Annotated in this window: 39 protein-coding genes and 1 pseudogene (2 of these 40 cut by a window edge); 7 read left to right on the forward strand and 33 right to left on the reverse strand. The window is 49.1% G+C overall.

Translation table 11 applies throughout. The features are described from left to right. Positions 1-3700, forward strand: partial view of a glycoside hydrolase family 2 TIM barrel-domain containing protein gene (locus I2I13_RS13560; protein ID WP_195649711.1) — the 3' portion only. Its footprint begins 2 nt before the window's first position; the window shows 3700 of its 3702 coding nt (coding positions 3-3702); only part of the start codon is in view: it crosses the left edge, with 1 base visible at position 1; its stop codon occupies positions 3698-3700. Positions 3701-3884: 184 nt separating this feature from the next. Here the strand turns inward: I2I13_RS13560 and I2I13_RS13565 are convergent, their stop codons facing one another. The 7 genes from I2I13_RS13565 to I2I13_RS24715 all read right to left on the reverse strand — a co-directional run bounded on the left by I2I13_RS13565 (position 3885) and on the right by I2I13_RS24715 (position 16860). Beyond that, positions 3885-6464, reverse strand: a complete 2580-nt coding sequence (locus I2I13_RS13565; protein ID WP_074637807.1) for a glycoside hydrolase N-terminal domain-containing protein — start codon at positions 6462-6464, stop codon at positions 3885-3887. Between the two features lie 88 nt (positions 6465-6552). Further along, on the reverse strand, positions 6553-9114 hold the full coding sequence (locus I2I13_RS13570; RefSeq protein ID WP_195649712.1) for a glycoside hydrolase family 3 C-terminal domain-containing protein: 2562 nt from the start codon (positions 9112-9114) through the stop codon (positions 6553-6555). A gap of 63 nt (positions 9115-9177) precedes the next feature. Then, positions 9178-9546, reverse strand: coding sequence for a hypothetical protein (locus I2I13_RS13575; RefSeq protein ID WP_229128638.1), 369 nt, complete (start codon positions 9544-9546; stop codon positions 9178-9180). Positions 9547-9567: 21 nt separating this feature from the next. Beyond that, on the reverse strand, positions 9568-11265 hold the full coding sequence (locus tag I2I13_RS13580; protein WP_195649713.1) for a family 43 glycosylhydrolase: 1698 nt from the start codon (positions 11263-11265) through the stop codon (positions 9568-9570). A gap of 34 nt (positions 11266-11299) precedes the next feature. Beyond that, on the reverse strand, positions 11300-13015 hold the full coding sequence (locus tag I2I13_RS13585; RefSeq protein ID WP_195649714.1) for a sialate O-acetylesterase: 1716 nt from the start codon (positions 13013-13015) through the stop codon (positions 11300-11302). Between the two features lie 30 nt (positions 13016-13045). After that, on the reverse strand, positions 13046-15910 hold the full coding sequence (locus I2I13_RS13590; protein ID WP_195649715.1) for a glycoside hydrolase family 3 N-terminal domain-containing protein: 2865 nt from the start codon (positions 15908-15910) through the stop codon (positions 13046-13048). Positions 15911-15939: 29 nt separating this feature from the next. Further along, a complete protein-coding gene (locus tag I2I13_RS24715) occupies positions 15940-16860 on the reverse strand; it encodes a family 43 glycosylhydrolase (protein ID WP_370540835.1) in 921 nt (306 codons plus the stop codon). Between the two features lie 1444 nt (positions 16861-18304). Between I2I13_RS24715 and I2I13_RS13600 the strand changes: the two genes are divergently transcribed. Further along, positions 18305-19327: a YafY family protein gene (locus I2I13_RS13600; protein ID WP_195649717.1), complete on the forward strand. Its 1023-nt coding sequence runs from the start codon at positions 18305-18307 to the stop codon at positions 19325-19327. On the opposite strand, the gene I2I13_RS13605 is transcribed toward I2I13_RS13600, so the two are convergent. Next, positions 19319-20164, reverse strand: coding sequence for a patatin family protein (locus I2I13_RS13605; RefSeq protein WP_004307122.1), 846 nt, complete (start codon positions 20162-20164; stop codon positions 19319-19321). The two genes, I2I13_RS13600 and I2I13_RS13605, sit on opposite strands and share 9 nt — an antisense overlap. Before the next feature lie 226 nt (positions 20165-20390). On the opposite strand from I2I13_RS13605, the gene I2I13_RS13610 reads away from it, so the two are divergent. Next, a complete protein-coding gene (locus I2I13_RS13610) occupies positions 20391-20918 on the forward strand; it encodes a hypothetical protein (RefSeq protein ID WP_004307123.1) in 528 nt (175 codons plus the stop codon). Between the two features lie 105 nt (positions 20919-21023). Here I2I13_RS13610 and I2I13_RS13615 read toward each other — a convergent pair whose 3' ends face one another. Both I2I13_RS13615 and I2I13_RS13620 read right to left on the reverse strand, forming a co-directional pair. Next, complete coding sequence (locus I2I13_RS13615) at positions 21024-21353, reverse strand: DUF4907 domain-containing protein (protein WP_195649718.1); 330 nt, start codon at positions 21351-21353, stop codon at positions 21024-21026. After that, the gene (locus I2I13_RS13620) at positions 21334-22392 is read right to left on the reverse strand and encodes a kelch repeat-containing protein (protein WP_004301004.1); all 1059 of its coding nucleotides are present in this window, start codon (positions 22390-22392) and stop codon (positions 21334-21336) included. Before I2I13_RS13620 ends, I2I13_RS13615 begins: the two co-directional genes overlap by 20 nt. A 191-nt stretch (positions 22393-22583) precedes the next feature. Between I2I13_RS13620 and I2I13_RS13625 the strand changes: the two genes are divergently transcribed. The 3 genes from I2I13_RS13625 to I2I13_RS13635 all read left to right on the forward strand — a co-directional run bounded on the left by I2I13_RS13625 (position 22584) and on the right by I2I13_RS13635 (position 26430). After that, positions 22584-23909, forward strand: a complete 1326-nt coding sequence (locus I2I13_RS13625; RefSeq protein WP_195649719.1) for a DUF4270 family protein — start codon at positions 22584-22586, stop codon at positions 23907-23909. Next, positions 23906-25111, forward strand: coding sequence for a hypothetical protein (locus tag I2I13_RS13630; protein ID WP_195649720.1), 1206 nt, complete (start codon positions 23906-23908; stop codon positions 25109-25111). Before I2I13_RS13625 ends, I2I13_RS13630 begins: the two co-directional genes overlap by 4 nt. A 134-nt stretch (positions 25112-25245) precedes the next feature. Next, positions 25246-26430: an aminopeptidase C gene (locus tag I2I13_RS13635; protein ID WP_004301007.1), complete on the forward strand. Its 1185-nt coding sequence runs from the start codon at positions 25246-25248 to the stop codon at positions 26428-26430. Positions 26431-26434: 4 nt separating this feature from the next. Here the strand turns inward: I2I13_RS13635 and I2I13_RS13640 are convergent, their stop codons facing one another. From I2I13_RS13640 to I2I13_RS13665, 6 genes are all read right to left on the reverse strand, one after another. Further along, on the reverse strand, positions 26435-27163 hold the full coding sequence (locus I2I13_RS13640; protein ID WP_004301008.1) for a LytTR family DNA-binding domain-containing protein: 729 nt from the start codon (positions 27161-27163) through the stop codon (positions 26435-26437). Next, positions 27160-28374 carry a sensor histidine kinase gene (locus I2I13_RS13645; protein ID WP_004301009.1) on the reverse strand — a complete coding sequence of 405 codons (1215 nt, stop codon included), beginning with the start codon at positions 28372-28374 and terminating at the stop codon, positions 27160-27162. The genes I2I13_RS13640 and I2I13_RS13645 overlap by 4 nt, the downstream gene beginning before the upstream one ends. A gap of 98 nt (positions 28375-28472) precedes the next feature. Further along, on the reverse strand, positions 28473-30467 hold the full coding sequence (locus tag I2I13_RS13650; RefSeq protein WP_074637825.1) for a carbohydrate-binding domain-containing protein: 1995 nt from the start codon (positions 30465-30467) through the stop codon (positions 28473-28475). 18 nt (positions 30468-30485) lie between these two features. Then, positions 30486-31265 (reverse strand): DUF2490 domain-containing protein, encoded by a 780-nt coding sequence (locus I2I13_RS13655; protein ID WP_081352707.1) that lies wholly within the window; start codon positions 31263-31265, stop codon positions 30486-30488. A 4-nt stretch (positions 31266-31269) separates the two neighbouring features. Then, positions 31270-31944 carry a DUF4956 domain-containing protein gene (locus I2I13_RS13660; RefSeq protein WP_074637827.1) on the reverse strand — a complete coding sequence of 225 codons (675 nt, stop codon included), beginning with the start codon at positions 31942-31944 and terminating at the stop codon, positions 31270-31272. Between the two features lie 17 nt (positions 31945-31961). Continuing rightward, the gene (locus I2I13_RS13665) at positions 31962-32741 is read right to left on the reverse strand and encodes a polyphosphate polymerase domain-containing protein (protein WP_074637840.1); all 780 of its coding nucleotides are present in this window, start codon (positions 32739-32741) and stop codon (positions 31962-31964) included. A 1053-nt stretch (positions 32742-33794) separates the two neighbouring features. Between I2I13_RS13665 and I2I13_RS13670 the strand changes: the two are divergent. Then, a pseudogene (locus I2I13_RS13670) lies at positions 33795-34265 on the forward strand (DUF4925 domain-containing protein); the annotation flags it as partial. A 211-nt stretch (positions 34266-34476) separates the two neighbouring features. Here the strand turns inward: I2I13_RS13670 and I2I13_RS13675 are convergent. From I2I13_RS13675 to I2I13_RS13755, 17 genes are all read right to left on the reverse strand, one after another. Then, positions 34477-35331, reverse strand: a complete 855-nt coding sequence (locus I2I13_RS13675) for a DNA adenine methylase (protein WP_195621010.1) — start codon at positions 35329-35331, stop codon at positions 34477-34479. A gap of 95 nt (positions 35332-35426) precedes the next feature. Beyond that, a complete protein-coding gene (locus I2I13_RS13680; RefSeq protein WP_195621008.1) occupies positions 35427-36071 on the reverse strand; it encodes a thymidylate synthase in 645 nt (214 codons plus the stop codon). 72 nt (positions 36072-36143) lie between these two features. Next, a complete protein-coding gene (locus tag I2I13_RS13685; RefSeq protein WP_004326021.1) occupies positions 36144-36386 on the reverse strand; it encodes a hypothetical protein in 243 nt (80 codons plus the stop codon). Positions 36387-36565: 179 nt separating this feature from the next. After that, entirely contained in the window at positions 36566-37051 is a 486-nt protein-coding gene (locus tag I2I13_RS13690) for a hypothetical protein (RefSeq protein WP_195621006.1), read from the reverse strand. Next, positions 37048-38352: a reverse transcriptase domain-containing protein gene (locus I2I13_RS13695; RefSeq protein ID WP_195621005.1), complete on the reverse strand. Its 1305-nt coding sequence runs from the start codon at positions 38350-38352 to the stop codon at positions 37048-37050. Before I2I13_RS13695 ends, I2I13_RS13690 begins: the two co-directional genes overlap by 4 nt. A gap of 522 nt (positions 38353-38874) precedes the next feature. Further along, positions 38875-45621 (reverse strand): LamG-like jellyroll fold domain-containing protein, encoded by a 6747-nt coding sequence (locus I2I13_RS13700; protein ID WP_195649721.1) that lies wholly within the window; start codon positions 45619-45621, stop codon positions 38875-38877. A 3-nt stretch (positions 45622-45624) separates the two neighbouring features. Then, a complete protein-coding gene (locus I2I13_RS13705; RefSeq protein WP_195621002.1) occupies positions 45625-45912 on the reverse strand; it encodes a hypothetical protein in 288 nt (95 codons plus the stop codon). A 5-nt stretch (positions 45913-45917) separates the two neighbouring features. After that, the gene (locus I2I13_RS13710) at positions 45918-49931 is read right to left on the reverse strand and encodes a hypothetical protein (protein ID WP_229116256.1); all 4014 of its coding nucleotides are present in this window, start codon (positions 49929-49931) and stop codon (positions 45918-45920) included. Positions 49932-49955: 24 nt separating this feature from the next. Then, complete coding sequence (locus I2I13_RS13715) at positions 49956-50420, reverse strand: hypothetical protein (RefSeq protein WP_195587710.1); 465 nt, start codon at positions 50418-50420, stop codon at positions 49956-49958. Between the two features lie 2 nt (positions 50421-50422). Further along, complete coding sequence (locus I2I13_RS13720; RefSeq protein ID WP_195621001.1) at positions 50423-54550, reverse strand: hypothetical protein; 4128 nt, start codon at positions 54548-54550, stop codon at positions 50423-50425. A gap of 3 nt (positions 54551-54553) precedes the next feature. Further along, positions 54554-54778 carry a hypothetical protein gene (locus I2I13_RS13725; protein WP_149921844.1) on the reverse strand — a complete coding sequence of 75 codons (225 nt, stop codon included), beginning with the start codon at positions 54776-54778 and terminating at the stop codon, positions 54554-54556. 38 nt (positions 54779-54816) lie between these two features. Beyond that, complete coding sequence (locus I2I13_RS13730; RefSeq protein ID WP_195621000.1) at positions 54817-55308, reverse strand: hypothetical protein; 492 nt, start codon at positions 55306-55308, stop codon at positions 54817-54819. Between the two features lie 3 nt (positions 55309-55311). Then, positions 55312-55809 (reverse strand): hypothetical protein, encoded by a 498-nt coding sequence (locus I2I13_RS13735; RefSeq protein WP_195620999.1) that lies wholly within the window; start codon positions 55807-55809, stop codon positions 55312-55314. Continuing rightward, entirely contained in the window at positions 55799-56188 is a 390-nt protein-coding gene (locus I2I13_RS13740; protein ID WP_195620998.1) for a hypothetical protein, read from the reverse strand. Before I2I13_RS13740 ends, I2I13_RS13735 begins: the two co-directional genes overlap by 11 nt. Next, positions 56160-56567 (reverse strand): hypothetical protein, encoded by a 408-nt coding sequence (locus tag I2I13_RS13745; RefSeq protein WP_229128640.1) that lies wholly within the window; start codon positions 56565-56567, stop codon positions 56160-56162. The genes I2I13_RS13740 and I2I13_RS13745 overlap by 29 nt, the downstream gene beginning before the upstream one ends. A 182-nt stretch (positions 56568-56749) precedes the next feature. Beyond that, complete coding sequence (locus tag I2I13_RS13750) at positions 56750-57214, reverse strand: N-acetylmuramoyl-L-alanine amidase (RefSeq protein WP_008762181.1); 465 nt, start codon at positions 57212-57214, stop codon at positions 56750-56752. Further along, positions 57214-57671, reverse strand: partial view of a BACON domain-containing protein gene (locus I2I13_RS13755; protein WP_195620997.1) — the 3' end only. Its footprint extends 766 nt past the window's final position; 458 of the gene's 1224 nt are visible here — the last part of the coding sequence; the start codon falls outside the window, past its right edge — the gene reads right to left on this strand; its stop codon occupies positions 57214-57216. Before I2I13_RS13755 ends, I2I13_RS13750 begins: the two co-directional genes overlap by 1 nt.

Here is a 57671-nt window from a genome sequence, read left to right on the forward strand (position 1 = left end):
GAATAGAATCAGCAAAGTATTTCTGGCTTGTGCGTGCAGCGTCCTCTGCATGAACGGACAAGCACAAAGCAATGCTACATGGACAAACGACTTCTCCAATGCCGGAGAAACATTGAAAGTGGTGGGTCGGGGAACATGCAGTATTGCCGACAATGTATTCCGTTCGAAAGGCGCTTATGCCGTATTCGGTCATCCCGAATGGAAAAACTACTCCTTTTCTTTCAAAGCCCGTGCCCCTAAAAATGCCGAACAGGTGCAGATATGGGCGAGCTTCCGCAATTACAACCGTTTCGACCGTTATGTGGTAGGTATCAAAGGCGGACTGCAAGATGATCTTTACCTGATGCGCACCGGATATATGGGTACGGACGAATTTATGGGAGTCCGCCCGTTAGGTTTCCATCCTGTACCGGGAGAGTGGTATCGTGTAAAAGTAGAAGTTTGCGGCAACCGTATCCGCATATTCCTCAACGACGAGAAACAACCACATATTGATCTTGTAGACAAGAATGCCGACCTGGTACCATCAGGTGAAGTTGCTCTGGGTGGAGGATGGATAGAAACTGAATTTGATGACCTCACCGTTACTCCGATGGCAGACGATGCACTGAAAAACGTGAAAGTGGCAGAATATCAAAAGAAGGCCACTCCTGCGGAGAAAGAAAACAAACGCCGCCAGGAACGGGCTTCCTATACTTCCGCCAAACTGGCAGCGCTCACCGGCAGCCGCACAGACATCACGCTGGATGGCAACTGGCTCTTTATGCCCGACTATCAACTGGACAACAAGGATAAGGCTGTTTCGGTACAAACGAACGACCAGGACTGGCACATCATGTCCGTTCCTAACTTCTGGACACCAATCCGTATCTGGCTGCATGGCGAAACGATGCCCTCTCCTACCGGTGCACAACCCAAAGGTGTGTCGGACACCTACTACCAACAGGAAACCGACCGCTGTGAAAACTATACATTCGATTATCGCCGGGTGAAATATGCCTGGTACCGTCAATGGCTGGAACTGCCTGCCAATGTGGAAGGCAAAAATATGACACTGACCTTCGACGCGGTCTCCAAAATTGCCGAAATCTATATCAACGGAACATTAGCCACTTCACATCTCGGCATGTTCGGTGAAATTCAGGTAGACGGCAGCCATTTGCTGAAACCCGGTAAGAACCTGATTACCGTAAAAGTGACACGCAAAATGGATGGAAGCGCATCGGAATCGGCAAATGCCATCGATTTCTTCTATTCTTCCGTACGTGAAAGTGAGCAGGAAGATGCCAAAGTGGAAGTGAACAAAGATGCTCTGCTGAAAGAAATTCCTCATGGTTTTTATGGTGACGAACCTGCCGGAATCTGGCAACCGGTAAAGCTGACGATTACCGACCCCGCAAAAGTGGAAGATGTCTTTATCAAACCGACCCTGAATGGCGCTACCTTCGATGTAACCCTAAAGAACCATGGTAGTAAAAAGAAACAGTTCGACCTTTATACGGATATCATCGACAAAGAAACCGGTGCTGTACTCTATTCGGGATTATCCATACGGAAACTGAATCTCAATGCAGATGAAGAGCGCATGGAAACCTATACGATCAGCGATTTGAAACCTCGCTTATGGACACCGCAGCATCCCAACCTGTACGATTTCAAATTCCGCCTGGTAGCAGATAAAGGAACAGAACTGGACTGTCTGACAGAAACTTCCGGATTCCGTACTTTTGAGGTGAAAGACGGACTTTTCTACCTGAACGGTAATAAATACTGGTTGCGCGGCGGAAACCACATTCCTTTCGCACTGGCACCTAATGATGAAAATCTGGCCAATACTTTCATGCAACTGATGAAAGCCGGAAACATCGACGTAACCCGTACACACACCACTCCGTGGAACAAACGCTGGATGACAGCTGCCGACCGTAACGGTATCGGTGTTTCATTCGAAGGCACATGGTCGTGGTTGATGATTCATTCCACTCCAATTCCAGACCAGCGTCTGATTGAAATATGGCGTAACGAGTTTTTAGGATTGCTGAAAAAATATCGCAATCACCCTTCACTGCTCTTCTGGACAGTGAACAATGAAATGAAGTTCTACGACAATGACAGCAATCTGGAACGTGCCAAAGAGAAATACCGTATTATTTCGGATGTAGTGAAAGAGATGCGTCGCATCGACCCTACCCGTCCTATCTGCTTCGACTCCAACTATCAGGCCAAAGGCAAGGATAAGAAATTCGGTGCTGACTTTATGAGCAGCATCGATGATGGCGACATTGACGATATGCACGGTTATTACAATTGGTATGACTACTCGGTTTTCCGTTTCTTCAATGGAGAATTCCAAAAACAGTTCAAGGTAACCGACCGTCCGCTTATCAGTCAGGAGATGTCTACAGGTTATCCCAATAATGAAACGGGGCATCCTACCCGCTCCTATCAGCTCATCCACCAAAATCCTTATACACTGATCGGTTATGAATCTTATGACTGGGCAGACCCGGCTTCCTTCCTGAAAGTACAAGCATTCATCACGGGTGAACTGGCCGAAACGCTTCGTCGCTCCAACGACCAGGCTTCGGGTATTATGCACTTTGCATTGATGACATGGTTCCGTCAGACATACGATTATCAGAACATTGAACCGTACCCCACCTACTATGCTTTGAAACGGGCTTTACAACCTGTATTGGTTAGTGCAGAATTGTGGGGACGCAACTTGTACGCAGGTGAGAAACTGCCTACACGCATCTATGTGGTCAATGACCGTGAAGACGGTACGGATCTGCAACCGTCCCTGCTTCGCTGGGAAATACAAGATGAAAGCGGAAAGTGCCTGGCAAGCGGCAGTGAAAAGATTCCGGCTGTGAAACATTATGCGCGATACTATGCCGAACCTGATATTCAGTTGCCGGCCAATCTGCCTGCCGACAAGACAAAAGCCAAACTGGTATTAAGACTCACAGAGAACGGTCTGCCAATTTCTGCCAATGAATATGAGTTGTTGCTCACTAATAAAGAGTGGAATGTAGGTCAGGTAGACCCAAACAAAAAGATTGTATTATTGGATAAAGATAACACGAAAATGGTATTTGACTTCCTGAACATCAATTATCAACCGATTTCTTCCATAAAAGAATTGCTCAACAGCAAACTGAAAGCTGACCTTTGCGTTATCTCCGGTCTGACAGCCTGCACTGACGAAGAAAAGGAGCTGATCCGTGCTTATCAGTCAAAAGGTGGAAAGCTACTCTTCCTCAACAGTAAGGAAGCCGTCAAAGCTATATATCCTGAATATATCACGGGCTGGATTATCCCGACAGAAGGCGATATCGTAATTATGGAACGCAATGATGCTCCGGTGTTCAATGACATCGATGTATTGGAATTACGCTATTTCAACAACAATAAACGGGAAATTCCGCAAGCATGTACCGCTACTCTGAAAGTCCATCGCCACAAGAACGTGACGGAACTGGCAGGACAGATGAAAATTCATGCTTACATTGATGGTGGAAAACCGGAAGACCGCATCGAACGAATAGAATCTATGCGTGGACTGACGATGTTACAAATAGCTGACGGAAAGGGAGAAGCAATGATCTCTACCATGTGTACGGAAAAGGCAACGACAGATCCGGTAGCTGGTAAGTTAGTAGTGAATATGATTAATTGCCTGACTACCAACAAATAGGAATAAGGTAGAAAACAGAAATAAAAGAGAGGACAAATGTCCGAAAGGTTTTGAATGAATAAACTCCCTCTTACTTTGCCGTGAGGGGGAGTTTTCGTTTTAAAGTCTTTCGGACTTTCGTCCTCTCTTTTTTATTTCAGAAAGGAAATAATCGTTGTAAAACGAATATCGCATTGTGCAATATTCATCTGATCGTATATCTCTTACCTTTAACAGTATCAAAAGCAATCCGGTCGTCAGCGAGTACTCTTACCTTAGCACCGGAAACTTTCAGACTCTTTGCATCCGGATATTTAAGCATACACTCTGCACCTGCATTAGAAAGTATTTCAATCGAAGTGATTTGCCCTTCTTTCCAGGTTACATCCACTTCAAAGTTTCCTCTGGCTTTCATCCCTTTGAACGCACCGTCTTTCCATGCATCGGGCAAAGCGGGAAGCAACTCGATATATCCCCCCTGACTCTGCATCAACATTTCCGCAATTCCGGCTGTACAACCAAAGTTTCCATCAATCTGAAAAGGCGGATGCGCGTCAAAAAGGTTGGTATATACACCACCGAAACGGCCTTGGGGAACAGTCAGTTTCATTGCACTCCGCAATAATGCATGAGAGCGGTTACCATCATGCAAACGGGCCCAGAAATTTAGTTTCCACGCTTTACTCCAGCCTGTGCCCTCGTCTCCACGGGTATTCAGTGTCACTTTCATGGCATTTGCATATTTATCATCTTCTTCGCTCCTTCCGATCACAATCTGCGAGCCCGGATGCAGCCAGAAGAGATGGTTCGTATGTCTGTGCCCACCGTCTCCGGTAACATCTTTCGTCACTTCGTCCTTCCACTCCATCAATTGTCCGCCCAATCCTATTTTCGGACCGGAAAGTTTGTTCATTGCAGTCTTTATTTCTGCAATCTCCGGTTCTTTGTCCTTACCTAACACCTTGCTGGCTTTTATCATCATATCGAACATCTCTGCTATCATGGCTTGTGAGGTGGAGCAACCTAATGAAAACTCACCATGCTCGGGAGAATGTGAGGGGTTTGCCACCAAAGTACCGTCCCGCTCGTCCGTCCAAAGGTTATCCACCCAGAAAAGAGCCGCTTGGAGCATGACATCATAATACGCTTCTAAAAAGTCCTTGTCAAGATTAAACTGGTAATATTCCCAAATATCCTGGCACATCCAAATAGCTCCTGCCGGAAAATGATGGGGAGTGTCTTTCTTGGCCGGAGCCGTATTACCCCAAATATTATTTTCATGATGCGTCACCCATCCACGTACATTTCCGCCATCGGGTTTGCAATAATATTGTTGCGCCGTATATTTTCCGCGTGGTACGAGGCTCTTTACATATTCTACCATAGGCAGGTGGCAACGGGATAGATTAGTAGGCTGCGTAGGCCAATAATTCATCTGCACATTGATATTGGTGTGATAGTCGGAATTCCAGGGATTGGAAAGTCTTTCTCCCCATACACCTTGCAAATTGGCAGGCAGAGAACCTTCTCTCGAAGAAGAAATCAATAGATAACGACCAAATTGGAAATACAACATTTCCAGATATTGATTCTCGGATTCCGAGTTGGCATGAGCATCCATACCCTTCAACAGGCTGTCTGTAGTTGCAACGGGCATTTCCGGCAGATTGCCCAAATTCAGTTTCATTCTGTCATACAACGAATGGTAATCTTTCTCATGGGTAGCCAATAAAGCAGTATATTTTTTATTGGCCGCCTTTTTCAGCGTAGCCTTCACTTTATCCAGCGGTTCTTCTCCAGAGAAATAATGATAAGAATCGTCCATGCATTGCACATAGTTCGTTGCAGCCGACATCAATACGATGATTTCTTTGGCCTCTTCTATCTTCAATTTCTTCCCGTCTACTACCGTAATCTTTCCGCCTGTATGTTTCACTAATAGTTGCTGCGCGTATTTCAATCCATTCTTCCAATGATCTCCTACGCGCTTGTCACCACTCGTCGGAGTAGGATATCCTGTCAGGGTAATCGTATTGTCCGAAGCCCGGATGACCTTGTCGGTATGCAATGACTCCAAAGATATCATACGCGAAATCTTTCCCTTCTTCGAATCCGATGTCAGACGCATCACCATGATATTGTCCGGATAACTCATAAAATACTCCCGTTTGAAGGTTATTCCTCCCTCTTTATAAGTTACCCGATGAATGGCATTGTCGATATCCAGCGTCCGAGTATAGTCAGAATAGGCAGGTTCGGAGGTAGCCGAATTTACAACCTCTACAATGATATTGCTCAATGTTTGAAAAGAGCCGAAATGCTCTTTAGTTCCAGCCAGTTTATCTATGAGGTTTCTTAGTTCCGTACCGTTACCGTCCCCCTCATAATTATGGGTAATCAATTTTCCGTCTGCGTCAATATAAGCGGAATGATTTGCAGTAAAATCATTCATCTTCTGCTGTAACAGCACACGGGTTTTATGAAGATAACTTTTATTCGTTTCCGGGGTTCCCAAATGCCCTCCGTTATAAGATGGATCTTCGCCAGGGCCTCCCGACCACAAAGTATGTTCATTTGTCTGAATAACATCTACTTCCACACCTCCGAAGATCATAGCGCCCATATAACCGTTGCCAATAGGCAATGCTTCGCTTTCCCACACTTTTGCGGGTTTGTTGTAAGTAGCTTTCAGGGACGGCTGTTGGAAACGGGCGGCCATTGTTGTTTCCGCCATCAGACAGCATAAGAATAGTGCGTTTATGCACCGCAAATACTTGTTTTTCATACTACAATAAATTAAAAGTCGGGCTGTGTAAAAGGTACAGTTAATACATCGATTACCCTTTACACAGCCTCAACAACTATGATACAATCTATAAATTAATGACAGTTTGCAGACGAATATCTTTAGAGGAAGCACCGACCATAATGTCGAACGCACCTTGGGGAACGATGAATCGTCCCAATCCTGCATCCCAATAACGAAGTTGCTCTTTATCAAGTTCGATTTCTACCACACGGCTCTCTCCTGATTTTAAAGGAATACGCCGGAAACCTTTCAACTCTTTAATCGGAACGACACCTCCGGTTTCCGGAATCCGCACATAAACCTGTGCCACTTCATCCCCTTTCCTCTTGCCGGTATTCTTCAAGCGGAAAGAAACGCTGACGGTATTTGCACCGTCTTTTACTTTCAAATCGCTGTATCTGAAAGAAGAATAACTAAGTCCGTAACCAAAAGGATAAAGAACGTCTCCTTTAAAATATTTGTAAGTACGCCCTTTGGTTATATCGTAATCATCGAAAGCAGGCAATTCATCCAGAGATTTATAATAAGTGAGCGGCAAACGCCCGGCTGGATTGTAGTCACCAAACAATACGTCGGCAACGGCTGTTCCTCCCTGTTCACCCGGATACCAGGCATTTACGATGGCAGGAATATGTTCGTCCATCCAGTTGACAGCCAGTGAGCTTCCTGCTACCAATACAACGATTATATTCGGATTTACTTTATAGATTTCCTGTAAGAACTCTCTTTGGTCTGCCGGAAGCTGAATATCGTACCGGTCCTGTCCTTCACGTTCTATTGACTTATTGATTCCCATCACAGCAACGACCGTTTCACATTCGCGGACTGCTTTTCCGGCCTCCCCATACAAATCGAGACGGGTAGCTTTTCCTACCTGCGGAACTTTCCATTGTAATTTTGCGATAGCATAATCCCGGTTGTCATAGTACTCCGCTTTTAACTGATAATCTTTCCCCGCTTCAAGATAGATGGAAGCAGAGTCGGTAGATACCGCATGAGCCGACCAGGCATCAATCAACAACTGGTTGTCAATACTCAAACGACAACCATCGTCGGAAGTAAAACTAAAAGTATAACGACCGGAGATAGTCGGTCTCAACTTTCCCGTCCAACGAACGGAAAGCGGAGATTTAGGAAGAAAAGGATCGGGCGCCTGATTGGCAGGCTCAAAATTAATCCAACCTTCTTTACGTACTTTAGGCGTACCCTCCAATGCAGTGTTTTCAAAATATTCCGCTTTCAATCCTTCCGGAAAGTTTTCTCCTTGAATCAGTTCCAAGCCATCGGCAGCAGATTTCCAGGGTGCATACACTACTTTCACTCGATCGCCTGCCCTGTCTTTTATACCTTGCAAAATGGAAACCGGATCTACTACCGGCGCACCGCTATAATCGCCAAACTCACATTTACCGGCATTGATACCTACCACGGCTATTGATTTCACCTTATTAACATTCAATGGAAGCATATTATTCTTATTCTTCAATAAAACAATGCACTCCCGGGCTGCATCCAAAGCAATCTGTTGATGCTCTTTCGAGCCGATCACCGACGGAGAGATTCTGGTATACGGATTTCGTTCGGTTCCATCAAAAAGTCCCAGTTTCATACGTGCTGTCAATACATGGCAGGCAGCCGAATCGATATCGGCATCCGATACCATGTATTGTTTGTAAGCATTCAACAGATATTCGTCATAGACATCATCTCCACATTCCAAATCCAATCCAGCCTGAATGGATAGAGTGGCAGCCGCCTCTTTCGTCTTTACATACTTATGGGCGTTTACCAATAAAGAAGGTCCCCCACAATCGGAAACGACATATCCCTGAAATCCCCAGTCCTGACGTAACACCTTTTTCAGCAGCCAGGCATTCAGTGTACAAGGCACATCGTTCAACGCATTGTAAGCAGTCATGATAGAAGCAGCCTTTCCTTCCTTCACACACATTTCGAAAGCCGGGAAATAATATTCGCGCAGTTGCTTTTCCGAGATTTGCGGATTACAGACAAAACGGTTATGTTCTTCGTTATTGGCGGCAAAATGCTTGGGAGTGGAAACAATCTTCAAATAACGCGGATCATCTCCTTGCAAACCTTTCACAAAAGCCGTTCCCATCACTCCGCTTAGAAAAGGATCTTCCCCATACGTTTCCGGGGTACGTCCCCAACGGGGATCACGTGCCATATTCACCGTAGGCGACCAAAAAGTCAGTACATCACTAAACTGCTCTTTCTGCTCTCTCCCCTGATCGAGTTCATTCCAACGGGCACGCGCCTCATCCGAAATCACAGTAGCCACCCGTTTTTGTAACTCCGGGTTCCAGGTAGCTGCCAGTCCGATAGCTTGCGGAAATACAGTGAAACGTCCCGGACGGACTACTCCATGCAATGCCTCATTGCCATGATAGTATTTATCAATACCCAAACGGGGAATACCGGGAGAAGTAGCACGCAGCAAACTAATCTTTTCCTCCACTGTCAGGCGGGAAAGTAAATCTGCCACCCGTTCGTGCACAGGAGCGTTTTTATTCTTATACAACTCTTGCGCATGTATCAATGAGCAAGACATCACAGATAAAGTACCTGCCAACAAAATCTTTTTATACCTGTTCATTATCACCATTTTCTATCATATTTTCTTTTATAATTGTTCGTAGCACTTGCTCCGGAATCACTTTCCCACTTTCTAATCTACAGGACCGTCCATCAACAAATCATGTTTCTTGTTCTTTGCATCATAAGAATTGAAGTCGGCTCCGTATGTTGCAATTCCCATTACACGCAACATGGAATTCCAGAAGACTATCCCGGAACCTTTTTTCCACGAAGAAGGAACAGCGACGCATTGTAAATCCCAAAGTCCGTTCAGACAAACTTCATCCCGATAAGGCTTTTCCTGGGGAGTGACCAACCCTTCTGCCGGAGAAAAATCACGGGAGAACACCACTTTCTGTGTCTGCGCAAGCATTGTTTCCGAAAAGACTCCGATCCAAATACAGACGCAGCATTTGAATACTTGCAAAGTCATTATCTCACTGTTCCTTTTATCTTGCATGTTTATCGACCTTTCATTTCACTAATTACCATTCTCATTAAATGCCGTTATCGAGAAATAATATTCCGAGTCTCTGTTAAAGTAACGGGCTTCATATTGATTGTCAAATACCGTCACTGCATGCGTTAACTTATCTTTCTGTGTTCCCCACCGTAACACGTATCCGGTAGCCTCTTTTTGTGCATCCCAAGTGAAACGAAACATTCGTTTATCCTCCGAATCCCGGATTGCCCGGAAGCCTGTCACCTTAGAAGGAGCAGCACCTTCTCCTTTACCAAATACACGGAAACCGGATAAAGAGAAGCACCCATCCATCTCTTTAGCGTTACAAATTCTCAAATAACGGACCTTCACGGGTTTATCCAACGTAAACAGGCGATGAGGCTCATCTTTTCCATTCTCTCTTTCATCAAACAAATTCATCCATTTTTTCCCATCTGCAGAACCTTCGATAAAAAATTGATAAACAACGGGAGGGTGTGGTGCGAAAACCTTGAAGTGATGGTCGGCAAAATTCACGTGTATACTATTTACCAACATTGGAGTCTCCAAATCAACCTGTAACCATTCGCCCTTTTTTCCGGTTTGAGCAGCCCACCATGTTTCAATCTGTTCATCATTTGCATTGCCCGGTTCATAGCCGGCAAGAGACGAAGAAGCCTGTACCGGTTTCCGGTATGAAAGCAGATTCCATCCCATACTCAAATCTGTTTTATCAAAATCAACTTTCCGGTTAGGAATATAGAAAGGATAATCCGACCAGACTGTGTGAGCATATATACCGTTGCGACTGGATACAGCAACCGGGAAAAGTCCCAACCGCCGTTCAAACATATGACGAACGGAAATGCTCATGGAAGCTACGTGCCAGTAGTTTCCATACTTATCCTGAAAAGTATGTCCGTGTCCTGCCCCACCGATAAAGCCTCCCGGTTTAAATGAGAACGGATTGTCTTCCACATATTCAAAAGGACCCAAAGGAGTATCTCCTACATAGATTCCATCGCCATAAATACGATATTGAGTACCCGGAGCCGCATATTGCAAATAATAACGTCCTTCATATTTCAGTATACAAGGTCCTTCGTTCCATCCCTGACGCGGTTCTTCATTATTCTTTCCGGGAACTTCCCAGCCATACTTGTCTCCATGATGCGCGATCAGTGCTTTGGCTTCACCCAACGCGCGAAAACCGTCTTTCGGATCTACTTCCACCCCCATAATCGGGTCCTTATCCGAACATCCCCAATACATATACACCTTACCGTCCTCATCACTATAAAAAGCCGGGTCGTGAAGCCGGTAGGTCAGTTTGGTGTCCACAGCCTCCCAAGTATCTTTTTCCGGATGGGCATTTTTGAAAATCTGTGTTTTCCCGCTGGAAGTCGTAAAATAGAGCGTATCTCCTATCGGAAGAATGGTAGGAGCATAATCTTCCAATGTGGGGATAGTCGTACAAGGAATATATTCCCAGCCGGCCAGATCTTCAGAGCGCCAATATCCACCGGACTTGGACGCAAATAAATAATAATAGCCTTTAAAATACTCCAATACCGGATCGGCAGCTTCCCGACGCGATTCGTCTTTCGGTTGAAACCGATAGTTCAGATTCATCGGATTAGTTACTATCCGATGTTGGGCGATTCGCTTTCCTGATGAACAGGAAGTGATACATCCTGCCAATATGCTTGCAATTAATAGATGAGTAGATTTCTTCATGGTGTTTTTCTTTTTATTTATTCCGGTATTTGTGTCATTCCCAGTGATCTGTACGGAAAGGTGATGCCGGCAACCCTTCCTCATTATACAGATTACAACGCGGGCTATTGGAAAATCCGTAGCGCACAGCTACTGGTTCGGCAACTTCATGACTCGATACAATGACCTTATTACCTTCTATGACGGCATCCGCCCAAACAAATTTACGGTCGGCCCCGGCAATGCCAAATCCCGTGAGCTTTGTCGGCTTTGGACGAACCTGTTCTCCTTCAGGAATATAGGGAGAAGTCCCTATCATCAACTTCTTACCCTGATTGGTAAACTCCAAGATAATTTTATTGCCCTTCACTGACATTTTCTTATAAAGAGGTCCCATACCAACAATTTTCTCTCCATATGCCAATTTACGGGCAGCAAGGGCTAACCTATGTCCTACATCGTATTTATCAACCGGATGCAAATCGAACGGGTCGCCAACATCAATCGTTACCGCCATCGCAGTATTAGGCAGGTTCAGTGTTTTCAACTGACCTTCGCGTACCCAACGCCAACCGTTCCCCTCAACAGAAGGTTCCTGATCTACAGGCTCGAAATTAGGAAGCTGTACATATACAAAAGGAAAATCTCCTATTCCCCATTTCTCCCTCCAATCTGTAATCATCCGGGAAAAAAGTGTCGCATATTCTTTTGCCGAGCCACCGGAATTAAATTCACCCTGATACCAGATTACTCCTTTGATACTTAACGGAATTAAAGGAGAAATCATGGCGTTAAACAGATTAGCCGGGCCGTTATTTCCACCATCCGGTTTGCGTGGATTGGGTGGACGAGGTACTCTGGGTTCCGGTTTGGCGGGCGCCGGTTTCCCATCGGCTTGTGCAGCGCGTACGGCTACCGCCCATTCTTTCTGTGCCTGATTCCACTCTTTACCTATTGTTTGATCCCATTCTCTGACTGCTATATCAAACTCTTTCTGCTTTTGCGGATAAGTAGCCAGTATTTCCGGATTATCTTTCACATTTTTCTCGTAAGCAGCTACATAATGAGCCAATGCAGGCTCCTGCTTTAGCCCGGAAAGGCTTGTCCAAGCTTCTGCACGTGTACCACCCCAGGCGGACTGTATCACTCCTAACGGACGTCCGTTTGCAGCACGCATATCACGTGCAAAGTAATAGGCAGTGGCAGAGAAACCCTGCCCATTTATTTTTGCCAGCATCTCCGGAGTACAAAGCACCCACCTGGCAGCCCGTTCGGGACTGGCTGTTCCTTGAGGAATTTCAATCTCCGACAATGGCTGTAATGACGTATTTTTAGGGACAAAGAATAAACGTAACAATGAATCTTCCGAATGAGCTATATCATCAGCATATTCTTTTCTGACCTTGATCCCCCACTCCATATTTGATTGTCCGGAAGCAACCCATACATCACCTACCAGCACATCCGAATAAACCAGTTTGTTTTTTCCGGTAATAGTCAGCGTCTCTCCTTTTTTCTTCGTTTTTACCGGCTTCAGTTTTACCTGCCATGTCCCGTCAGCATTGGCAGTGGTTCTCACTTTTTGTCCGGCAAAGAGTACTTCAATGTTTTCTCCGGCATCAGCCCATCCCCAAATCGTAATCCGGGTATCTTGTTGCAAAACCATGTGGTTACCGAAAATCAAAGGCATCCTTACATCTGCTTTCACTTCCGGCAATCCCAAGATAGCGGACAGTGACAGCAACCACGAAACCAAAAGTAATTGTTTCATTTTATCAGGAATTAGATGAAGGTGATGGCTCTACAGAGCCACCATCTTATATTTAGTAGTAAAAGCAACAGGTTGCTTGTTGTCTTTATCCAGTTTGAACGGAATCAGTTTTTCTTCTCCGGCTCCCAGTTCATAATGAATGGCATCCCCTGCTTTTTTGCCGTCAACAAACATTTCCACCTTGCCAATATCCATCAGCGTACCATTATTCTTCACGCTGACCCATACAGTCTTTTGATTCTTCGTCAGATTCTCTTCTACTTTGGATACAGAAAGGATAAAGTCGGCACCGAATTCGTGCGTATAGTTAAGCATACCGGTCACCCCTTTTTTATTATCGCTGTAACCCACACTATGTTTAATCTCATTCTTGGCCACATAGTCAGGACTCATACCACCGACACATATTTTGAATTCTCCTTTTTCCACTACCCTGTCCATGTGGTCATTGAGCAATGAAATGTCGTATGGCGTCAGTTCAAAAGAGACGGTTTTCGATTCTCCCGGTTGCAAATAAATACGGTCGAAATCCTTTAACTCCATAACACGGGTCTTGACGCTGGCATACATATCCGTCACATACAATTGTGCTACTTCATCACCGGCACGGCTTCCTATATTCTTCACTGTAGCCTGAACCGTCACATTTCCATTGGGTTTTTCCTGTATCTTCAAATCCGAATATTCAAAAGAGGTATAGCTAAGACCGAATCCGAAACGGTAAAGAGGATAATATTCCATATCTACATATTCGTAACGACGCCCCGATGTTTTGAAATTATAATATAAAGGAAGTTGTCCTACGTGACGCGGGAAAGTCATCGGCAAGCGACCACCGGGATTATAATCACCAAACAGTACATCTGCCATTGCCGGACCACCTTCCTGTCCCGGTAACCAGTTTACGAGAATAGCTTTACACATTTCCGATGCTTTCAGAATATCATAAGGACGTCCTGCCTGAAGAATCAGAATCACCGGTTTACCTGTCGCACAAACCGCTTCCAGCAATTCCTGTTGTTTACCCGGCAGAATCAGAGTGGCCCAGTCATTATTCTCACCGCATGTCTTGCGAACATCATTGGTGGCTTCGCTGGTAGAACAATCTCCCAATACCATTACTACAACATCGGATTGAGAAGCGGCTTTTACTGCTTTGGGAATATTCGTTTCATCCGGATTTGTAAAGTCACAACCCTGCTCATAAAGAACTTTCGTTTGCTTACCAACAGCCTCTTTAATGCCCGTCAATACGGACTTCAACTGTCCGGGTAGTAGTTTCGGAGTGTAATCACCCGGTTGGAGATCGTCTGCTCCGGGACCCAGTACAGCTATTGTACGCAGGTTCTTGGTCAAAGGCAGAAGGTTCTCTTTATTCTCCAACATTACGATAGATTCACGGGCTGCCTGACGTGCCATCTCTTTATGGCTGTCAGAGTTCCATCCCGGATAAATCTTCTTCCAGTCCAACGGTTTGCAGGGATTCTTTTCAAAGAGTTCATTACGGAACATGGTAGAAAGCATGGTACGACATACGTTGTCCAGATTTTCCATGTTGATGCGTCCGTCTTTGGCGGCCTGAATCACTTCTTTATTGTTATAAGTATCACCGCAATTAGTGGCAATACCGGCAGCCAATGCCTGGTTAGCAGCTTCAATCTTATCTTGTGCCGTATAATGTTTACGGGCAGTCAGATTACCGATAGCACCACAGTCACTGACAATAAATCCGTTGAATCCCCATTCCTGCCGCAAAATCTGTTGCAGCAGTTCCGTACTCTTGGCAACCGGAATACCCATATAATCGGAGTAAGCCATCATCAAAGACTGACAGTCATAGTTTCGGATAGCATGACGGAACGGAACCAGGTGAACTTCACGCATTTCACGTTCAGACAAACCGATGTCATGCGAGTCACGCCCACCCAATGGAGCACCATGTCCGCCAAAATGCTTGGGAGTGGTAAATAATCCTCTGGACTGGTATCCTTTGATCCATGCACCACCTATTTGTGATACCAATACCGGATCTTCTCCAAAAGTCTCTTCACAACGTCCCCAACGTGCATCCTGCGCAACGTCCAGCACCGGTGACCATGCCTGCTTTGTATTGGCGGCTACCGTTTCGTCTCCGATTACCATCGCCACTTCTTCCGTCAGCTTCCGGTTCCAGGTGGCTCCCATTGCTAAAGCCTGCGGGAAAATAGTCGCTCCGCTTCCATACGAGAAACCATGTACGGCTTCCACTTTTGTGATAGGCGGTACATATAAATGAGGAATACCGGGAATACCCCATCCTTCACGAATCAATTCCATTTTATCTTCAGGTGTCATCACTGCCAGCAGACTTTCCACCCGTTCTTCTACCGGAAGCGATGCATCCATATAACGACGGTCAGTCACTTTCCCTTTACTGTCTGTCAATACTTTCTCTGCTACCAATACTGAAATCTCCTTTAGAGAGAAAGGTTTATCCAGCTTTCCCGGCTTGAAATTCAACTTGACATGAGCGCCATATTTAGGAGTGAATTTCACTTTCATCTGTTTGTCATTGCCTTCTATCCGGTAGTTTACGGGAGTTCCCAGATTCATCGGATCATAAGTGACAAAGATATCCAATACCTCTTTCAGTTCATTTTTGTTGACTCCCTGCATCTGAAGATCCAGTTCGCAAACATCACCCGGTTGCTGGATGGTAAACATCAGCCATTGCTCGGTCTTTAGTGCCTGCGAAGGTAATGTCCACATCGTCTTTACATTTTTATCAAAAGCTAAAGCAGCATTGTCCGCATTGGCAGAAGCCGATACCGACAGTATATCACTTTGTTGCTGCGCCATTACCATTGAACATGACAATAATCCTATTGCCAACATCCATTTCATTTTGTTTTTCATGTTATATTCGTTTTTCTTTAGTCAATCACTCATTTTGTTTGCCTTACCAGCTTGATTGTACCATCAGGATTGTAATACAGTTTATCTACACAGATAGAACGAAGCCAGTCGTGCCCGGACAACGCACTGTTATGGTAAAAGGCATACCATTGTCCTTTGAACTTGACAATAGATCCATGATTGGTATAGCTGTCAGTCGGTTCCATATAAATACCTTTCGATTCCCAAGGTCCCAACGGAGAGTCACTGATCGCATAGCGCATCCGGTTGTCCCCCTTCACTCCATCGTTCCAGTTTTCATCGTGATTGTCGGAATAAGAGAGATAATACTTTCCATTATATTTGTGAATCCAGGCTGCCTCATGGAAATCTTCCAGTCCTTTCATGAGTTGCATCGGGCCATCCAACTCCATCATATTATCTTTCAACTTACCTCCTTTACAGGTGCCGCCACCGCCATTATAGATATACGCCTGCCCGTCGTCATCTACAAAGACACAAGGGTCAATCATCGGATCCATCCCTTCAACATATCCCTGTACTTTGAATCCTTCCGCCGGTTTATTGCTGGTAGCCACTCCGATCTTCCAACTGTCGTTCCAATCTGTTTCACTAGGGTGAGGAAAATAAAAATAGTAAGTGCCGTTTTTATAAGCACAATCCGGAGCCCACATAAACCCTCCTTCTTTGCGTCCCCATGATACCTGATCGGAGCTTAATATCTCTCCATGATCCATCCAGGTCACCATATCATTGGTTGAAAACACATGATAACGATCCATCAAATCACAACCTCGCGGAGGTGCTATATCATGGGAAGCATATACGTACAGACGTCCGTCTTCCCAAACATGAGCCGAAGGGTCTGCTGTGTACATATGCCGGATGAAAGGATTCGGAGTTGCCGGATTCAGGCTGGTATTAAAAGCTATCGCCTTTTCTTTGCGCAAAACCTTAGCGGCTTCACCAACCAGTTTCAGATAATGGTCACTTTCTACTCCCTCCTCGATAGGAACGAATGTACTTTTTCCTGTCGGAACTTCCTTTGCACATTTAAAGATAGCCGTTCCCTCATCAATTTCATCAAACATAGCTACATAAATCATTTCGGCACCCGTCCGGATAGCTCCCATCAACTGGCTCCAAAGAAAAGAACCTTTATTGCGGGGGATAAATGAATTATGCTCTTTGCCTTTCATATTCCCCCAAGAGAAACCCGGAAACACCAACGGCACATAATCAACCTGATTCTTTTTCGCCCACTGGATGTCTTCTTCCACCAACTTCTGATATTTCGGATAAGTGGTTTCATTGTAACGTCCCACGAACCAAGGCATCACAATATCGCATTTTCTGATAAGCTCATGCAACCTGGGATCTGATTCCGTATCCCCTTTCAGCTCCCGCCATTGGGTAGGCACTCCAAGCATCACACTAAATCCCTGTGATTTTAAGCCGTCGATAATATGTGCAGCTTCTTTCAAGCCATAACGGCGATTATCATTAAATCCCACGCCCCATATTGTAACCAGCGGTTTGCCATTGTGATATAGATAAGAAGGGTTTTTCGCATGATTTTTTAAAGAATGGCGTTGCGCAATTTCCGCAATGTCTTTGAGCAACAGTTTTTCTTCTCCGAGCTGCATCCCGCTCAAGTCATACATCACACAAATAGCCCGTTCATATTGATTGGCGGCTTTCATTGCAGAGTTCAATACTTTATTAAAATGCTTCAATCCGCTTTCATTCCGGATTTCTGCGATAAAACGCTGCATAAACACTCCATCCAGTCCATACTCTTTCATCCATTTGAAATGAACATTGACGGTAGACTCGTCATAAGAAGAAAAGACGGATGCCGGCTTACCATCCGCAAAACTAAAATCCGTTTTATAGAGTTTCTTATATTCTGATACCTCCGGCCAAAGATCTACGGAACACGATCCCGGCCGAAATCCTTCACGACCATTGTAGTGATGCCAGCCACGGCCGGAGCCGTCACCAGGGGTGTTGAACCACCCCTGATAACCAGCCATGACCAATCCTTTGTAAGAATTGTACTGTTTCCTGCCGCCGGACTGTGCCATTATCCCTATTGAAAACAATAAATATACCAATAACCAATTCAGCCTTTTTACCATGTTATTTCTCTGTTTTTCATGTTATACCATTAAGTCCTTAAAACTATTTTCAGCAAAGTAAAGAGGCACCCCTTAATAAATTCCACAAAAGTGAATTAATAATGACTTAAAATCGAATTAATCGAGAAAAAAAAGAAAAGTAATAGAAATAGATGCCTAATTAGGAAAATATTATGGGAATAAAGAGCTGTAACCTCTTTGTTTTCCTGAATTTATTTTTCTACTTTTGAAGCCAATCTTTATTCTTCTACTTATGCCAGCAAATAGAAATGCCTTAATCCGTTATAAAACAATTGATAACTGTCTGCGTAATCCTTATCGACGCTGGACGTTGGAAGATTTGGTAGATGCTTGCTCGGATGCTCTTTATGAATACGAAGGCATCGATAAAGGCATGAGCAAACGTACGGTACAGATGGATATACAGATGATGCGCAGCGAGAAGCTGGGTTATAACGCTCCGATTGTGGTGTACGAAAATAAATACTATAAATACGAGGATCCGGAATACAGCATTACACAAACTCCGCTGAACGAACAAGACCTGAAAACGATGTCGGAAGCAGTGGAAGTGTTGAGGCAGTTTAAAGGCTTCTCCTATTTTACGGAAATGAGCGATATTATCAACCGCCTGGAAGATCACGTTGCTTCTGCCCGGATGAAAACCACTCCTGTCATTGACTTTGAAAAGAATGAATCATTGAAAGGACTGGATTATCTGGATACGATCTATCACGCGATTGTAAACGAGCATCCGATACAGCTCAAATATCGTTCGTTCAAGGCACGTTCCGCCAACAGCTTTATTTTTTATCCTTATCTATTAAAAGAATATCGCAACCGGTGGTTCGTTTATGGAGTCAGAGGAAACGGACGAATATTGCAAAATTTAGCTTTGGACAGAATACAATCATTGGAAGTTCTGCCACAAGAACGCTATATAAAAAATACATTCTTCGATCCGAATACATTCTTCGATGATCTGGTAGGAGTCACTAAAAACTCCGGAAGCGTAGCGGAGAAAGTAGGTTTCAAAGTAGCGGCCGCCGAAGCACCTTACATCATAACCAAGCCTATACACCGCAGCCAGCAAATGGTGGAAAGGCTACCCGACGGAAGCGTCATACTGGAAATTGAAGTCGTAATCAACCATGAGTTAGAACGGGTATTCTTCGGATATGTCGACGGAATAGAAATTCTTTATCCCAAGACATTGGTAGAATTAATGAGTCGGAAATTGGAAAAGGCTGCCAAGCAATATACAAAGTCAAAATGAAAATAAAGCTTTCGCACATTCGTACCCTTCCTTATAAAGCTCTGTCAGCTTTTGCACATCTTTCTCTATACGGTCTACAGCTACAGGTTTCAAAGGACGGATAACGACAATCTTTCCCTCATCCTCCATGCGTTCCACCATTTCCAGCTGTTCATTATAAACAGCACACCGGCAACTTAACGCTTCACGCAACTTCGGATATTTCCGGTATACAAACGAAGGGATACGAATATCTTTCGAATCTTTCCGATATCCCCGGTTACGGGTAAGTATCACGACATTTCTCGTACAGCCATCCGCAATAGCTCTTTGCAGAGGTATGGAATCTACGATTCCCCCATCAAGCATAGGAATCTCATCCACATAAGTGATAGGACACACAAAAGGGAGACTGCTGGATGCACGGACAATATCGATCACCCTGCGCCTGTCTTTTTTCTCTTCGAAATAATTGGCTTCTCCCGTAATGCAATTAGTAGTCACCATCACGAAACGTTCCGGTGAAGCAAAATATGTTTCATAATCATAAGGAAGAATGTGTTCGGGGAACTCATTGAACAATAGATCGAAATCCAAAATATTACGCTTTTTGAGCAAATATTTCAGACCGATATAATTGTACTTCTCCAACAAGTCGATATTGCTGTACTTGGCACGTCCCCGTTGCCGTGATGCATACGACAATCCGTTGCACGCACCGGCAGACACTCCTATCGCATAGGGAAACCGGATATCATGATCCATAAAATAATCAAGTACGCCGCAGGTGAATACTCCACGCATTCCCCCGCCTTCCAACACTAAACCGGTAGATCCATCTATCTGTAAGTTCTTCATTTTTTCTCCTATCTTCTAATTTCCATTCTCTTTTATACATGCTCTCTCTGTATTTACTATTCATGCATATTTATAACAAAAACAAACGGAAAAGGTAGTTCATTCAGCAAAAATAGTAAATATTTCAACAAAATCTTGTTTTTTTGCTTCAATCTATGTAACTTTAGGCTAACTTAATTGTTTAAGGAGGAAAAAAATTAAAAAGTCCTGCCCGCAGGCAAGCACCATGAGAATACAGTTTGAGATTAAAGAAAATTTGCCGGAAATTATCGAAGAGATCTTACACTCTGATAAGTGGCAAACTTCCGTGAAGGAAGAACTTAGCGGTCGGACGACCGTTGTGATCCGTGACCAAGCGTATGGTTCAGAAGCTACCATTGAAATTTATGCTACATCTATTGAAATCAAAACTGCCTGGTCTAAGTACTCCTATCGTATATTTGTAGCCAACGATATCGTATGGTGCGAATATAACGGTGCCTATCGTGGTCTGTTGGAACAAGTGCTCCTACCTACTATCACTCCTAAAGAAAACCTGCTCAATTCTGACGTAACTGAAAGTTCGCTTTATGGAAATGAGCATAAGAAATTGAGGGAGTATGCAGAAGATAATTTGAAACTGAAACAATTCCGCCGGGAAAACTTCAATGAGCAGAAGAATGGAACCGCACCATTCGATCATCCCAAGCGGGTGTATGATGAGTTTATCAAAGAAGATTATGTAGTTGCACCCAAAGAAGAAGAGAAGAAATAATCTGTACTTAATGCTTTAGTTTGTGCCATCGTATTGACACAACAGTGCCACCATGTTGACACTATCGTGCCAATGAGGTGGCATGACTGTGCCAACATGGTGGCATTAATACACTACTCCCAAGTTATCCAGGTCAGCCTTTGATATGGCAAATTCATTTCCAGCTTTAATTCGTTCCAGCACTAAATTTCCGATACATTGGGCATCTTGCACCGATTGAAAAGGTCTTTTCCCGGATACAACCGGGATAAAAGGCTGAACGATTATCAAACGCTCTCTCTCATAAATCTTATAACCGTATCCACTACCTTCAATCTGGGTTACTTCCAGCCGATATATGTTTATCGAATGCATATAGCCATATATGATTCCCACTAAAAGCAGCAAGACAAAGCAACCAATACCTATTGTTTTTTTATTTCTCTTCATATTCATAAGGCTTCAACTCCCAAGTATCATCATAATAATAAGTAGAAGCTCCTCCCGTAGCTATAATTCCCCGTTTTCCAGTAGAAAAGCATACGGCTTTCGAGCGTGTACTTCCTTCGAAATCTGTCAAATCTTCCCCATCCCAGAGGTCTGTCAGAGGGTCGTAAATCCAATAATTGGAACGATAACTACCACCAGCAGTCTGCCCCGCAGCAATGTATCCTTTACCGTCGATCACGAAAGCACAAGCATAAGAACGGACGATAGAAGTGTAATCGTCGTCATAATCATCATCACTCTTATCGTAAAGTTCACGCAATTCTTTCCAAGTACCCGTTGCCGGATTAAAACACCAGAAATCCGTCACATCCGAACCGTTATTTTCACCGCCGCAGATATAAGCTATATCATCTATGACGAAGGCCATACCGCCCATTCTCTTCTGTCCGCCAAATCCACTCATGGCTGTCCATTCTCCTTTATCTCCCACCGACGGGTCGAACTTCCAGAAATCCTTTTGATAATTATCGTTGTAACCTGTACCCAGATACCCATACTGACCAATGCCGAAAGAAAGCGCATAATACCGTTTACCATAGATATTAGTCCCATCAGTTCCATCCGGAATAGAAGCCATCTCCTTCCAGGAATTCGTGGCAGGATCATACTGCCAGCAATCATTCAGATAATCCTTTTTTGTCGCATCGTAACCGGTAGCAATATATCCTTTGGTACCTACTGCAAAACCTGTAGCTGCATTCCGGGCTGGAGCTGCATCGGGCATTGATGTACACTGTGTCCACGAATTAGCCTCAATGTCATACGCCCAACAATCTTTCAAACGGTCTTTGGTACTCCCCCGGTATCCGGTGCAGAGGTACCCTACGTTACCAATCGTAAAACCAGCTGCGTCCGTACGCGCCACACCATCAAAATCAGAACGGCGATACCACACACCTGCCGTATATTCAGTATCATCCGTACATGCCGCCAATGAAAGCAGCACCACCATCATGCAAAGTAATTTATTCATTTTCGTATTCATAAATATGTCGTTGATTACAACCGCAAATGTAGGCGGCAACGGGCACGCATAAAAAAACTATCGACAAATAAAGACATTCTATCTACCAACAAAATTCAGGTCGACAAATACAGAGATTTAGTCGATAGTTTTTTGGAGGACTATTTAAAACCTCTTCTTTTGCCGGTACAAAACCAATTTCATTTTACTACATGAAGTCAATCATACTACTTTTTTCATTCTTTATATCTCTTTCTTTTTTCGCTTGTGTAGACGATTCATCGTCCATAGGAGCGAAATGGGTACAAAGTTCATTCCTCAACGAACAGATGGATACTTGTACGGTATTACTTAGTACAGTATCAAGCGACTCCATAGCCACTTCGGGAGATACGGTTTGCCAGATAGGATACCGTGACGACAACTTATGGGGGAAAATTACCGCCTCTTTTTACGCAGAGTATGAAGTACCTTCCTATTCTTTTGATGAAAACATCCAATATGAGTTCGACTCGATCACCATACGCCTGTATTCTTCGGGCAATTACCTGGGAGATACACTAAAAACCCAACGCATTCATCTGCATGAACTGACAAAGAATATAGAACTGGACGATAGAGGGTACCTATACAACACTACTACTGCCTATTACAACGAAACTCCACTGGCATCTTTCGACTTTCGTCCTACTCCGGGCTCACCGAGCGAAGAACTGGAAATACGATTGCCGGATGCATGGGGAGAAGAATGGTTCAACTTGATGCTGAATGATGGCCGATGGGTACAATCCCAGGATTTCTTCCATGATTATTTCAAGGGAATTGCTTTTATACCCGATGCAAATGACGCTTGTATCAGCGGATTTCAAGTCAACGACTCCAGTATGTGCATCACGGTCTACTATCACCAGATTACGGAAACACTGAACGAAAAAACACTGGTTTTCAATACAAGCAGCACACTGACTTACAACAAAATAGAACAGGACCGCTCAAACACCCCGATAGCCAACCTGCAAAGTGGGGACGGCAATGAATACTCTTCCGGAAAAAGCGAGCATCAGGTTTACCTGCAGGGAATGACCGGTATGTATGTCACCATCGATTTTCCACATTTAAATAATCTCTGCGAAAAAGGAGAGCTTGTGACTATCGAGAGCGCAACGTTACAGTTATATCCGGTAAAAGGAACTTATGACGGCATGTACCCGTTGCCCAAAAGCCTGGCTCTCTACACCGCCAACAATGAAAATGTGACGCAAAGTGTAATCACCGACCTCACCGGGAGTTCCGTACAAAGCGGAAATCTAGTAGTCGACGAGATGTCTTATGAGGAGACTTATTACTCTTTTGACATCACCTCTTTCCTGCAAACAAACCTGGGAACTACCGGATATGATCGTCAGAAACTACAATTATTTCTTCCGGACAACTTGTTCTATACCACACTTCAAGGCGTTATTTTCGGCGACGGAGAACATACCGCCAATAAAAAGAATACCAAACTTATCATACTTTACAAAACTTATCAACAATGAAAAAGATTTTGTTTTGCCTTCTGGCATTCTATACTCCTGTCTCTATAGTTATTGCACAAAATACAACGAACTCCCCTACTTCCATGTTCGGACTGGGAGAACTTTCTACCGGGGAAGGCGGGCAATATGCCGGACTGGGCGGCACAGGCATTGCATTGCGAGGAAATAATTTCCTTAACAATGCCAATCCGGCTTCACTCACAGAGTTGACCGAACAACGCTTCCAGATCGATGTCGGTATCATGGGAGCATACCAGATTTATTCGCAACGAGGAGCAAGTAACCGTTCCGTCACCGGAAATCTGAATAACCTAAGTATCGGCTGCCGGATTATGCCACGCTGGTATGGAGCAATTTTCATGGCTCCCGTCAGCAGTGTGGGATATGTCATCACGCTGGATGAAGAAGTGGCAGGCACCAATGGAAGTACTATCTCTTCTCTCTTTCAGGGTGAAGGAGGACTTTCCAAGATGGGTATCAGCACGGCTTACCTTTTCGGAAAAAGATTTTCTGTCGGCACCAATCTTTCTTATGTGACGGGGACCATCACACAAACGGAGACGCAAGGTACTGCCACAGAAGAAACCAGCTCCTACAAACATACTTTTTATGCGGATTTCGGTGTACAGTATAAATGGGCTATAGACCGCGAACGTTCTTTCGTTGCCGGTGCCGTATATGGTTACTCTCAGGATTTTAAGCAGGATAATAACTTATACGTTAGTAGCAGTTCGGGAGGAGATGATATTGAAAAAAGCCTGAAACGCTATCGCCAATGTCTTCCTCAATTCTTTGGGCTCGGAGCTTCCTACAACACTCTACGTTGGATGGCAACCATCGACTACAAATATGTGGACTGGAGCCGGATGCAATCTTCCCAATCCAATGTCAGTTTTGAGAATCAACACCGGTTATCAGTCGGTGGAAGATATACATTGGGCAATGTCTATCGTAATCCGGTCAGCATCCTATTGGGAACAGGTATTAATAATTCCTATATCGTCATTCAAAAGAAAAAGGCAACCGAATATTACGTCAGTACCGGACTTAACTTCGGATTGCGCAATAACAACGTCCTTTCTATCGGATTGAAATATAAAGGCCAGATGAAAATTCCTAACGGCATGCAAAAAGAAAACAGCCTTTCCCTGTTCCTGAATATTACTTTCTCCGAGCGAACTTACCGCGCCAAGATACAATAAAATGTCATAAAACGGAAGTCATTAAGATAGCTGTCCATTTGAAAAAAGAGAAAACTTTGTGAAACTCTGTGTTACTCTGTGGTGAAACTTTCCTATATTTGTAGCCAAAACAATTTAATATTAATTTCATAGGAATGAAAAAGACAATCCTTATTGCTGCTTTAGGCCTGTTCAGCCTAAGTGTTATGGCACAAGATGCAAAACCTGAAGAAGGTTTTGTTTTCACGACAGTGAAAGAAAATCCGATAACTTCTATCAAGAACCAAAATCGTTCGAGTACTTGCTGGAGTTTCTCAACTCTCGGATTTGTTGAATCAGAACTACTTCGTTTAGGTAAAGGTGAATACGACCTGTCTGAAATGTTTGTTGTACACAAAACGATGCAGGATCGCGGAGTAAACTATGTACGTTATCACGGTGACAGTTCTTTCTCTCCGGGTGGAAGTTTTTATGATGTAATGTATTGCATCAAGAATTATGGTATCGTTCCGCAAGAAGTGATGCCGGGTATTATGTATGGTGATACGCTGCCGGTACATAATGAGCTGGATGCTGTTGCTTCCGGTTATATCAATGCGATTGCAAAAGGTAAATTAAGCAAACTGACTCCGGTATGGAAAAACGGACTAAGTGCCATTTATGACACTTACCTAGGAGCATGTCCGGAGAAGTTCACCTACAAAGGCAAAGAATATACTCCGAAGACTTTTGCCGAATCACTGGGATTGAACTATAACGACTATGTATCACTGACTTCTTATACACACCATCCGTTCTATTCTCAATTCGCCATCGAAATTCAGGATAACTGGCGTAATGGTCTGTCTTACAACCTGCCTATCGAAGAACTGATGGCTGTTATGGACAATGCAGTAAAGAAAGGCTATACCTTTGCATGGGGTAGCGATGTCAGCGAACAAGGATTCTCACGTGACGGTATCGCCGTAATGCCAGATGCAGCCAAAGAATCTGAACTGTCCGGTTCAGACATGGCCCGTTGGACAGGATTGACTGCCGCCGACAAACGCAGAGAACTATTCACCAAACCTTTCCCTGAAAAGGATATTACCCAGGAAATGCGTCAAGTTGCTTTTGACAACTGGGAAACAACAGACGACCACGGAATGGTAATCTACGGCATCGCTAAAGACCAGAATGGAAAAGAATACTTCATGGTGAAAAACTCTTGGGGTAAATCAGGCAAATATGATGGTATCTGGTATGCTTCCAAAGCATTCGTTGCCTACAAGACAATGAATATCCTGGTGCATAAAGATGCACTTCCTAAAGAAATTGCCAAAAAACTGGGAATTAAATAATTATTTAAGAAAGGCTTAATTTCCCAATGTATTCCGTAAATTTCTCCTTATAATTATCACCGACAGGAATATAAGTATTCTTATCAAAGATAATGCGAAGACGGGAAACTTCGGTAATCTTGCGAAGATTGACAATATAAGAACGGTGGACCCGCATGAAATGCGTGGGAAGCCGTTCTTCCATTTTCTGGAGGCTGGCAAGCGTTATTACAGGCTTGTCCTCTCCTTCCACAAAGATACGCACATACTCACTCATCCCCTCAATATAGCGGATATTCTTCACATCGATGCGAACCACTCTGTAATCGCTCTTCACGAATAATGAATCTCCTTTTATCTGCGAAGCATTTCCTATTTCACCCTGTTGTTCCAACAAACGATATTCAAATTGCCTGCGGGCTTTATCCGCCGCTTTCAATAAATCCTGGAACTCAAACGGTTTCAGCAGATAATCTACGGCATCCAGTTTGAAACCCTCTACCGCATATTCAGAATAAGCAGTAGTGAAAATCACCAACGGACGGTTCACCAAAGAACGTATGAAATCCAATCCGTTCAAATCGGGCATATTAATATCCACAAAGATCAAATCAACCTCCTCTTCGGACAATATCTTCATTGCCTCGAACGCATCCTGGCATGACTTTACCAAAGACAAAAAAGGTACCTGGGATATATAATCCGACAACTGCGTCAATGCTAACGGCTCATCATCTATTGCTATACATTTCATTCTAATAAAGGTATAATAAGTAAGACATCAAATTTATGTTCCTCTTCGGTAATGGAAAGCGTATAATCATTGCCAAATAAAAGCCTCAACCGCTTACGGATATTCTCGAGTCCGATGCCATGATGCTGTTCGTCAGCCGAACCATTATTGCTGTTGGAACAACGGAATGAAAGCCGGTTGCCCTCATCCAACTGCATCAAGACATGAATAAAAGACTCGCTACGGTAACTGACTCCATGCTTAAAGGCGTTTTCCACAAAAGAGACAAAAAGTAAAGGGGGAATCTGCACTTCGGGCACTTCGGCCGGAAAATCCATCTGAATAGATACTTTGTTGGTATAGCGCAAACTCATCAGGGCAATGTAATTTTTAAGAAACTGAACCTCACGTGAAAGCAAAATCGTTTTATTACTCGCTTCATAAAGCACATAACGCATCAGTTTAGAGAGTTCCACAATCGTACTTTTCGCTTTCCCCGTATCAATATCCACCAACGCATGAATATTATTGAGCGTATTCATGAAGAAATGAGGATTAATCTGATATTTCAAATACTGCAGTTCAGACTGCAAACGTTGATGTTCCAGTTCCTTCAGCATTTCTTCATCACGGAAAGATTTAAAGAAAAGTTTGATGGCGATATTGAACCCTACCATCAAAAAGGCAATGATGAAATGAATAAGATAGCGGAGCACAAAAGGAGGATAAGGAAAAGGAGTCGGTTTTGGAAATCTTCCGGGACCATTTGGATCTCCCATTCCCCTAGGACGTTGTTCGGGATTGGATTCATGCCAATGCACATCCCCTTCCTCCCTCGCCTTTTCTCTCGTCTTAATAATCTGGTCCCTCCGGTTCTCCTTCATACGAAGAGGCAACTCTCCTCGCTTGAAATCTTTGGGGAAATGATTGGCAGAAGGAAACGGAGAAAGCCAACAAATCATTCCTATTACAAAAATCAACGAAACAGTATATTGCCAGTACCTTTTCTTAAAAAGAAAATAGGGAACCAGCCCATAATTATTTAACAGGAAAAGCACGAAAAAAGGAAGGATACTCAACCATGATTCGCGGATCACCATACGGGTTTCCTCCCGTTCAAGTCCTCCACTCATGGCAAAGTATCCGCCTATCAGCGGAAGAAGAAATATTACGATCCAGATAGCTCCGTAAATACTCTGCTCCAGCACGTGTTGTTTACGCAGTCTTTTCATGCCTCATTGCTTCTGATTATCGAAACAAAGATAAAACCGAACCTGTTTTATCACAAATAGAATCGACCAAAGAACGGATTTCGACGGTAAACTGCTGTTTACCATCCCCATCCACCAGGTCCATGTCCACCTCCTCCACCACCGGGCTGGCCACCGCCGGAAGTGCTGCCGACTTGTGTCACCATCGAACTGGCAGTAAATGTTGCCGCCTGCGTGCCACCGGAATAAGTGGCTCCCGAATATAACCCGAAGAACTCGGAACCACCGGAAACCGTTCCTCCTTTTGAGATAGTATAACTACCGCCCGAGGTCAGATTCGGACTACTGAATAATACCGTCATTTGAGAATAAGCACGGGGAATCTGATAGGTCAGTACGCTGGTTCCGTCGGCCGACTGGATATTCAGTATTTCTCCGTTACTTCCCGAACCGCCATAGATCACAGTGCGTTGCGTACATACACTTGATGTAGGTGTACTTGTTCCTCCTCCAATACCCAGAACAATCCCCCCGGTAATCTTAAAGGTATTCTGATCGCAATCGAATCCGTCTTCGGGAGAAGTAGTACCCGAAGATACGATCATTCCCCCCGTAATGGTCAGCGTACCATTAGAATCAATGCCGTCATTTCCGGAACTATAACAATAAATATTGCCACCATTAAGAACAATGCTGTTGCTTGCATTCATACAGTCATCGTAACAAAGGGCGGCAACCGTACCCTCATTGACAGTCAACACACTTTTACTCTCGATACCTTCACTGCCTTTCCCACCGGTAGCCTTCACAAGCACCATTCCTCCATTGATTGTCAACGCACCGTCCGCTTTGATTCCTTTTGCCGACGAGTCGAGCTTGCCATACACACACTGCGTACCGGTAGTTATCACTTTCACCGTGCCGTCATTGATGGTAATCGAACCGTCACAGTTGATACCTTTACCGGCTCCACCTGTACTCTGTATGGCGATCTCCCCTCCTGTAATCAGGATATTTCCGTCACATTTAATTCCTGCACACGAACTCAAATCATTGTCTTCATAAAGTGCGGTTTGAGAAGTGAATGCAGTCAGCTTTCCTCCGGAGATGGTCAGGTTACCATCACAGGATATTCCTTTGGAGGCTGCTCCCGCCACTTGTGCCTGAATAGCACCGCCACTGATTACCACATCCAGACAAGATTTCAACCCATGCGCTTTATTGTCCGTTGTAGAGAGTTTGGCAAATCCTCCGGTCATCGTAATTCCTCCCTCTTCACACTGAATAGCATCGCCGTCAGAAGATATATTCAGTATTCCGCCGCCGATAATCACAGATTCATTAGTATGGATTCCGTCTTTTTTGGTCGAAGCTACCGTAATATTACACCCGCTACGGAAACGCACATAATCATCGCTTGTGATGGCATGTTTATAATTTCCGGTAACTGTGAGCGAACCACCACCACTAAAAATAAGCTGTCCCTCACTGAACAGGCAGGCTTTCATATCCTCTCCATCAGTAGTTGCCGTATAAGAAGAACCATCTGTCAACACATTCGTTGTTCCGTCTGCACATACCACGAACACACGTTTGGAAGACTGGATATTAATGGCAGCACCTACCGGATTGAGTATAGACACCCCTGCCAGTGATAATTTGAATTTCTTTTCGCTATATACCTTGAACGAGCCATTCGTAGTAGTCCCGCTCAACACATATTCTACTCCGCTGACTGTAGAATTAACCACGACATGCGCCCCATTGGAAGACACTTCCACTCCTGAAACACCATTGCTTACCGCAGCAGTCGTTCCATTATAGATAATCGTCACCACAGAGGCGAATTGGGAGTTCTCTATAAAATCATCATCGGAAGTAACCGTTTCCGACATGCTTCCATACGCCGTTTTATCACTTTCATCAAAAGTGATTGTAAATCCCAATAAATCTTCCGATCCCTCGGGAATCGTTGGGTTGGGCTGACTGCTTCCTCCACCTCCCGAACCTCCGACCAATATTCCTTCCTGATCGCCGAAATCGAATGATTCCGTCGTACAGTTCACCAACAACAGCAATAAAAGCGGTATCCAAAACAACACAATCCTTTTCATAATTTCTTGTTTTATCTATTAAAACTTAAATGAATATCCTGCACCGATCACATGCCCGTTTGCCTCATCGTCGTCTGCCTTATTTTGATACAGATAATAAAAATCGAGAGCATGTTTCTTACTTAGTTTCCATTCCGTCCCCAATGTCCATCGCAACTTTTCAAAAGCACCAATCTCATTCAACGAATGTGAAAGTTCGCATGAAGTATAAGGAGTAAAAGCACATTTACGTATGTTATATTCCACCTGAAGGCGGGAACGAAGCACATTTTTTCCTTTTCCGCTAATATATTCATCATTCTTCACACTCCCGTCATCACCATCGAATTTGGGAACCGACTGACTGGGACGATAAGTATATTGCCACCGTTCACGAAGGGAAAACGTGAAGCGGCGCCAGTCCACCTTTCCTGTCAATGACAAGTTTACACGATGCTTCGGCTGCCAATATTCGGGGATATAGTTTCCTTTTTTAGTAACCTCCATCGGATGATAATAATGAATAAACGTATATCCTGCAGACGCTTTCAGCCAACGAAACATCTTATAGGAAACACCTGCCGAACCCGACCAGCGTTCCACCGTCTGCAATCCGTCTCTTGTACGGAATTCACCTTCCAGAGAAGCATCGAAACCGGAGAATATCTTTTTTTTCACTTCCGCACTGGTCCACACGCCGAAGTCATCTCCCTGCGCATGGCTCTTCCCTGCCATACACAACAATAATAAGCAACCAATCAGGTATCTACCTGTCCCCCAGAATCTCTTCTGACTTTCTCTGCCTGACTTATCTTCCATTTTCTTATTCATTTTCTCTAGGTAAGCGGGTCAACGTATCAATCGTATTTATCTCATCTTTCAGCGGTTCATAATAGATTTTCAGCATGGCTGTATCCCGTAAAAAATCGATATGTCCCACTTCCACACGAACAATGTCAAGTCCTGTCCGTTCGCGGAGATCGCGTAATAAGTCCAATTCCCTTTCGGGTTTTATCAGTTCTATTCTATCATATTGAATCAGTTTACAGGAGATATGTTTCAGCCAGCGATTGCTTTCGCAAAGCCATATACTGACAATGAAAAGCAAGTTGGTACATACCAGTTCAGCATAACTGATTTCCACGGCAAGGGCATTGATTACCGAAATAGCAATGATGACAAAAAGATAAGTCATCTCACGCACGGGCATTGACTCGGTCCGATAACGGATGATACCGAAAATGGCAAATAAACCGAGCGCAAAACCTATTTTCAGTTTGACACTTCCCAATAAGAAAATCATCAGGAAAATACTGATACTTATCAGCGTAAAGGTGAAGTAATAATCACGCCGTTTGCTCTTAGGGTAATAAAACAGATGAATAATGCAGGATACCACCAGTAAATTGAAGCAGAATCGCAACAACAATTCCAAGAAACCTGCGCTATCCATCAATGGTGTTTCTATTAATGTAATATCACTTAATTCATCAAACATATTATTCTGGTTTTATATTAAATATTCATTAGTTGCTTCTTTGCTATCTTCTGTGCCATTCTCAACTTGGTCTTAAACCGATTATATTTTAAGTTCCCGGCTGTGAGTACGGTTCCCACACAATATTTACTAATTCCCGAAGGCCGCACATGCAGTTCGCGCAGTATTTCACCGATGGGTGAATAAGTTCTCCCGTCACGTTTCAGTTCTATGATAGCAAGATTTTCCAATCTTGCTTCCGTTCCAGTTATGAGATGATGGAAATGCACACCAGTATCGATGGTCAGACGTTCTGTCATTGCCTTATTCACCAGTGTAATACGATGAAAATGATTTTCCAGTAGAAATTTCAAGGCGGACAACTCATACCAAGCATAATTGCGAAGAAACTCTTCTCCCCCATCCTGACGCAAAGAGTTTACTCCTTGCACCCGAATCCGCTTTTTATCTGTCCGCCCCTTGTTATTCTTATTCTTCACTTCCAGAAAAGTCAGACCGGAAGATACATACGTCCTTACACGGATCTTCTCACGGATCACTCTTCCGTTTTGATGAGCCAGATACATGGCGTAATCGGGAGTGTCGAGATAGGTAGTGTGATAAGCTATATTTCGCTCCCCCTGCACCTCTTGCACACGATAACAATTACTTGCCCGTTGTAATACGTCCATCAGGGCAGAGAGCGAAACGATATACTTCGTGTCCGTACGGTTCATCAAACGGATGGTACTCATCTCTTCCAAAGAAATGGAGGAGAAAGCGGAAAGTGCGGTGGTTACATTACATGCCTCGTTCATATTCATAAGGGATTAGAGTAGCAAGTGTTACAATACTGTAACAAATGTATGACAGAGAAGCAGAAAAAGGAAAAAAAATCAATGAACGGGGGATTCTTATCGGTGAATCGACTGTATTACAGCAACAAACTGTTCTGTTCTATTTTTAAGATTCTATTATTCAACAGTGGCTATGAATCGAATCAAATAGAAAATAAAATGCATAATCTAGTGCAAGAATATGCATATCACGCCCCTTATTATGCATAAATAAAGGGTAAACAGACCGTTTTTCATTGTATGAAAACGTCCGTTCTTTAAATGCAAGGTATCCTTGGTCGGTGAGGAACGCCTCCTTGCTCACCGACCAAGCTACCGTTCATCGGTGAGGAAGGAGGCGTTGATTGAAATAAGAGTCGTTTCCAAGCTATGTCACTTCTAACTTCGTTAATTTTCAATATAACAAATAGCTATAACATCAGAAAAAAATATTGATTTATTTCGAATCTGGTAGCAAACAAATACAAACAGCAAGGATTTACTATCAAATCACTGTCTTTTGGGAGAATCCAAAAAGACATTTAAGCTCCTATTTATTTGCTATCCTCATATAGGTTCTAATTAAAGCAAAGAAAATGTATAAAACATCCTATTTTTATGTATAACCCTATTTTAAGCAAACATAGATTTATTTCTTGTAATATTCCAGCGGAGTCCTCTTTACTTTTTTACGGAAGTATTTATTGAAAGTTGTAAAGATGAATATTACATTCTAAACTTTCCGCAAGAGTCAGAAATAGAGAAGAAAAAAAATGAACGGTTTCTCACCTGTGAAAAATAGGAGGAAAACCATTTGCTTTTTTAGAGACCTCTTCATTCTCTTTTTACAGCCATTCTTAAAAGAAGAACAATCGATATTAAAAATAGAACACATTTATTTTTTCATTTTAGGTACTTTTACCGCATACGATTAAAAATAGAACATTAAAATAAAAAAACAGACCTTGACAATAAAGAATTGTTAGTCGAACTTTGCAAAGTTTTATTAAATACGCAATAAAAACAAAAAGCAAAATGAGAAACTTACGAAAACTATCTTATGTAGCTTGCGCAGTATTTTTCTTTACATCATGCGAAGAAACTTACAATGACAAGCTATTTTGGCCAGGAGAAATTAGTCAGGAATATGGCTCGTATATTAAACCATATACGCTAGACCTAACCTACAGCGGAGAGAAATTAATTGGAAAAACTGTCAGCTTCAAGACAGAAGATAGCGAAACGGGAACACTGACGCTGAATAATATAATCCCGGGAGAAAAGGAAACTCCTATCAGTCGCATCCAACTTTATGAGAATGAAAAGAAAGGATATTATACTTTCAGCGGGACCAATATCACAATGGGAGGAGCTACGGTGAAATATGAAGGAATAATAACTCCGAAAAACATGCAGCTATCACTGAACGTAACAATGGCTTATGCCAACTCCATTGCAAACACATATACATTTCCTGCATACTCCCACACAACAGATGGAGAAAGTAAATCCGGAAAAACCATACGTGCCGCTTAACAAAAACGATGCGTTTCAAAAAGTACAAAAACGACGCGTACAAAAAAAACGGTGAGCGCGGTCCTGTTCTGCATGACCAAAGCCCACCGTTTTTCTTTCACTTGAACCTTCCTTGAACAACTTTAAAATACCATTCAAAAGCCATTGCCGATTCAAAATAAATCACTATCTTTATGCAGTGTTAGGCTGCGATTATCTGCTCTTCATCCGGTACCGTGTACAGCATCATGTCTGTATATTTGGCTTGATAGTTTACGTTTGCACTAAATTCCACTTTCCTGCATTCCTTGAACGGGTTGCCAAGAAACGGGTTCCTACCCATCCAGTCACACAGTTCCAGGATGGAAGACTTGTTTGAGGTGAAGTACACGAATGCATGTCCTTTCAACACGTTCAACACGTCCAAATAGTCAGCCAGGCGCCAATACATTTTGTAGGTTCCTACTTCAGTGGAAAGGTACGGCGGATCAACCAGGAACACCACACCCGGGACATCCTTGTAACGTTTGAGCACTTCCTTGTAGTCTTCGCAGGTGACGGTGATTCCTTCCAGGTAATCTTCCGCTTCGGGATAATCAGTCCTCCGAATCCTATTGTAGATGGTCTCTTTCTTCATTTCTTTCAAACAAGTCACGTACTTCATGGCGAACAACAAAGATGCGGAAATCGTAATATAATCCACGTAGCCGTGCTCCTTCTCTTCCCTCTCAATACGGGCAAACATTTTATCGCGAACCTCCCCGGTTATACGTTGGTTTCTGGGTTCCCCTTCAGCTATCCGGCGCAAATCGGATAACAGCACATTGGTGACCGGGATATTCGCAAGCCGCTGGCGGTAGTTGTCGAAGTCGTTATACACAACGACGGCATCAGGCCTGACACATTTGGTAATATGTGACAGCAGGCCCGAACCGCCAAACAGGTCCACAAACACGGTGCTGTCCGGGAACTGCCCCAGCACCTTGATAAACTCCTTCGCAAACATGCGTTTCTGCCCCATAAAAGGAAGCGGGGCGGACAAATACATCTTTCTCATTTCATTCTGCTTTAAAACGGCCGCAAAGGTCCCCAGAATAAACGAAAAGCAGCGGGATACATGAACTGTTCCCGCTGCAAGGCATATACAGCAAATCACACGTTCAGCCCGAAGCGGACCGTCTCGTCACCGGCGATCAACGCACGTGTACCCGGGATATTATTCTCGTAGATATGTACATTGCCCAGGTAGAGGGTGATCGACTTCAGGGGAAGTTCTATCTGCCGCGCCATCAGGTACAGGTGGTAAATGTCGGAAGGCAGTCCGAGGTTCGCATCGCTGCTGCGCTGGTAGGCGGACAGAACCAGTTCACCACCGTCCAGCTGGAACTGCACCAGACTCAGGCAGGGCGCCTGGTTGCTTTCCGCACCGGTCTCACCCAGAAAAAGTACGTAGTTCTTGCTGTTGCGTTTCTCCCGGTTGATTTTCGCTATCAACGGCGGCAGTTTCTCGAAATAGGTCGGATAACTGTTCACCAGGATGGAACCGCAGTAATCCCACCAGTTGATGCCGGCCTCCCGGTACTTCTCCACGTTACGTTCCCCCTGCATGAACAGCTGGAGCTCGCAGCGGAGTTTCTTGCGGGCGATATTATGCCCCTCGAATATGTCAAGCAAGTCCGCCGGAGTCAGCGACAACTGCTCGTTCAGAAGGTATTGTATGTTTCCCTTCTTGTTGGTCTGTGTTTTTCCCGTGGCAAGAATCTTGTCCAGGATACGGTAATACTTGTTCATAGCCATTTCCTCCTTCTAAAATTGAAACACCCTAAAGATAAGGGGAAACAGCACTCCCTACGGCATAAAACACCCCGTTCACACTGCAAGCGTCTTGCAGTCACTTTGGAAGCGTTTTACCAGGGCATAGACCTTGCGCTCGCTCACCGAATACTTCTCGGACAGTACGGCCACAGCATACGAGACCTTCTCACCTTGGTCCAGCAGACGGGTATAGTCCGCGTACAGGTCGATATACCGGGCATCCTCCAGACGGATGCCGGCCGCCTGGAGCCTTTTCAACAGTTCCCGGTTAAAGTTTAGTATCTCAATCACTTTCATACAACAAAAAAATTATATCTTTGCATCGCCAATCATTTTTTAGACAACAAAAAAACACCCAAGTGGCGTGACAGAGGGTATTTGCCCCCGGTCGCGCGCCGCTTGGGTGTGTTGTTAATAAATGATTGGCGTCTATATTAACAGGCCGGGGGCTTTTTTCTTATCCTCCCCCGAAGGATTTATTCCACCCGGTACTTCTCCGGATCAAAATCGTCTTTCTTCTTCCAGCCGTCAGCCAGTGTATCCTGGATGTGCTTCATGGCTTTCGTATAGAAGTCCGTCAGTTCCTCCAGTTTCCCGAACGTCCGGTACCGGGGCTCCTCATCCGTCCCGAACTTGAACGTCACCGGAAGCGTCGCGCCACCGTTCTGCACGGCAAGGTCGTGGGCCGCCTTGTAGTTGAACTGGTTCTCACTTGACAGCCACACCGGCATACCCTCGTAAACGAAGCCGGAAAGTATCTCCCGGTCGATCTGTTCGTTGTACCAGCCCAGGATAACGGTTCTTATTATCTCACCGGAGGGCTTCCCTAAAAAGTTCTCCTCCATATAGTCGGCAGAACCGTCCTCCCTTTCCCGCACGTCCCAACGGACGCGCCACGTGTTCTTCACCGGGTTCACGCATTCCAGCAGCTTCACCCCGGCTGTTCCTTCAACTCGTTTCATGTAAATACGTATTTGGTTCGACCTTTCCCGAAGGTTTCCGTCTTGATGGTTGTTTCAAAAGGAAAGCCGTCGGGCATCTCTTTCACTTGCGAGAGGATGTTCTTCATCTCCTCGCTGTTGGTGAAGAACTTCTTCGGCTCGCCGTTCATCTCGATAGCCACGATACAGCGGTCTTCTCCCTGCTCGGTCTTGATGCCCGTCTCGAAGTCCTTCACTACAATCGGTAAGTTTACTAGCTCCCGGATGCTTACCACCACCCCGGGAAATCGCTTTTTGCCGTCTTCGGGCTTATAAGCGACGTTCAAGTCTTTGAATGATCTCATGTCTTTGCCTGTTAATTTTTTAAACAACGTATGACAGTCGGCGTGCTTGGCCATCCCGTAGAACGACGCTATCAGCTCACGCCTCCTTCTTCTCGATTTTACCTCGTGCATTTTTCGGGCGAATTTCTGCTTGATGCGCTTGCGCAGGCGGACGTGGTCCGCGCCGAAAGTCACATACCCCAGAAAATCGATGCCCTCGCCCAGGGGAAACACGCGCTCGTTCTCCTTCACATCGAGACCGACACGCTGAACATGCCCATGGACGGCATCACGAATCTTCCACAATTCCGCTTTCGTTTTACCCAGTATGGCGCCGTCATCACAATAACGGTAGAAATGACGGACGGCATACCTGTCCTTCAAATAATGGTCCAAAAACACAGACAAAAGCAAATTACCCAGGCCCTGCGAGCTGCGCAGCCCGATACTCAAACCATCGGGCATCAGACGGACAAAACTCTCCAGCATGGCCATAAGTTTGAAGTCCTTGAAAACCCGGTTCACGCAATACATCACGAAATCCTGTTTCACACTCTCGTAGAACTTCGTGATATCGAACTTGTAGCAGTAACGCGTACCTTCCGGATCCTCACGCATATCACGACGGATATACGCCAGAAGGTCGTGCATCCCCCGTTTCTTGATACTGGCAGAGGTAGTACGGATGAAACGTTTCCGCAAATGGCGGTCCACCACCGCCATAATGGCATGCACGGCAATACGATCCTTCATCGGGATCACCTGAATCCGGCGTAGTTTCCCGCCCTCCACAATCTCACGTTCACGGTAGTCTTTCACGCGGAAAGTGCCGGATGCAATTTGCGCGGTCAGTTCCTTCAATACCTCGGGCTTATGCGCAAGCAGATAGCACCCCTGGCGGCTGCGTTTACGTTTCCTGCCGCGAAGGACCTGCCGGAACGAGGCCTCCATGTTGGAAGGCTCCACAATCTCCTCGATGATATGACCAACTCTGCGCATAAATACCTTTTCTTGTTTTTAATACGGGGCCTTCAATCCCCCGGGCCCGGCTTCTTCGAACCGTTTCCGGCCTACCAAACCCTACCCGACACTCTATTTTTCAGTTTTCCAGCCCCGAAAAGGCTGCTGTTACTGAGGCTTGCTTCCCTCGGCACCACGGTGGGGACAAGTCCCCGGTGTTGTACGCCGATTAAAATTTCTTTTCGATTGTTGTTCAGACGAGAACCGATGTTCGTGTTCGTATTCGAGGAATCGTTGTTCGCATTCGACATCGAGACACCGCCATTCGGGTTCGCGTTGTTGTTGCCACGATAAACCACACGGCTTATGGGGAAGCGCCACCTTTTAATTTGAATGCAAAAGTACGATTTTTCATAAATTATTATTTAACAAACAGGTACAAAACCCCGGAAACAAAAATTTTTCAACGGGCTGACGCCCGTAAAGAACGGTGTTCCCCGAGCAAGGGGAACACCGGACGTTTTGTCGCTTCGCTCCCGCTTTGACGCTTTACGCGGCCGGTCATGCCACCTCGCTTATCGACTTGAACGCAGCGACGCTTGCCGCCTTGACGAGCCGGCCGCGGAAGGCCAGACGAGAACCGATGTGCGTGTACGTATGCGAGGAATCGTAGCTCGCATACGACATCGAAACACCGCCATACGGGCACGCGTTGTAGTGGCCACGATAGACCACACGGCTGGCTGCGGTGGATATGTAGTACATATCGCAGTAATGCGTCGAGGAAGAACCCGAAACGGAGCCCACCGGAACCACGTCCATGTACTTGCCATGTGCAACGGCCGTTATCCATACGCCCGAGCTTGTGCCTCCTTTCACCATGCGGGTCGTGCCGTCAGGCATCCAGATGCGCCACTTGCCGGCGTTGCCGCTGTCATTAGGAAGGTCAACGCCGTCCATCATGTCATACTTATGACCGTAGATATCCTCGTAGCCAAGGCAGCAGATATTGTTCACCTGCGTGACTGTAGCACCGCCGTAGTCATCCTCGCCGCGATACCAGGCGTACTGGTGGACCATGTTGTCCACAAGCGAGTTCGTCACGTTCGGGTTGATGGCGTGCGCCTCTTCATAACCGATCGTATCGGTCATGCCGCGTGAAGCGGTACCGCCGGTGATACGGTTGTTAGTATGCTGGCCCGCGCCGCATTGTTCCTGGCTGTCACGACGGCCATAGGCGGCGTAGAAGAGGTTGGCGATACGGGAGTGCATCAGCGCGTCAATCTGCTGCATGCCGCGCTGGACAGAGTAATAATGGAAGTCGGCCCAGCTCATGCTCGCCGTAGTGCTGCCGCCGGTGATACAGGCACGGAGCTTGGAACCGACAACCGAACTGCCCACAACCGCGCAAAGGTGCTCGTCATTGGCAACCCAATCCGGCTCCATGTCCTCGATCCTGTCGGAGTTGGAAAGCACTACCTTGTCGAACTCCGCGGTGTTCAGAACGGAGAAGTGCAGCGCTGTGGCACCGGCAGGAACGTCGGCGATCAGGTACATGCCCGCCTCGAACTTGTTGGAGAGGGTCGGAACAACGATGGAACTGACTACGGCGCCGGTATTGTCAGTGAACACGCTGCCGACAAGGTTCGTACCGGGAACGCTCGGGAACCGGACACGCTTGTGCCCGCTGACATTCACCTTGCAGACGGAATACGTGGTGTCGGCACTGTAGCTGTTCGCAAGCGTGTCCTTGCCGCTCATGATCTTACGACCGCTCAGGTAACCGCCGGCTTCCTTGATGTCATCCAGCGTGAGGATATCGGCGTCAGGAACGGAGGGCATGTCATCCCGGCCCTTGCTGCTGTAGCAGGAGTAATGCTTGCCGTTCAGGTAGTCATTGATGCCCTTTGACCAGAAAAACGGCTCAAACATCATCCAGTCGCCCTCGCTGCCGTCAAGTCTGGCGGCACTGCCGTCGGCGTAACGGTTGGAATTGCCGTCATCCAGCGGGTAATAGATCATCTCGCCGTCGAGGTTGTTCACCGTCGTATCGACATTCGCGATCTTCACGCTGCGCGTGGTGGCTTTCTTGGTCACTTTCGCCAGTACACGGTGACGCTGTTTCAGGATGGCGGTGATATGGCCGCTCGCCCTGTAAGGCGTACCGTACTTGTAACCTGTCCTGTTGTCCGGGTTGCTGATATTGGCATCATCGGCCACATCGTCGTCGGATTCGATCATCGTGTATTCGGGCTGGAGGATGTTCAGTTCCGGGAAATGGGCTTTCAACGCCTCGTATCTCTCATCCTCGACATAGTTGGTAAGGCGCACCGTACCCGCCAGCGCGCACGTGTCCGTGGCGTTGCCTTCTGCGTCCACGCCGCCCATCTTCATGAACCGGTTCAGCCACGTGCCGTCGTCCTCCCGGTCGATGCCGGTCACGCGGATGCGTTCCACGCCGGAACAACGGTTCAGCAGGGTTTCCCAGTTCAGACCCGGGCAGCCGTCCACGATAAGCGTCCTCACTTTACTGTAGTTCTCCAGCGTGAGCCCGCTTGTGGCCAGTTTGCCCAGGTATTCCAGTTTCAACACGGTCAGCGTGCCGGGAAGCCAGGCCCTCGTCAGCGGGGCACCCTTGGCGAAGGTCACACTCTGCACCTGCGTGCCTCTCGCGTCAAGTTCCTCCAGCTTGGTCTGGTTCGTGAAGTCAAGCTCGGTACTGGTGTTGCTCCCGGTCTTGGCCTGTGCCTGGTTGCGCAGGTTCACCTTACGCAGCTGGCGGCAGCTGCCGAGGTTCAGCCACCAGCCAGTAGAGCCGGTGGAGGGGCTTTGCAGGTTCAGCTCACGCAATACGGTACATTTGCCCAGGTCAAAGCCGTTCTTCAGGCGGTCCGAGGCACCGGTCATGTCAAGCACACGCATGCGGCTCGCGCCGTAGATACGCAGGGGGTCGTTTACCGTGTAGGCCCCCGTGATTTGAAGGGTGGCCACCTTGCCGCCCTCCACGATGCCGGTACCCCCGATATTGGGACTGTTGTTCGTGCCGTAACCGAAGGCGTACACCTCGCTCGCCGTGATCTTCACCACGTCGGCGGCATCGGAGGAGGTACGGGCCATATACAGGTCGATGTTGTCACTCGTGAAGTTGCTCGTGCCGTATTTGGCGTCCAGAAGGGCGAAACGGTTCTTCACGAAGTAACTGCGGTGCGCAGCGTTGCTTCCCTGAAGGGCGTAGATGAACGGCCATTTCTTGCCGTAAACCTCTTCCATGTTCGGGCGGATATACTTCAGGTAGCCGCTCTTATTGTACGCACGGTCGCTCCAGTTGCCCGCCTGCTCGACGTCAAGCATCGACAGCACGCGATCGACCGTCATTTTCGCGCGGTAAGCGGCGGCGCAGGCTTTCAGCTCGTCCTGCAGGTTGGCCAACACAAGATTCCAAAGCCAGCTGTCGCGGCCCTCGAAGGCGTATTTCCCCGCCTCCGCGTCCCACGTGTCACGGTCGAGCGTGTAGTCGTAGGCAAGGAAACAGTCGTTCCTCTTGGCAAGCTGGGTGTCACCGTCGTAATAGGTGGTGTACCAGACCAGCCCGTCCCAGGTACGCAGGAGGATGTTCTTCGCGCGCTGGTCAACGCTCGCGAAGTAGTCGGTGTGCACGTAGTAGGTCAGCAGGTGGTCCACATCAAAATACTGGCCGATTTCCGTCCTGAACTTTTCACTCACGAAGGTGCCCAGGTCGTCCGCGGTGGCGTTTGCCGGGACACATGAACGGATCCAGCCGAAAAGGCGTTTCAGTGCGGACTGCTGGGCCGTGTTCAGGCCCGCCCATTTCACGTCGTCCGGGTAGTTGGTTTCCAGGCCGGCATCGAAACCGGCGGCAAGGTCCGCGTCGCCAGAGCTCTGGAAAAGGCAGACCCTCTCGCCGTTGTTCAGCGTCTCCAGCGTCATCGGGCAGGAAGGGGTGAAACCGTCAAGCCCCTCCATGCCGAACAGCCTGCCGCTCTTGCTCTTCTCGTTGTTGAAGTTGTACTGCCCGTAGTAGGTGCTCTCCCCGTCGGCGGTCTCCGCGCTGAACACGTCGATAGGGAAACCGTCGATGCTCTGCCGGACCTTCACCGCGTTCAGGTCACCGCCCGCCTGTTCCAGCTGGTAACGCTGCGGAGGGGTCAGAAGGCCCAATTCGAGCATCACGTCGTTGTACAGCTTCGCCACACCGGTATTCAAAGTCATGGACGAGTCGGAATAGTCGGACTTCATGCAGAACAGGTCCATCGGGATGCTTCCGGGGCGCATCATGTACCTGTTGCCGCCAAGGGGGTCCGGGACGCCGTTGATCTCGAAACTGAGGTTCGCGCCGCCCTTGGTGAAGTAGATGCGGATGTTCTTGCTCGGGTATTTCGTGGAACTGGTACCCTGGATACGGATGTAGCAGTCGCGGAGGACGAAGTCGTACTCCTTGCCGAAAGGGGACCAGAAATAGACGTCGGCGATGAAGTCGGTCTTCTTGTTGTTCGTCTCGTTCACCTCGTCAAGGCCGCCCTTGCGTACGATGCGCATCACGCCCTTCCCCTTGGCGCGCAGCTTGTCGATATCGACGTCGCCGCTGCCGCCCAGGATGTCGTTCTCCTCGTACAGGCGCATCATGTCGTCGCTGCTGCCGGCATCCACCATCCGGTTCTCCAGGACTTCGTCATCGCTCAGGGCACGGTTGTAGATACGGATGTTCTTCAGTTCCACGTCGGCGGACGCGCTGTCGACGGTGATGCCCGCCGGGGTGTCCTGGCGGAAGTAGTAGCTGTTGTCGTAGATGTCAGCACCGGCACGGTTGCCGTTCACGTAAAGTTCCATCAGGCGCCCGTCACCGCGTTTGCCGATGACGAAGGCGACCTTCAGCCACTTCTCGGGGGCGAACTTCGTGCCGATCTTGATTTCACGGCTCGCGTCCTCGCCGTCCTCGTTCGTGTAGTGCAGGATCGTGCCGGTCTTGATGCTCGCCTCCTCGCTCGTAACGCTAAGGCCTTTTCCCTTGTCCATGCAGCTGATCACCTCGCCCTGACGGTCCGTCACACCCGATACCCGGAACTCCATCTCGATGGTAGCGCCGGAGGCGCCGGCATCATCCTTGAACAGCTGGTAGCCGATGACGGCCTTCGCCCCGCCCGTCAGTTTCAGGCTGTCACCCGTCCAGCCGTTGCTGCTCCAGTCGAAGCCCTCGAAGATTGTCTTCACGCCGTTATACTCCCACCGCGCCGGGTCGCTCTCGCTGTTGCTGCGGCCGGACGGGCTAAGCTTCACTTGAAGGCCGTAGGTGGCCTCGCTGATGTCGATGCCGCTCTCGACCACGTCAATGTGGAAAGTGTAGGCGGTGGCACCGACCTTCAGCTGCATCTGCTGCCGGCCCTGCTCCGTAAAGCGGTTCCGGTAGGTCTGGGCGGTACGCGGGACGCTCACCGTCTGGAGAAGCGTGCCGTTCCTGTAGATGCCCACACCCGCCGGGGTGGTACCGGGATCGTAGGCGGCAAACTTGAACTCGCAGTTTTCGTACTGTCCCACCTCGATGACCGGGGAGAGGTGGTCGGCACCGGTGAGGATACGGCCGTCCCGGTGGGTGACCATCAGCCCCACGTAGGGGGCGCTGCTGCCGCTCTTCAGGATATCGATATGGATGCTCTCGCTTTTGAGCGTCAGGTCGTCGCCGGCATCCATCTCGGCGACCATCTGGACGGTATGCCGGCCTACTGCCAGGGAGGACATGGAGAGCGGGAAGCTGCTGTTGGTCGTACCGCTGCGGGTGACCGTGTGGGCGTTCTGCTGTTTGCCGTCCACGTAAAGGGTCACCACCTTCGTGCCGGTGCCGCTCACGCCGTAGGGGATGTTCACGGTCTCCTGCGCGCCATAACCGCCGGAAGCCAGGCCGGAAGCGATATTGTAGCTGCTGGACAGGGCCAGCGTCACGCTGCGCACGCTAACGTACGCCTGCCGCTTCTGCGCCTTGCCGGTGGTGGGGTCGGTGGTCTCGGCTATCACGTAGATGTCGCTCGTGCCGGAAAGGAGATATTTCGTCAGGTCGAGCGTGTACGTGCCCTTGCTCACATCCTGAACCGTCTCCGAATAGGTGGTGGTGGCGCCGCGCCTCACCTGGACGGTGATTTTCGCTTTCTGGCCGGTACTCTCGCCCTTCTCGTCGCCGCTGCCGTACTGGTGGTCGTAGGTATAGGTCAGCCTTACCGGGTCGCCTTCCTTGACGGTGGGCTTGTCAACACTTGCACCAAGCACTATCTTCGTCGTGCTGCCCTCACCGCCGCCACCGCCGCCTCCGGCAGGGATGTCGAAACCGGTCACCTCGACGCCGCTTTTGTTCTTCAGGCTCACGTGGACGGTGGTCTCGTCATCGCTCAGTTCGGCGGAGCTGTCGAAGATGGTGTTTGCTTCCACCTCGCCCAGCTTGGCCGCCACGGCACGGTTCTCGACCGGGTTCGTGCTTTCGGCGTTCAGGCTCTCGTCAACCTCCAGCTTATCGATGGTCAGGCTCACGTTGCCCTCCGCATCGGGGATTTGCTTCTCGCCGTTCACCGTCAGGCTCTTCATCGTGCCGGCTCCGCCGAAATCCTCCCAGCTCGCGGCCTGTTCCCAGCTCTCCACGCTCGTGCCGGTGAACTGTTTCGTCTCCCATCTGCCCTGCGCGGCCTCGTAGGTGATGCAACGGCCCTTGTGCCGGTATTTCACGTTTACGGCGGCGATGGCCGTCTCCAGGGTATAGTAGCCGTTCTCCAGGGGAACCTCCTCCGTCACGTTGTACGTGTTGCCGCCGCTACCCGTACCGCCGGGAATGTCGGTGGAGGTGATTGCCTGCCCGTTACGGCCCAGGATGGTCAGCTTCACCGCGTCGTTCTTCTCGTCAGGGACGGCTGTCATGCCACCCACCAGACTGCCGTCCACGGCTGCGGCGGCATCCTCCGCCTTCTTGGCGGCGGCGGTGGCCGTACCGGCAGCGGCATTGGCGGTTTCAGCGGACCTGTTTGCGGTACCGGCGGCGTTCGTCGCGGTCTGGGCCGCATTGGTGGCGCCGGTCGCGGCATTGTTGGCCTTCGTGGCGGCAGCGTTAGCCACCGCCGCCGCGTCCTCCGCGGGTTTCCGGAGCAACGCCACCGGCGCAAGCACGACCTCCTGGCCGCGCATCGCAGGAAGGCTCTTGATATTGTCCAGCGAGGTGACCTCGGCCAGTTCATCGACACTCTGGCTCTCAGACTTGATGGAGTTCAGGATGTCCTTCTTCAATTCGTTCTTTTCCGATTCTGTCAGTGCCATAAATTATTCCTCCTTAACTTCTTTAACTGTATCAAGCATATCGATAATAGCGTCGCCCACGGAAGGGACGCAAAGGTTCACGGCGGCAAAACGCACCAGTTTCTCATCCTCGGCATCCAGTTCCATATTCCCCTCGCTGTTGAATATCTTAAGGGCGAGGTTCTTGGCGCGGACACCGTTTACACGGGTGTACAGCACGTCGGCAAACGACTCGCGGGCGTCACCCGTTACCGTTTCCTTACGGGATATGCCGGTATAGACCGGCAACTGTTTGAAATTGATTCTTACCATATTTTTTATGTTTTACGATCCAATACTTGCGCGTAATAGTTACCGCCGTCATAAATCAGCAGCAGTTCCAGGACATCACCGGCGGCCATCTCTATATCGTTGCCATAATGCCCGCCGTTGTTGTTGCGGAAATACAGCGAGGACTGGCCTTCCTGGAAGGTGACAAAGAAACTCTGGCTGTTCTCATAACGGGCAACAAGACGCACGAACACGGCAAACACACCGGTGGAGTTCATCACCTGCTTCATGATGGAAAGCGTGGGAAGATAGACGTACCGTTTCACGGTGTTGTATATCAGCTGTGTGGTACCGAAAGAGAAGTCCAGCACGGTCACCGAATTTGTATCGTTAAAGTGGCCGGAAGAAAGAAGGCCGCCCTGGCAGACAATGGCGCCTTCCGCATAAAGGGCCACATCACGGTTTATCACGTTGTCACTGATGATCTTTACAGCGGGAAGATAATAATCGCCCGAAGAGGGGTTCATCTGACGGTAAAAATATCCGGCACAGTTGCAAAGTGATGAAGAACCGGTAAGCGTGGGATCGGCGCCGTTGCCGATGGCCACCTTGACATTGGCGATATCTCCCGGCGAAAAATAGCCTTCCTCGGACTGCAACCGGATAAGTCCCGGACGGATGGCGGCCAGATCCTGCTTGTAAACGGGGTCGGTCCATCTGGACAGGTCACCGTAATAAAGCCCCTGGCTGTCAATGGAGAAGTAACCGATCTTCCCAGTGGTGGCCTGTATCTCGCCGAAGAACTTGCCGTTCCGGCTCTCGATGCTGCCGTCGGCCAGGATCTTGAAGTTCTCGTTGGCAGTCACAAGCCCCTCCAGCTTGATATGGTCGCCCGTCAGCTTCACGACGCTGATACGGTTGCCGTCAGCGTCCGTCTCGTCCACGCTCACACCGATAAGCGCCAGCTTGCCGTCAGCGTCCTGGGCGTAGATGCCCGCACCTTCGGGTTTAACGACAAGCCCGGTTTCCTGCAGGAAATTCTCGTCCCTGTCAAAGACAGCCGCCGAAATCTTCACCAGACGCTCCGACTGCTCGAAAAGTGTTTTATAACGGTGCGCCAGCGATTCCACGCGGTCGGTAGAGAGTATGAGCATGTACAGATAGATGTCACCGGTGAAAGACAGCTTGAAGTCTCCCGTACCGTTCCAAAGGCCGCTACAGGTATATTGCACGTAGCCGTCAGTCGCAGGCAGTTCCTCTTCCACTTCCATGCTGTTGAAGTTGGCGAACCCCGTCTTGTCAACACCCACGAACTCCACCCGCAGGGTCCCACCGACCGCACAACGGTAAAAGAAGGTCAGGTACACCGGAACGGCTTCCTTCTCCCCGCTGCCGTTTTCAGGCATAGAGGGGATGCTTTTCAGGTTCTCACGTTTCTGGAGGATGTACTTACCCCGGATACGCACGACCTTACGCCCATCATCCTCGGTCACGCTCGCGCCGTCACCCTTCTTCGTCAGCACGTTGCCGTTCGCCCAGACCCAGCGGTTACCCACAAGGAAGAACACCGTCTCGTTTTCCGTGTTCCATTTCATAAGACCGTCATCAAAGGCGGGGTTATTCAGGTACCCGCGATCGGTGGCGAAGTCCTGGCGCAGGGCGGTCACCACACTGGTGATACGTCCCTCGACGATCTCGAATTTTGTCTTGATATCCTCGCCTGTCACCAAAAGGAATGTCCCGCGCAGGTAGGCGTTGTCGCTGTAAAGGCCGTTGCCGTGCGGCTGGTTGTCGGCGGGGAACCAGTCGTCGCTGATACCGTCCAGGTTACCCAGGCGGGCACGAAGGCAGCCGGTGAAGTTTTTCGCCTTCACGCCGTCCATCACGTCCATGCGGGGCTGCCCGTCCTCGGTGGCGGATATCAGGATCAGGTTCTGGCGCAACGGGTTTTCCGTATTACCCATCAGTACACATTCGTCACCGGGGGCAGGAAGGGAAGTTCCGAACTCATCCACGCCCACGAGGATGGAATCACCCTCCACGCCGGCAACCTCCACCCAGTAGCCTTTCAGGTTCCCGCCGGTAAACGTGGCGCAGCGCATCAGGTCATGCGCCCGGAAGGTATTCGCCTGCTCGAAGGTGATTTTATAAAAGCCGTCCTCCGGAACGGCGGTCTTTATCTTGCCATTGGCCGCGGACACACAGAGCTGGCCGCCCACGCTGCGCACCTTCTCGATAAGCAGTTCCAGTACCACCATGACCTGGCGCACCGTCAGCTTGTCGATGGTAAGGTGCGAAAGGGCGTCCTCCATCCACAACCGCCAGCCCTCACCCAAAAGGCCGTCCACGAATTTCGGGCTGCGAAGAAGCTCACGCACGACAAGGGTCAGCAGTTCGGCGTTGCCCTTGCCGTCGATGTGGCCGTTCTCCTCCGGACCGATGCCGACACCCTCCTCGAAGGTGATTTTCTTTTTCGCGCGGTCGGCCTTCTTCTTGCTGATGAACTCCGCCTGGCTTCTTCTGGCCGAGAAAAGGTTGTTGTCGGTGGGAAGCGTGTTATCCCAGCTCCTTATGATGTCGGGAAGGTTCGCGCCGGCCGTTCTGGTATAATTCCTCACCTCCTCGATACTCCCCTTCAGGCTTTCCATCACGCCGGTGGAAAGCGCGTCACCGATTTCAAGGTCCACCTGTGAGGGGAGCGCCACCTTCCGCGTGATTTTCGTGATACGGCTCAAACGATAGCCCGTTTCCGGGAAATACTCCGTGCTTTCCAACCGGACGCGGCGGCCCGGGTAAAGGTCTATCCCGTTACGCTCGACATACACGTGGTCCGTCGGGCCCTTGTACACGGAAACGTCGACGGCGTTCTCCGCGTTGTACCTGTTCACCGCCGTCAGGTATTCCTCCTCGGCAAGCGCGTAGTATTCGTCAGGCATGCGGATATTCCAGAGGATATACCTGTCACCCGCTTTCGGGACAAGGCGGTCACCGGGAAGCTGCGTGTCGTCATCATACGGCCAGATGGTGATGATCTCGAACTCGCGGGTGTCACTGTCGAAGTTCACCTCGAAATAGTAGGTGCCGTCCTCTTCCTCGCCAAGACCGGCAAGTTCGCCACCTTCCTGGAAGGAGACACGTTTCACCTTGCCGGCAAGTTCGTAAGCGTTGGGATCGAAGTTCAGCGTGTCATCCCGGAAATACCAGATCACGAAAGGGTTGCCGTCCTCATCCGTCACCTGCGCGCTGCGTACAGAGGTCACGGTACCCACGCGGCGGGGATAGATATCCGCGAAGGCGTCCTTCTCGTAGTGGTGGTGGATGCCGTACTTGTCCGTGTCCACATCCACATATTTGGCACCGTCGGGAAGCTGGAGGCGGCTGTGGCCGTATTTCTCCGGGTCGATGTTCCGGGAACTGCCGATCGGAAACAGGCGGGTGTAGAACTTCGCGCCGTCGGCCTTGTCGCGGGAAAGCTCCGTCAGCCCTTTGCCGTAGGACAGGGTAACCTCCTCACCGTGTTCGCAACGGCAGAGGTTCACGGTCTGGCCTTCCACCCACCACTCGGCACCCGGCACCTTGCCGGCAAGTTCCTTCAGCGCGTCGGGGCAGTACTTCCCCTCGTAGTCGATGACCACGTTCTCGGTACCTTCCACACGCCCCACTTTCCAATCGGTGATGCCGCCCATGCCGTCATTGATGGACTTCACGATCAAGGCCATGTGTTCCCGGGGCGGGGCGGTCAGCGTGAACACCGGCTCCGGGTCGCCGTCCACCACGTTCAGGACGAGGAAACGTCTCATCAGGCTCTCGATGCCGTAGAACTTCACGTCGTATTTCCACTCCTGCGTGCTGCGTTCGTCCGGAAGGTAACGCTCCTGGAGCCAGTAGCGCTCGCCCTCGAAATCCACGTAGTCGTTCACCTCAAGCGCCACATACTCGTACAGGGTGAAGGAGAGCGTCAGCACGTTGTCCGACTGGATCGCCTTCACCTGCGTCGAGCTGTCGTCCGGGGAAAGGACCGCCTTCGCCTGCCTGTTACTGTCATATACCGTTAAAAGCATGTTCGAATGGTGTTTGAACGTTGTTTAAATGATTGGTTCGGGTTCGCGGAATTTCACCTTGAAGCGGCCGGCCTGCACGCCTTCCCGCCAGAGGTAGGTCAGCGGGGTGAAGCCGGGACAATCCAGGTAATGCACGCGAAGCGTCAGCTCCAGCTGCGGGAAATACAGCGAGAGCCACCCCTTGTCGCCGGTTTTCAGGAAGGAGATGAAGGACATGTATTTCTTCAGCCACTCCCCTTTACCCGGGGCATACAGGGCAAAGGTCAGCGTGATGTCGCGCGCTTCGTTGGCCACTGTCAGAATGTCGGAATATTTCTCCCCGTTCTCCTCGCGTATGTCCACGGCGGTGTGCGCTTTCGTCTTGCTCGCGGCAAGGATGGCTTTCAGGTTGTCACGCCCGCCGCGCTTCTCTTCGGTCAGGAATACGCCGTACTCCGTCCAGATATCGGTGCCGTTGATAAGGAACAGCCCGCCCATGATTGGTTCCATGCTCATGATGATTTCATTCTTAGTCCGTCACGTATGATTCGTTTTATATCTTCCTTTATCTCGCCGAGGAAACCGGCGCTTTTACCGGTATTCTCCGCGATCTTTGCCAGGTGTCCCTCGGCGCTGGCCATGCGGCCCGCCACGTCCTCGGTCTTCTCGTCAATGCTTACCCAGTAGTTCAGGCCCGAGGTGAACATGCCCTCCAACTTCGTGCCCTGGTCCTGCGACATGGCCGAGAAGCCGCCGGCGCGACCGGTCTGCGTTGTGGACTTACCCTCCTCCGTGATGCCGGCAGTGTCAAACATCTCCTCCTTCTTGGCACGGGCACGCTCGAAAATGTCCGAGTACCGGGTGCGCAACGTGTCGGCTTCCTCTTTCGACAGGATACCGTCGCTCATGAACTCGGCGAACGTCTCCTGCCATTTCTTCAGCTCGTCCGAATAGGTGCCGTTCACGATGGACTTCAGGATGGCGTTCTCCATGAACTCGTCCACACTCGCGATCACGTCTTTCGAGTCCGTCTCGAAATCCTTCAGCAGATCCTTCATGCCGCTGCGGATACCGTCGAAAGAGGTGTCCGTGATGGCTTCCTGCCATTGCCTCTGGAGTTCCAGCAGCGTGTTCGCGTCAGAGACGTACTCGTCAAGCCACTGGCTCTGGTCGTACTTGCCCGAATGGAGTTTCTCCCAGATGTCGGGAAGTTCCTGGAGCCGCGCCAGTTCCTCGGGGGAAAGGCTCCAGAGGGAACCGGTATCCCGCACCGACTTGCCCAGGTAGGCGGAAACCGTGTCCCAGTCACCGCTGCTCATGGCCTTGCCGATATAGTAGTTGTTCGAGTGGTGTGAACTGTGGTATCCCATCTTTGCCGCGAGCATCTGGCGGTCGTTCTCGATTTTCTGCTGCTGTTTCTCGTAGGCGCTCCGGTAGTACTCGGTGGAACGTGCGCCGCCGGAGCTGGCCATCTCGTCGGTCAGCTTCTCGATGGCGGTGGTCAGATACTTGTTCGATTCGGTCAGCCGCTCCACCAACGCGTTCACCTCCCTGGCATTGCCGTGCGAGGAGAACAGGCCGAAGGTCACCGTGTCCAGGATGTCCCTCACCCCGTAGAAAAGCGAGCTGCCGATCTGCGTGAACAGTTCACCGGAAAGGATGTTCTCCAGGATACCGTTCACCGCACCGAGCACGGAATCAAGAATACCGCTTACCAGCGTACCGATTCCTTCCTTCAGCACGTCAAGGATGGAAAGCACCGCCGCGATGATCTGCCCGATGATGCCGCCGTTTGAAAACGTCTCGGCAAGGGTACTGCCTACCGTACCCATCACACCGCCCATGTTCTTCGTCGCCTCGCCCAGTTTGCCGAGCCCCTGGGCCACGCCGGCAAGGGAACCGGACTTCAGGCTTTGGAGCCCCTCGGCAAGCCCGGTAAGGGATGAAACGGCGTTCGTGCTGGACGTGCGCAGGTCCTGCGCCGCCTTGTCGTTCGCCTCTGTCAGGGTGGCCACACTCGCCGAGGCGGCGTCGAAAGCTTCCTGCGCGGTAGCCACCAGTTCTTCCGCTTCCTTCATGGCGGAGGGGTCACCGCTTTCAGCGGCTTTCTTCTGTTTTTCCTGCGCCACCACCAAAGCGTCAGCGGCGGCCTTCTCCCTTTCCTTGGCCTCTGTCAGCTCACGCAGCGTCGTCTGGTAGGCGGAAAGGTCACGGGAAACGTCCTTGAACATGTTCCGGTTAATACCGCCCGCGCTCCGGTCCTCCAGCTTTGCGATCAGCTCGCTGATCACCTGTTTGTCCTCGGCACCGGCATTCCGGTACTCGTCGGAGGCGGCATACTTCCGCAGCTTCACCAGCGTGGGGCGCAGCTGCTCTTCAAGCAGCCCGCCGAAATTGCCGAAAAGGCCGTCCCAGTCGATATCCGCCTTCAGACTGGCAATCTCGGCGGCAGCCGTTTCTTCTTTCTGCTGGCGGCCAAGGCGCAATACCTCATTGTAGTTCCCCTCCTCCTGCGCACGGCGGATCTTCTCCGCGTACTCCTGGGCGATGGCCAGCTTCTTCTGCTGGTACGTACCATATTCCTTCAGGTAGTCGAGCATCGACTGGCGGACGGCGTCGTTCTCTTCCCTGGTCACCTTTGCCAGGTCGCCGTCACGTGCCGCCGCGGCCTTCTCCCGCGCCTCCTTCAGGGTGGATTCCTGCTCACCGGTCAGTTTACCCTTCTGCGCGTCCTTCCACTTCTTCTCCTGGGCGGCAAGTTCGGCGATCTCCTTGTCATAGTTCAGGCGGATCTGGCGGCGGCGTTTCTCGCCGCTCTCCTTCAGAAGGTCGATTTCTGCCTGGCGGTTCTTCATCTGGAGCTTCAGAAGTTCCGAGGCACGCTGCTCTTCCGACTGTTTCTCCTTTTTGGCGGCATTCGGGTCGGGTTTGGCATGGTCACCCAGGTCGAACTCCTTGCCGATATCCAGATATTCCTCCTGGAGCTTCCGGGCTTCAGCCAGGTAGCCGTCGCGGACTTCCTCGGCCTCACGTACGGCCTTTTCCTTTGCCTTCTCGTTATACTCCGATATCATGGACTGCGCGTCCACCCGTCCGTACGACTCGCTTTGGGCCATGTAAAGCCCCATGCGCGCGAACCAGCCCATCGAGCCGTCCACGTCTTCCGGCTTGCTGGCCTTGATCTCGTTCACCTTCTCGTCAGCCTCCGTGGCCTTGTTCACCAGGCTCTGCACCTTGGCCTGGAGGAAAAGCATTTGGATGTATTTCTCACCCTTTTTCTGAAGGATGTCATACCACTGGGCGATCGTGTCGTAATACCCGAAACTCTCGCCGTACTTGCGGTTCAGTTCCTCCACCTTGGACTTCTCCTCGTCCTTCGTGCCGGTGAACTTCTTCAGGCTCGCCAGCGTGCTCTCGATCTCGAAACGGGTCTTGATCATCTGTGCGCGGCCGTCGGACTCGATTTTTACCATTTCCCGGGCTTTCTCCGCGGCTTTCTCCTGCGCGGTGGAATATCTGTCCCAGGCGACGACAAGTCCCGTGATAACGGCTGAAAGGCCCAACGTAAGCGTGGCCATCAGGGCCTGCGCGGCACCGGTGGAAATGCCCAGGGCGACAGCCAGCCGGGTATTGGCGGCTGTCAGCAGGTTCTTCATCTTCACGACCGTCACCAGCCGGAAAGCGGAATCCTTGTTCAGCGTATTGAACACCTGCTGCAACCCCATCGTGATGGCCATCACGCTCTGCACGCGCGTCTGGATCTTTGCCAGGTTCTCGTTTTCCGAAGCGAAAAGAGACAGCGCGCCGGTGGCCGTGGTGAACAGACCGGCAAGGCCGCTCACGCCCGACATGAAGCCCTGGAGGTTCGCGTCATCGTGCGAGAGGATCTTCGTCTGGGTGTTCAGATCGGCAAGCGTGTCGGAAAGAAGAGCGGCCTGCTGTGCCATCTTCCGGTACTCCTCGGTGTCCTGTTTCCCTTCCAGCCGCAGGCGGGCCATGTTGTCCTGGAGCTCACGCAGCTGCATGGAAAGGCGTTTGCTGCTTGCACGCGTCTTCTCCTGTTCAGCCTGGAGCCCGGCAAGGGCGCCCTTTTCCTCTTCAAGCGCTTTCTTCGCGGCGTTCAGTTCATCCAGGGCGGCTATCTTCGCCTTGCCGGGTGCGGCCCCCTGGTAGGCTTTCTCCAGCGACTTGATGTCGCTTTCAATCTGCCCGATGACTTCCTTCTGCTCCCGGATCTTGTCGGTCAGGCTCTTGCTACCGGCGACGGCACGTTCTTCCTCTAAGGAGATACGCTCGTACTCTTTACGGAGGTTCCGGACGCTCTTCTCCGCCTCGCGGTGCTCCTTTTCAAGCCCTTCAAGGGCGGCACGCTCTTCATCCAGGACCTTGCGACAGGCCGCCACGTCGGCGGCAAGTTCCGCCTGTGCCGGGCCGGGCTTCATGTTCTGGAGCTGCGTTTCCATCCGGTGCAGGTCGGAACTCACCCGGTCGATGACCTTGCGCTGCTCTAAAATACGGGCGTTGATGGCAGCGGCGGCCTTCTCCGATTTCTCGGCAAGGATGTCGACGGCAAGGCCGGCCTTGTCAAGGCCCCCCGTCAAGTTGTCCTTCATCAGGAATTCGATTTCTACGGGCTTCATCGTTTACAGTTCTAAATTGCTTTGGTAAAAATTCACTATGTCGCCGGCTTCACGGGCGGCGGCTTCCGGATCAATTCCACCGCCACCGCTTTGCGAAACCTTGGAGTCAGCTGCTGACCGGCGGACGTAACGCGGGGCGTCGGACAGCATCAGGATGAGCGTCTGGTAGTTCACCTTCTCCAGGATGTACTCCACCGTCCAGCCGGTGGCGCTCGCGATGTTCCAGATAAAACCGAAGGGGCTATGGGAACCTTCAAACTCGGTCCTTAACTCCCCTTCCTTCTTTGGCTCATTCTCAACTTCATCGGGTTCGCCCGATCGATCGAGCTGATAATACTCGTAAAAGACTCGCTGCCCATCAGGCTGATGAACTTCTCCAGGGCGCCCAGCAGGAAACGGTGCTCCACGGCCTCACGCAGGAACCACGCCACGGGGCGGACAAAAAGCCGCCGGCTCACCGGACCGCGGCAGAGGGTATGGGCTACCATACGGGATATCTTGGCGCCGTTCCGTGCCAGGAACTCCAGCCGCTCACGCCCGGAGAAGGAGAAAACCTCCTCAGGAGATACACCCATCGAGAGATACAACCTCACGATGCATATCTGGCCGGCAAGGCGCGGGCGGCGCATGGTCACGCGCCACCGCACGGGGCGTTTCATGAAAGGCAGGCGCCATTCCTTCAAGGGAAGGGAGACACCCAAGTCAAGCAATGCCTCGGATGCCTCCCTCTGCACCTTTCTCGCTTCACGCTCGTCCATGCGTTAGCCCTCCACTGCCACGGTGTCATTGATTTCGTAAGGAGAAGAGCCGTCCTCCGGCTTGTTCACCTTCAACTGGCATTCCAGCTTGGAAACCTCCGTCAGCGTCAGTTTCCCGCCAAGGTTCGCAAGGATCGTACCGTTCGGGATGGACATCGTCTGCCCGGATACGAACTTGATGGTCCACGGACCCGAAAGGTTCACCAGTTCGGTCGGGGCCTTCCAGCCGGTCGGGGCATCCGCCGGACCTACAAGCGTGCCGCCCAAAACGGCCTTGATATTCTTATAGTCCAGCTGGATAAGGTTGAACGTGGGCGATACCTGCCCGTTCTTCTGGAGCAATGTCAGGACGGGAGCGTCGGGAACCTGCTCGGCTTCGACATCGACACTCTCGGGCTTCGCGCCGCCCCAGTCCCAGCTGCCCTTCTCGATCCAGCCGATAGTCATGGCACCGAACGTAACGACGGCGATGCCATAAATGAAATTCTTGTTATTTTTCATACAGTCGTCTCTTTATTAAAACGGTTAATACTATGCCGGATGCCATACCGGCGATAAAGGCAATGAGGGCGATTTTAACGGGGTTAAAACGTTGTTTGAACTCCGTTTCGACCTCTGTTATGCGTTGTTCGGTTTCGCTACGGATACGCACAAGTTCCTGCTTATAGAACTCAACTGTTTGCAGCAGGCTGTCTTCCCGGACCTGCCTTCGAAAAACTTCTTCTTCATAGAGCAGGCAGCGCCGCATGAGCGAATCACAATGCCCGGTGACTGCCAGGGAATCCCCCTGCCTGCGGATATCGACCGAGGCACGCCCGTCCCGGTGCCGGTAACCGGCACCCTCGGGAAGGTCAAGGAGGTTCTGAAAGGGAATCGTCAAAGTCGCCTCCTGTGCCGGAACCGGTTCCTGCATCAGGGTCGAACTCCGGCGGTCCGCCAAAAGATCCTGCATTTTGCGCACCGCTGTTACTGCCACGTCCGCGGACACGGCGGCGCTGTCTGTCATTCTCTCCGCCCGCACCGTGCCCTGTCTCTGAAGGTTCCGGCTCTCTTTGGACGTGCCGCATCCTGCCAGCAGGAACACGGCGAGCAATAATAGGATTACGGGGGTCCACCCCCGGATTCTGTCTTTCATCATTTACCGATTGTTTACTTATTACTTTTCTTAACCGCTCGACCTCTTTCGTCAGGCACGACAGCTTCAGGATCATCTCCTCCTGGTTCGCTTTCAGGTCGGCATTCTCGCGCCGGAGCTGCACGTTCTCCTCCAGAATCTTGCGGTTCTCCTCACTCAGCAGGTTGATGGACGCCTGAAGCTGGGACAGCATGTCGTTGTCACGCTTGCGCCGGCCGAACAGCCAGGTGAAGATGCTTCCGACAAAACCGCCGGGGAGGGCGAACATTAAAAAATTTATCAGGGTGTCCATCTTCTTGCCGTTTATTATTGTCTGATACCTATTGAAACAAGCCACTTACGCACGTCAAAACTGGGGCAGGCTTTGGCCGCCAGTTCGTTATGCCCCACGATACGCACATCAGGAAAACGGCGGTGGAAGTCTTTCACGTACTTCTCAAGCGCACGCTTCTGGCACGCCGTACGCGTGTCCTTCGGGGTCTTGCCGTCTTTGGCTACACCGCCGGCATACACGATATGACGGCTGACGGAATTATAGCCGGCCACGCCGTTGGTGATTTCCCAAGGGTCCACGTTCGCGTCCTCGTTGTTGTCCACCAGGCGCTCCACGCCGCCATTCAGATGGAACAGGTCAGTATACCCGACCTGTTTCCAGCCGCGACCGCCCTTGGATACCGGGTTCGTGTGCCAGGCGCGAATCTCTGCGCCACTGACTTCACGCCCTTCAGGCGTAGCCGTGCAATGAATGACCAGATACTTCAGCCTGCCCATCACGCACCGCCTTCCTCGTCATCAGCGGCCACCTGGGACAACGCTATTTCAACCTTCTTTTCCGGATCAGCGTCCAGGCTTACCACAAGCGTACCGGATACTGCTTTGCCGCTACTGTTCACCTCGACGGTAATTTTCAGCCCGTCATCGGTACCGACCGCCGTAAAACCGGCAGGGACGGATGTCACACTATAATCACCGGATGCAGTGACTGTCACATACTTGCTCTCACCTGCGGCCTTGAACGAAAGGGCGGAAGGGTCGGCTGAAATGGTACGTTCCACCGCCTTGAACACCGGGTCGGTACGGGTGTCAAGCACCACAAACTCCTCACCGAAGGCGATTTCCGTGTCGGCTTTCATAAGCAGCTTGAAGAAGTACAGCTCGCTGGAGTTCATCCACTTGTCAATCTGGATCACCTCCTCGTCGTCCTGGAGATTCACACCAGCGAAAAGGT

This window comes from Bacteroides sp. D55t1_190419_B8 (assembly GCF_015558905.1).
GTDB lineage: Bacteria > Bacteroidota > Bacteroidia > Bacteroidales > Bacteroidaceae > Bacteroides > Bacteroides vicugnae.

What these genes read in the sequence shown, in the direction of transcription:
- I2I13_RS13565 (WP_074637807.1), bottom strand. Translation starts at nt 6,464, where the DNA reads ATGAAAAACAAGTATTTGCGGTGCATAAACGCACTATTCTTATGCTGT.
- I2I13_RS13570 (WP_195649712.1), bottom strand. Translation starts at nt 9,114, where the DNA reads ATGGTGATAATGAACAGGTATAAAAAGATTTTGTTGGCAGGTACTTTA.
- I2I13_RS13575 (WP_229128638.1), bottom strand. Translation starts at nt 9,546, where the DNA reads ATGCAAGATAAAAGGAACAGTGAGATAATGACTTTGCAAGTATTCAAA.
- I2I13_RS13580 (WP_195649713.1), bottom strand. Translation starts at nt 11,265, where the DNA reads ATGAAGAAATCTACTCATCTATTAATTGCAAGCATATTGGCAGGATGT.
- I2I13_RS13585 (WP_195649714.1), bottom strand. Translation starts at nt 13,015, where the DNA reads ATGAAACAATTACTTTTGGTTTCGTGGTTGCTGTCACTGTCCGCTATC.
- I2I13_RS13590 (WP_195649715.1), bottom strand. Translation starts at nt 15,910, where the DNA reads ATGAAAAACAAAATGAAATGGATGTTGGCAATAGGATTATTGTCATGT.
- I2I13_RS13600 (WP_195649717.1), top strand. Translation starts at nt 18,305, where the DNA reads ATGCCAGCAAATAGAAATGCCTTAATCCGTTATAAAACAATTGATAAC.
- I2I13_RS13605 (WP_004307122.1), bottom strand. Translation starts at nt 20,164, where the DNA reads ATGAAGAACTTACAGATAGATGGATCTACCGGTTTAGTGTTGGAAGGC.
- I2I13_RS13610 (WP_004307123.1), top strand. Translation starts at nt 20,391, where the DNA reads ATGAGAATACAGTTTGAGATTAAAGAAAATTTGCCGGAAATTATCGAA.
- I2I13_RS13615 (WP_195649718.1), bottom strand. Translation starts at nt 21,353, where the DNA reads ATGAATATGAAGAGAAATAAAAAAACAATAGGTATTGGTTGCTTTGTC.
- I2I13_RS13620 (WP_004301004.1), bottom strand. Translation starts at nt 22,392, where the DNA reads ATGAATACGAAAATGAATAAATTACTTTGCATGATGGTGGTGCTGCTT.
- I2I13_RS13625 (WP_195649719.1), top strand. Translation starts at nt 22,584, where the DNA reads ATGAAGTCAATCATACTACTTTTTTCATTCTTTATATCTCTTTCTTTT.
- I2I13_RS13630 (WP_195649720.1), top strand. Translation starts at nt 23,906, where the DNA reads ATGAAAAAGATTTTGTTTTGCCTTCTGGCATTCTATACTCCTGTCTCT.
- I2I13_RS13635 (WP_004301007.1), top strand. Translation starts at nt 25,246, where the DNA reads ATGAAAAAGACAATCCTTATTGCTGCTTTAGGCCTGTTCAGCCTAAGT.
- I2I13_RS13640 (WP_004301008.1), bottom strand. Translation starts at nt 27,163, where the DNA reads ATGAAATGTATAGCAATAGATGATGAGCCGTTAGCATTGACGCAGTTG.
- I2I13_RS13645 (WP_004301009.1), bottom strand. Translation starts at nt 28,374, where the DNA reads ATGAAAAGACTGCGTAAACAACACGTGCTGGAGCAGAGTATTTACGGA.
- I2I13_RS13650 (WP_074637825.1), bottom strand. Translation starts at nt 30,467, where the DNA reads ATGAAAAGGATTGTGTTGTTTTGGATACCGCTTTTATTGCTGTTGTTG.
- I2I13_RS13655 (WP_081352707.1), bottom strand. Translation starts at nt 31,265, where the DNA reads ATGGAAGATAAGTCAGGCAGAGAAAGTCAGAAGAGATTCTGGGGGACA.
- I2I13_RS13660 (WP_074637827.1), bottom strand. Translation starts at nt 31,944, where the DNA reads ATGTTTGATGAATTAAGTGATATTACATTAATAGAAACACCATTGATG.
- I2I13_RS13665 (WP_074637840.1), bottom strand. Translation starts at nt 32,741, where the DNA reads ATGAACGAGGCATGTAATGTAACCACCGCACTTTCCGCTTTCTCCTCC.
- I2I13_RS13675 (WP_195621010.1), bottom strand. Translation starts at nt 35,331, where the DNA reads ATGAGAAAGATGTATTTGTCCGCCCCGCTTCCTTTTATGGGGCAGAAA.
- I2I13_RS13680 (WP_195621008.1), bottom strand. Translation starts at nt 36,071, where the DNA reads ATGGCTATGAACAAGTATTACCGTATCCTGGACAAGATTCTTGCCACG.
- I2I13_RS13685 (WP_004326021.1), bottom strand. Translation starts at nt 36,386, where the DNA reads ATGAAAGTGATTGAGATACTAAACTTTAACCGGGAACTGTTGAAAAGG.
- I2I13_RS13690 (WP_195621006.1), bottom strand. Translation starts at nt 37,051, where the DNA reads ATGAAACGAGTTGAAGGAACAGCCGGGGTGAAGCTGCTGGAATGCGTG.
- I2I13_RS13695 (WP_195621005.1), bottom strand. Translation starts at nt 38,352, where the DNA reads ATGCGCAGAGTTGGTCATATCATCGAGGAGATTGTGGAGCCTTCCAAC.
- I2I13_RS13700 (WP_195649721.1), bottom strand. Translation starts at nt 45,621, where the DNA reads ATGGCACTGACAGAATCGGAAAAGAACGAATTGAAGAAGGACATCCTG.
- I2I13_RS13705 (WP_195621002.1), bottom strand. Translation starts at nt 45,912, where the DNA reads ATGGTAAGAATCAATTTCAAACAGTTGCCGGTCTATACCGGCATATCC.
- I2I13_RS13710 (WP_229116256.1), bottom strand. Translation starts at nt 49,931, where the DNA reads ATGCTTTTAACGGTATATGACAGTAACAGGCAGGCGAAGGCGGTCCTT.
- I2I13_RS13715 (WP_195587710.1), bottom strand. Translation starts at nt 50,420, where the DNA reads ATGGAACCAATCATGGGCGGGCTGTTCCTTATCAACGGCACCGATATC.
- I2I13_RS13720 (WP_195621001.1), bottom strand. Translation starts at nt 54,550, where the DNA reads ATGAAGCCCGTAGAAATCGAATTCCTGATGAAGGACAACTTGACGGGG.
- I2I13_RS13730 (WP_195621000.1), bottom strand. Translation starts at nt 55,308, where the DNA reads ATGGACGAGCGTGAAGCGAGAAAGGTGCAGAGGGAGGCATCCGAGGCA.
- I2I13_RS13735 (WP_195620999.1), bottom strand. Translation starts at nt 55,809, where the DNA reads ATGAAAAATAACAAGAATTTCATTTATGGCATCGCCGTCGTTACGTTC.
- I2I13_RS13750 (WP_008762181.1), bottom strand. Translation starts at nt 57,214, where the DNA reads ATGGGCAGGCTGAAGTATCTGGTCATTCATTGCACGGCTACGCCTGAA.